Source organism: Streptomyces sp. NBC_01454 (assembly GCF_036227565.1).
Classification (GTDB): Bacteria; Actinomycetota; Actinomycetes; order Streptomycetales; family Streptomycetaceae; genus Streptomyces.
Genome location: NZ_CP109460.1, coordinates 6224668 through 6279856, shown reverse-complemented (window position 1 = coordinate 6279856; position 55189 = coordinate 6224668). Strand labels below are relative to the sequence as shown.

At 72.7% G+C, this 55189-nt stretch carries 54 protein-coding genes and 1 tRNA gene (2 of these 55 running past the window's edge); 15 read left to right on the top strand and 40 right to left on the bottom strand.

Going from position 1 to position 55189, the window contains the following annotated elements; translation table 11 throughout:
* Positions 1-223 carry the final stretch of an ABC transporter ATP-binding protein gene (locus OIU81_RS27780; protein WP_329152096.1) on the top strand. 770 nt of this gene lie to the left of the window's left edge, so the window shows 223 of its 993 coding nt (coding positions 771-993); its start codon lies beyond the left edge, outside the window; the stop codon is at positions 221-223.
* Positions 220-936 (top strand): ABC transporter ATP-binding protein, encoded by a 717-nt coding sequence (locus OIU81_RS27775; RefSeq protein ID WP_329152094.1) that lies wholly within the window; start codon positions 220-222, stop codon positions 934-936. The genes OIU81_RS27780 and OIU81_RS27775 overlap by 4 nt, the downstream gene beginning before the upstream one ends.
* Before the next feature lie 72 nt (positions 937-1008).
* Here OIU81_RS27775 and OIU81_RS27770 read toward each other — a convergent pair whose 3' ends face one another.
* Positions 1009-1665 (bottom strand): ANTAR domain-containing response regulator, encoded by a 657-nt coding sequence (locus OIU81_RS27770; RefSeq protein ID WP_329152093.1) that lies wholly within the window; start codon positions 1663-1665, stop codon positions 1009-1011.
* Positions 1666-1755: 90 nt separating this feature from the next.
* Between OIU81_RS27770 and OIU81_RS27765 the strand changes: the two genes are divergently transcribed.
* Positions 1756-1839, top strand: a tRNA-Leu gene (locus tag OIU81_RS27765).
* A gap of 85 nt (positions 1840-1924) precedes the next feature.
* Positions 1925-2713, top strand: a complete 789-nt coding sequence (locus tag OIU81_RS27760; protein WP_329152091.1) for a helix-turn-helix domain-containing protein — start codon at positions 1925-1927, stop codon at positions 2711-2713.
* A 56-nt stretch (positions 2714-2769) separates the two neighbouring features.
* Here OIU81_RS27760 and pyk read toward each other — a convergent pair whose 3' ends face one another.
* From pyk to OIU81_RS27730, 6 genes are all read right to left on the bottom strand, one after another.
* Positions 2770-4206, bottom strand: coding sequence for a pyruvate kinase (pyk, locus tag OIU81_RS27755; protein WP_329152089.1), 1437 nt, complete (start codon positions 4204-4206; stop codon positions 2770-2772).
* 145 nt (positions 4207-4351) lie between these two features.
* Positions 4352-5062, bottom strand: a complete 711-nt coding sequence (locus OIU81_RS27750; protein ID WP_329152087.1) for an SIMPL domain-containing protein — start codon at positions 5060-5062, stop codon at positions 4352-4354.
* A 166-nt stretch (positions 5063-5228) separates the two neighbouring features.
* Entirely contained in the window at positions 5229-6674 is a 1446-nt protein-coding gene (locus OIU81_RS27745; RefSeq protein ID WP_329152085.1) for a lysine N(6)-hydroxylase/L-ornithine N(5)-oxygenase family protein, read from the bottom strand.
* Positions 6671-8086, bottom strand: a complete 1416-nt coding sequence (locus OIU81_RS27740) for a pyridoxal phosphate-dependent decarboxylase family protein (protein ID WP_329152083.1) — start codon at positions 8084-8086, stop codon at positions 6671-6673. The genes OIU81_RS27745 and OIU81_RS27740 overlap by 4 nt, the downstream gene beginning before the upstream one ends.
* A 198-nt stretch (positions 8087-8284) precedes the next feature.
* Complete coding sequence (gene pepN / locus OIU81_RS27735) at positions 8285-10837, bottom strand: aminopeptidase N (protein WP_329152081.1); 2553 nt, start codon at positions 10835-10837, stop codon at positions 8285-8287.
* 71 nt (positions 10838-10908) lie between these two features.
* On the bottom strand, positions 10909-11787 hold the full coding sequence (locus OIU81_RS27730; protein WP_329152080.1) for a helix-turn-helix domain-containing protein: 879 nt from the start codon (positions 11785-11787) through the stop codon (positions 10909-10911).
* 173 nt (positions 11788-11960) lie between these two features.
* On the opposite strand from OIU81_RS27730, the gene OIU81_RS27725 reads away from it, so the two are divergent.
* Complete coding sequence (locus OIU81_RS27725; RefSeq protein ID WP_329152078.1) at positions 11961-13772, top strand: glycoside hydrolase family 35 protein; 1812 nt, start codon at positions 11961-11963, stop codon at positions 13770-13772.
* Between the two features lie 51 nt (positions 13773-13823).
* Here OIU81_RS27725 and OIU81_RS27720 read toward each other — a convergent pair whose 3' ends face one another.
* The 5 genes from OIU81_RS27720 to OIU81_RS27700 all read right to left on the bottom strand — a co-directional run bounded on the left by OIU81_RS27720 (position 13824) and on the right by OIU81_RS27700 (position 20257).
* Positions 13824-16937 (bottom strand): endo-alpha-N-acetylgalactosaminidase family protein, encoded by a 3114-nt coding sequence (locus tag OIU81_RS27720; protein WP_329152076.1) that lies wholly within the window; start codon positions 16935-16937, stop codon positions 13824-13826.
* A 136-nt stretch (positions 16938-17073) separates the two neighbouring features.
* Complete coding sequence (locus OIU81_RS27715; protein ID WP_329152074.1) at positions 17074-18267, bottom strand: sensor histidine kinase; 1194 nt, start codon at positions 18265-18267, stop codon at positions 17074-17076.
* The gene (locus OIU81_RS27710) at positions 18264-18944 is read right to left on the bottom strand and encodes a response regulator transcription factor (RefSeq protein ID WP_329152073.1); all 681 of its coding nucleotides are present in this window, start codon (positions 18942-18944) and stop codon (positions 18264-18266) included. Before OIU81_RS27710 ends, OIU81_RS27715 begins: the two co-directional genes overlap by 4 nt.
* A 101-nt stretch (positions 18945-19045) precedes the next feature.
* Positions 19046-19231 carry a hypothetical protein gene (locus OIU81_RS27705; protein ID WP_329152071.1) on the bottom strand — a complete coding sequence of 62 codons (186 nt, stop codon included), beginning with the start codon at positions 19229-19231 and terminating at the stop codon, positions 19046-19048.
* Between the two features lie 216 nt (positions 19232-19447).
* Positions 19448-20257 carry a S1 family peptidase gene (locus OIU81_RS27700; RefSeq protein ID WP_329152069.1) on the bottom strand — a complete coding sequence of 270 codons (810 nt, stop codon included), beginning with the start codon at positions 20255-20257 and terminating at the stop codon, positions 19448-19450.
* A 267-nt stretch (positions 20258-20524) separates the two neighbouring features.
* Between OIU81_RS27700 and OIU81_RS27695 the strand changes: the two genes are divergently transcribed.
* Entirely contained in the window at positions 20525-21430 is a 906-nt protein-coding gene (locus OIU81_RS27695; RefSeq protein WP_329152066.1) for a hypothetical protein, read from the top strand.
* A gap of 40 nt (positions 21431-21470) precedes the next feature.
* On the opposite strand, the gene OIU81_RS27690 is transcribed toward OIU81_RS27695, so the two are convergent.
* Together OIU81_RS27690 and OIU81_RS27685 are read right to left on the bottom strand one after the other, a co-directional pair.
* Complete coding sequence (locus OIU81_RS27690; RefSeq protein ID WP_329152065.1) at positions 21471-22166, bottom strand: alpha/beta fold hydrolase; 696 nt, start codon at positions 22164-22166, stop codon at positions 21471-21473.
* A 138-nt stretch (positions 22167-22304) separates the two neighbouring features.
* Positions 22305-23036, bottom strand: coding sequence for an MBL fold metallo-hydrolase (locus OIU81_RS27685; RefSeq protein WP_329152063.1), 732 nt, complete (start codon positions 23034-23036; stop codon positions 22305-22307).
* A 143-nt stretch (positions 23037-23179) separates the two neighbouring features.
* Here OIU81_RS27685 and OIU81_RS27680 point away from each other — a divergent pair, with 143 nt between their 5' ends.
* Together OIU81_RS27680 and OIU81_RS27675 are read left to right on the top strand one after the other, a co-directional pair.
* Positions 23180-23668 carry a hypothetical protein gene (locus OIU81_RS27680; protein ID WP_329152060.1) on the top strand — a complete coding sequence of 163 codons (489 nt, stop codon included), beginning with the start codon at positions 23180-23182 and terminating at the stop codon, positions 23666-23668.
* Between the two features lie 75 nt (positions 23669-23743).
* Positions 23744-24220 (top strand): PPOX class F420-dependent oxidoreductase, encoded by a 477-nt coding sequence (locus OIU81_RS27675; RefSeq protein ID WP_329152059.1) that lies wholly within the window; start codon positions 23744-23746, stop codon positions 24218-24220.
* Between the two features lie 47 nt (positions 24221-24267).
* Here the strand turns inward: OIU81_RS27675 and OIU81_RS27670 are convergent, their stop codons facing one another.
* Positions 24268-25029: a winged helix-turn-helix domain-containing protein gene (locus OIU81_RS27670; RefSeq protein WP_329152057.1), complete on the bottom strand. Its 762-nt coding sequence runs from the start codon at positions 25027-25029 to the stop codon at positions 24268-24270.
* A gap of 67 nt (positions 25030-25096) precedes the next feature.
* Between OIU81_RS27670 and OIU81_RS27665 the strand changes: the two genes are divergently transcribed.
* Positions 25097-25672 (top strand): hypothetical protein, encoded by a 576-nt coding sequence (locus OIU81_RS27665; RefSeq protein WP_329152055.1) that lies wholly within the window; start codon positions 25097-25099, stop codon positions 25670-25672.
* Positions 25673-25833: 161 nt separating this feature from the next.
* Here the strand turns inward: OIU81_RS27665 and OIU81_RS27660 are convergent, their stop codons facing one another.
* The 3 genes from OIU81_RS27660 to OIU81_RS27650 all read right to left on the bottom strand — a co-directional run bounded on the left by OIU81_RS27660 (position 25834) and on the right by OIU81_RS27650 (position 32914).
* The gene (locus tag OIU81_RS27660; protein ID WP_329152053.1) at positions 25834-27294 is read right to left on the bottom strand and encodes a glutamate synthase subunit beta; all 1461 of its coding nucleotides are present in this window, start codon (positions 27292-27294) and stop codon (positions 25834-25836) included.
* A complete protein-coding gene (gltB, locus tag OIU81_RS27655; protein WP_329152051.1) occupies positions 27287-31891 on the bottom strand; it encodes a glutamate synthase large subunit in 4605 nt (1534 codons plus the stop codon). Before gltB ends, OIU81_RS27660 begins: the two co-directional genes overlap by 8 nt.
* 291 nt (positions 31892-32182) lie before the next feature.
* Positions 32183-32914, bottom strand: coding sequence for a VIT1/CCC1 transporter family protein (locus OIU81_RS27650; RefSeq protein ID WP_329155404.1), 732 nt, complete (start codon positions 32912-32914; stop codon positions 32183-32185).
* A gap of 471 nt (positions 32915-33385) precedes the next feature.
* Here OIU81_RS27650 and OIU81_RS27645 point away from each other — a divergent pair, with 471 nt between their 5' ends.
* Positions 33386-34603 carry an ADP-ribosylglycohydrolase family protein gene (locus tag OIU81_RS27645; RefSeq protein WP_329155402.1) on the top strand — a complete coding sequence of 406 codons (1218 nt, stop codon included), beginning with the start codon at positions 33386-33388 and terminating at the stop codon, positions 34601-34603.
* 108 nt (positions 34604-34711) lie between these two features.
* A complete protein-coding gene (locus tag OIU81_RS27640; protein WP_329152049.1) occupies positions 34712-35968 on the top strand; it encodes a CaiB/BaiF CoA transferase family protein in 1257 nt (418 codons plus the stop codon).
* 130 nt (positions 35969-36098) lie between these two features.
* On the opposite strand, the gene lgt is transcribed toward OIU81_RS27640, so the two are convergent.
* The 11 genes from lgt to hisI form a co-directional block, all read right to left on the bottom strand.
* Positions 36099-37151 (bottom strand): prolipoprotein diacylglyceryl transferase, encoded by a 1053-nt coding sequence (gene lgt / locus OIU81_RS27635; RefSeq protein ID WP_329152047.1) that lies wholly within the window; start codon positions 37149-37151, stop codon positions 36099-36101.
* A gap of 131 nt (positions 37152-37282) precedes the next feature.
* Entirely contained in the window at positions 37283-38272 is a 990-nt protein-coding gene (locus OIU81_RS27630; protein WP_329152046.1) for a DsbA family protein, read from the bottom strand.
* 137 nt (positions 38273-38409) lie between these two features.
* Positions 38410-39228, bottom strand: coding sequence for a tryptophan synthase subunit alpha (gene trpA / locus OIU81_RS27625; protein ID WP_329152044.1), 819 nt, complete (start codon positions 39226-39228; stop codon positions 38410-38412).
* The gene (gene trpB / locus OIU81_RS27620) at positions 39225-40511 is read right to left on the bottom strand and encodes a tryptophan synthase subunit beta (protein ID WP_329152042.1); all 1287 of its coding nucleotides are present in this window, start codon (positions 40509-40511) and stop codon (positions 39225-39227) included. Before trpB ends, trpA begins: the two co-directional genes overlap by 4 nt.
* 183 nt (positions 40512-40694) lie before the next feature.
* Positions 40695-40865 carry a tryptophan biosynthesis modulator TrpM gene (trpM, locus tag OIU81_RS42410; protein ID WP_443074056.1) on the bottom strand — a complete coding sequence of 57 codons (171 nt, stop codon included), beginning with the start codon at positions 40863-40865 and terminating at the stop codon, positions 40695-40697.
* A 34-nt stretch (positions 40866-40899) separates the two neighbouring features.
* Entirely contained in the window at positions 40900-41709 is an 810-nt protein-coding gene (gene trpC, locus OIU81_RS27615; protein ID WP_189099620.1) for an indole-3-glycerol phosphate synthase TrpC, read from the bottom strand.
* A gap of 168 nt (positions 41710-41877) precedes the next feature.
* The gene (locus OIU81_RS27610; protein WP_329152039.1) at positions 41878-42324 is read right to left on the bottom strand and encodes a DUF2752 domain-containing protein; all 447 of its coding nucleotides are present in this window, start codon (positions 42322-42324) and stop codon (positions 41878-41880) included.
* Between the two features lie 164 nt (positions 42325-42488).
* The gene (locus OIU81_RS27605; RefSeq protein WP_329152037.1) at positions 42489-42734 is read right to left on the bottom strand and encodes an HGxxPAAW family protein; all 246 of its coding nucleotides are present in this window, start codon (positions 42732-42734) and stop codon (positions 42489-42491) included.
* Between the two features lie 85 nt (positions 42735-42819).
* Positions 42820-43485: a TIGR02234 family membrane protein gene (locus tag OIU81_RS27600; protein WP_329152035.1), complete on the bottom strand. Its 666-nt coding sequence runs from the start codon at positions 43483-43485 to the stop codon at positions 42820-42822.
* 67 nt (positions 43486-43552) lie between these two features.
* Positions 43553-45097, bottom strand: coding sequence for an anthranilate synthase component I (locus OIU81_RS27595; RefSeq protein ID WP_329152033.1), 1545 nt, complete (start codon positions 45095-45097; stop codon positions 43553-43555).
* A gap of 11 nt (positions 45098-45108) precedes the next feature.
* On the bottom strand, positions 45109-45513 hold the full coding sequence (gene hisI / locus OIU81_RS27590) for a phosphoribosyl-AMP cyclohydrolase (protein WP_329152031.1): 405 nt from the start codon (positions 45511-45513) through the stop codon (positions 45109-45111).
* A gap of 33 nt (positions 45514-45546) precedes the next feature.
* On the opposite strand from hisI, the gene OIU81_RS27585 reads away from it, so the two are divergent.
* Positions 45547-45693, top strand: coding sequence for a hypothetical protein (locus tag OIU81_RS27585; protein WP_329152030.1), 147 nt, complete (start codon positions 45547-45549; stop codon positions 45691-45693).
* Positions 45694-45714: 21 nt separating this feature from the next.
* Here OIU81_RS27585 and OIU81_RS27580 read toward each other — a convergent pair whose 3' ends face one another.
* Both OIU81_RS27580 and OIU81_RS27575 read right to left on the bottom strand, forming a co-directional pair.
* On the bottom strand, positions 45715-46347 hold the full coding sequence (locus OIU81_RS27580) for a TIGR03085 family metal-binding protein (RefSeq protein WP_329152028.1): 633 nt from the start codon (positions 46345-46347) through the stop codon (positions 45715-45717).
* Positions 46348-46421: 74 nt separating this feature from the next.
* Positions 46422-47345 (bottom strand): LysR family transcriptional regulator, encoded by a 924-nt coding sequence (locus tag OIU81_RS27575; protein WP_329152025.1) that lies wholly within the window; start codon positions 47343-47345, stop codon positions 46422-46424.
* Positions 47346-47440: 95 nt separating this feature from the next.
* Here OIU81_RS27575 and OIU81_RS27570 point away from each other — a divergent pair, with 95 nt between their 5' ends.
* The 3 genes from OIU81_RS27570 to OIU81_RS27560 are packed head-to-tail and all read left to right on the top strand — an operon-like array spanning position 47441 to position 50849.
* The gene (locus OIU81_RS27570) at positions 47441-48148 is read left to right on the top strand and encodes a succinate dehydrogenase (RefSeq protein WP_329152023.1); all 708 of its coding nucleotides are present in this window, start codon (positions 47441-47443) and stop codon (positions 48146-48148) included.
* Between the two features lie 2 nt (positions 48149-48150).
* Positions 48151-50109, top strand: a complete 1959-nt coding sequence (locus OIU81_RS27565) for a fumarate reductase/succinate dehydrogenase flavoprotein subunit (protein WP_329152021.1) — start codon at positions 48151-48153, stop codon at positions 50107-50109.
* Entirely contained in the window at positions 50106-50849 is a 744-nt protein-coding gene (locus OIU81_RS27560; protein ID WP_329152019.1) for a succinate dehydrogenase/fumarate reductase iron-sulfur subunit, read from the top strand. The genes OIU81_RS27565 and OIU81_RS27560 overlap by 4 nt, the downstream gene beginning before the upstream one ends.
* 1 nt (position 50850) lies before the next feature.
* On the opposite strand, the gene OIU81_RS27555 is transcribed toward OIU81_RS27560, so the two are convergent.
* The 9 genes from OIU81_RS27555 to hisB all read right to left on the bottom strand — a co-directional run.
* Positions 50851-51441: a nitrile hydratase subunit alpha gene (locus OIU81_RS27555; protein ID WP_329152017.1), complete on the bottom strand. Its 591-nt coding sequence runs from the start codon at positions 51439-51441 to the stop codon at positions 50851-50853.
* Positions 51438-51725: an SH3-like domain-containing protein gene (locus OIU81_RS27550; protein WP_329152016.1), complete on the bottom strand. Its 288-nt coding sequence runs from the start codon at positions 51723-51725 to the stop codon at positions 51438-51440. Before OIU81_RS27550 ends, OIU81_RS27555 begins: the two co-directional genes overlap by 4 nt.
* Entirely contained in the window at positions 51715-51984 is a 270-nt protein-coding gene (locus OIU81_RS27545) for an SH3-like domain-containing protein (RefSeq protein WP_283781438.1), read from the bottom strand. The genes OIU81_RS27550 and OIU81_RS27545 overlap by 11 nt, the downstream gene beginning before the upstream one ends.
* Positions 51985-52015: 31 nt before the next feature.
* Positions 52016-52780 (bottom strand): imidazole glycerol phosphate synthase subunit HisF, encoded by a 765-nt coding sequence (gene hisF, locus OIU81_RS27540; protein ID WP_329152012.1) that lies wholly within the window; start codon positions 52778-52780, stop codon positions 52016-52018.
* On the bottom strand, positions 52777-53184 hold the full coding sequence (locus tag OIU81_RS27535; protein ID WP_329152010.1) for a Rid family hydrolase: 408 nt from the start codon (positions 53182-53184) through the stop codon (positions 52777-52779). The genes hisF and OIU81_RS27535 overlap by 4 nt, the downstream gene beginning before the upstream one ends.
* A gap of 21 nt (positions 53185-53205) precedes the next feature.
* On the bottom strand, positions 53206-53928 hold the full coding sequence (priA, locus tag OIU81_RS27530; RefSeq protein ID WP_329155399.1) for a bifunctional 1-(5-phosphoribosyl)-5-((5-phosphoribosylamino)methylideneamino)imidazole-4-carboxamide isomerase/phosphoribosylanthranilate isomerase PriA: 723 nt from the start codon (positions 53926-53928) through the stop codon (positions 53206-53208).
* A gap of 8 nt (positions 53929-53936) precedes the next feature.
* Positions 53937-54587: an imidazole glycerol phosphate synthase subunit HisH gene (gene hisH, locus OIU81_RS27525; protein ID WP_329152008.1), complete on the bottom strand. Its 651-nt coding sequence runs from the start codon at positions 54585-54587 to the stop codon at positions 53937-53939.
* Positions 54584-54748, bottom strand: coding sequence for a hypothetical protein (locus tag OIU81_RS27520; RefSeq protein WP_329152006.1), 165 nt, complete (start codon positions 54746-54748; stop codon positions 54584-54586). The genes hisH and OIU81_RS27520 overlap by 4 nt, the downstream gene beginning before the upstream one ends.
* A gap of 95 nt (positions 54749-54843) precedes the next feature.
* Positions 54844-55189, bottom strand: the 3' portion of a protein-coding gene (gene hisB, locus OIU81_RS27515) for an imidazoleglycerol-phosphate dehydratase HisB (protein WP_093644834.1). Its footprint extends 248 nt past the window's final position; only the last 346 of its 594 coding nucleotides appear in the window; the start codon falls outside the window, past its right edge — the gene reads right to left on this strand; the stop codon is at positions 54844-54846.

The window sequence follows — 55189 nt, the reverse complement described above, 5'->3', positions numbered from 1 at the left end:
CATCGCCGCCTACCTGGGCACCCCCCTCGACGACGACACCCCACCCGACGACACGGACACCCCCGCACCCACCGGGGACACCCCACCCACCGCCGACACCACGGACGCCCCGGACGCCGCAGACGCCACAGGCCCGGACGGCACCCCCGCAGCCGACCCCGCCCCCGACGCCACGGCCCCGGCAGACCGGCCGGCCCAGGGACCCACCGGAGACACCCCATGACCGCACTGCTCGAAGTCGAGGACCTCCGCGTCGCCTACGGCAAGATCGAAGCCGTCAAAGGCATCTCCTTCTCCGTCGAAGCAGGCGAAGCCGTCACCCTCATCGGCACCAACGGCGCCGGCAAAACCACCACCCTGCGCACCCTCTCCGGCCTCCTCAAGCCCCTCGCCGGAAAAATCACCTTCGACGGCGAACCCCTCAACGGCGTCCCCGCCCACAAAATCGTCGAACGCGGCCTCGCCCACTCCCCCGAAGGCCGCCGCCTCTTCCCCCGCCTCACCATCGCCGAAAACCTCAAGCTCGGCGCCTTCCTCCGCAAGGACACCGCCGGCATCGACGCCGACATCCAACGCGTCTACGAACTCTTCCCCATCCTCGGCGAACGCAGCAAACAAGCCTCCGGCACCCTCTCCGGCGGCGAACAGCAAATGCTCGCCATGGGCCGCGCCCTGATGTCGCGCCCCAAACTCCTCATGCTCGACGAACCCTCCATGGGCCTCTCCCCGATCATGATGCAGAAGATCATGGAAACCATCCGCGAACTCCGCTCACAAGGCACCACCATCCTCCTCGTCGAACAGAACGCCCAGGCCGCGCTCTCCCTCGCTGACCAAGGACACGTCATGGAAATCGGCCGCATCGTCCTCTCCGGCAGCGGCCGCTCCCTCCTCCACGACGAATCCGTCCGCAAGGCCTACCTCGGCGAGGACTGACCCCACACCCCCACCACGCAAGCGGCCCCGCACCGGTCAACCGGTACGGGGCCGCTCCCACACTCCGCGCAGCTACTGATCCTTCTTCTGCTGCTTCTTCTCCTCGGCGTCCTCGATGACCGCCTCCGCCACCTGCTGCATCGACAGCCGGCGGTCCATCGACGTCTTCTGGATCCACCGGAACGCCGCCGGCTCCGTCAGCCCGTACTGCGTCTGCAGCACGCTCTTGGCCCGGTCCACCAGCTTCCGCGTCTCCAGCCGCTGGGTGAGGTCCTCGACCTCCTGCTCCAGCGTCTTCAGCTCGGTGAACCGGCTCACCGCCATCTCGATCGCCGGAACCACATCCGTCTTCGAGAACGGCTTCACCAGATACGCCATCGCCCCCGCGTCCCGCGCCCGCTCCACCAGCTCACGTTGCGAGAACGCGGTCAGCATCAGCACCGGCGCGATGCTCTCCTCGGCGATCACCTCGGCCGCCGAGATACCGTCCAGCACCGGCATCTTCACATCCAGGATCACCAGATCGGGGCGGTGCTCCCGGGCCAGCTCGACGGCCGTCTGACCGTCGCCGGCCTCGCCCACGACGGTGTAGCCCTCCTCCTCCAGCATCTCTTTGAGATCGAGACGGATGAGGGCCTCGTCCTCGGCGATCACGACGCGCGTGGTCAGCGGCGGGACGTGCGACTGATCGTCATCGGCGGTGGGCTGCTCGGGCTCGGCGGCGCTCACGGGACTCCTCGTTCAGGCAGGTGGTGCCATTGCAGCCTACCTAGCTGCACTGCTGTCTGTTCACCCGGTACACTTCTGCCGAGCAACCTGGCCGGGTTGGCGCAACTGGTTGACGCGGAGGCCTCAAAAGCCTCTGTCCGAAAGGGCATGTGGGTTCGAATCCCATACCCGGCACTTTCTCATCTGAGTGGAGTCTCACGTTCTCGTGAATTCGCTCCGTTTTCACTCCACGCCGCCGACGGATACGCACAGTAATGCCATGATCCTTCATGGCGCAGGCGTGCGACACAAGGCAATTGCCCAGCTCCGCGCGGGAGCCAGGAACGCGGATGTCGCCCGCGCGCTGGGTGTTCCCCTCGGCACCGTCGGCTATTGGCGACACCTGGACCGCGCCAAGCGCGGAGAGTGCCCGGGCGCCCACCACCCCACATGCCCACGCTGCGACGGACGCGACCTCGACGCGGCGGCCTACTCCTACCTCTTGGCCCTCTATCTCGGCGACGGACACGTCATCCGGCACTCGACGCACCGCGTACCGAGTCTCATGATCACGTGCGGCGACGACTGGCCCGGCCTGATGGACGCCTGCGAAACCGCAATGCGCGCAGTCTTCCCGGACAACTCCGTGTGCCGCGTCAGAAGGGCCGGCTGCCACAACGTGAAGGTCCACTCGAAGCACTTATGGTGCATGTTCCCCCAGCACGGCGAGGGCAAGAAGCGCGAGCGACCGATCATCCTCGAACCCTGGCAACCGCAGATCGTGGACGCACACCCGTGGGAGTTCATCCGCGGGCTGATCCACTCCGACGGTTGCCGGATCACCAATTGGACCACCCGGCTCGTAGGCGGCGAGCGCAAGCGCTACAAATACCCGCGGTACTTCTTCAGCAACAAGTCCGACGACATCCGCAGGCTCTGCTCGGACACCCTCACGAAGGTCGGGGTCGAGTGGACGACCCTCGCCCGCGGCAGCGACCCGTTCAACATCTCCGTCGCCCGCAAGGCCTCCGTCGCCCTCATGGATCAACACATCGGGCCGAAGCACTGACAGGGACGGCAGTCAGGCACCTCGGGCCAGCGGGTTCGGGGGTGGTGCGGTGGGGCTTACTTCGGGGAGTCGTCCTCGCCGATGTGGTGGACGCGGACGAGGTTGGTGGAGCCGGGGACGCCGGGCGGGGAGCCGGCGGTGATGATGACGACGTCGCCCTTCTGGCAGCGGCCGAGGGCGAGGAGGTGCTCGTCGACCTGGGCGACCATCTCGTCGGTGGAGTTGACGGTCGGGCCGAGGAAGGTCTCCACGCCCCAGCTGACGTTGAGTTGGGCGCGGGTGGCCGGGTCGGGGGTGAAGGCCAGCAGGGGGATGGGTGAGCGGTAGCGGGAGAGGCGGCGGACGGTGTCGCCGGACTGGGTGAAGGCGACGAGGAACTTGGCGCCGAGGAAGTCGCCCATTTCGGCTGCGGCGCGGGCGACGGCGCCGCCTTGGGTGCGGGGCTTGTTGGTTTCGGTGAGCGGCGGGAGGCCCTTGGCGAGGACGTCCTCCTCGGCGGCTTCGACGATGCGGCTCATGGTCCGGACGGTTTCGGTGGGGTAGCTGCCGACGCTGGTTTCGCCGGAGAGCATGACGGCGTCGGTGCCGTCGATGACGGCGTTGGCGACGTCGGAGGCCTCGGCGCGGGTGGGGCGGGAGTTGTCGATCATCGAGTCGAGCATCTGGGTGGCGACGATGACGGGTTTGGCGTTGCGCTTGGCGAGTTTGATGGCGCGCTTCTGGACGATCGGGACGGTTTCGAGGGGCATTTCGACGCCGAGGTCGCCGCGGGCGACCATGATGCCGTCGAAGGCGGCGACGATGTCGTCGATGTGGTCGACGGCCTGGGGTTTTTCGATCTTGGCGATGACCGGGAGGGTGCGGTTCTCCTCGCGCATGATGCGGTGGACGTCTTCGATGTCGCGGCCGCTGCGGACGAAGGAGAGGGCGATGATGTCGGCGCCGTAGCGCAGGGCCCAGCGGAGGTCGTCCTGGTCCTTTTCGGAGAGGGCGGGGACGGAGACGGCGACGCCGGGGAGGTTGAGGCCCTTGTGGTCGGAGACCATGCCGCCTTCGATGACCTTGGTGCGGACGCGGGGTCCGTCGACGCCGGTGACCTCGAGGGTGACTTTGCCGTCGTCGACGAGGATGCGTTCGCCGGTGGTGACGTCGTTGGCGAGGCCGTCGTAGGTGGTGCCGCAGATCTGGCGGTCGCCTTCCACGGCGGGTTCGACGGTGATCGTGAACTCGTCGCCGCGTTCGAGAAGTACGGGGCCTTCGCGGAATCGGCCGAGTCGGATTTTCGGGCCTTGAAGGTCGGCGAGGATGCCGACGCTGCGGCAGGATTCCTCGGCTGCTTTGCGGACCCGGTCGACGCGTGTTTCGTGGTCGGCGTGGGTGCCGTGGCTGAGGTTGCAGCGGGCGATGTCCATTCCGGCGTCCACGAGGGCTTTGATCTGCTCGTAGGAGTCGGTGGCGGGGCCCAGTGTGCAGACGATTTTTGCTCGGCGCATGTGTCGACTCTATGACTTACCGGGCGGTAGGGAACGGTAGGAAAGTGTCGGCTCAACGAGGGCTTGATGAAGGGCTGTTGACAAGTCTTGGAATGCGCGCGACCCCGCTCCTATGAGCGGAATACCGCCCTCGCGCGGGGTGGTCTCACAGTGCGGGGCGGGTCATCGTCAAGCGGGCGTTGACGCTGGCGTGGACGGTCTGGCGCTGGGGTTCGAGGTCGAGGGCGGGGGCGGCTTCCTGGGCGGGGGCGCCGTAGCCGGGGGCGGAGCGCAGGGCGGGGCCGGCGGTGGGGGCGGCGTTGTCGGCGCCGAGGTCGGCGATTTCGAGGAGGGCGTCGAGGCGGGCGCCGACGGCTTCGGCGTATTCGCGGGCGCGCTGGACGGCTTCGTGGACGGCCTGGGTGCGGGCGGCGCGGTGGGCGGGCGAGTCGGGGCGCAGTGCCCACCAGGGGCCGTCGACGCGGGTGAGGTCGAGGTCGGCGAGGCGGGTGGTGAGTTCGCCGAGGGTGGTGAAGTCGTTGAGGGTGGCGGTGTGGGTGACGCGTCCGTGGTAGGCGCGGATGCGTTCGTGGCGGCCTTTTTCGGTGAGTTGTGGGGTGAGGCTGAAGGTGCCGGTTTCGAGGTTTTCGATGGCGTCGCCGTAGGTCTTGATGAGGGTGAGGGCTTGTTCGTTGCGGCGGGTGAGGTCGGTGAGGGCGGCGCTGCGGTCGGTGCCGCGGGCGCTGACGGTGACGGCGATGCGGGCGATTTCGGGGTCGACTTCGAGGCGGGCTTCGCCGCGTACGGCGAGGCGGGGGGTGTCGGGGGTGCCGTAGGGAAGGGCGGGGAGGGGGGTGGTGCCGGTGGGGTCGGTCATGGGTGCCTCCGCGGTGGTGGGGCGGGTGTGGGGGTGAAGGGTGGCACATGCGGGCGGGCGGTGGGGTCGTGGCCGGGGTGCTGTGGGGCGGCGGAGGCGGTGGGGCCGGCGTCGGTGTGGTCGGGGTCCGGGGCGGCGGCGGTGCCGGGGCATCGCCGCCGCTGAGTCAGCCGCGGGGGACGAGGGTGGAGCCCTGGCGGGGGACGGTGCCGGTGCGTCCGGTGGGGGCCTGTGGAAGGCCGAAGGTGGTGAAGGCGGTGCGGGTGGGGAGGGGGTAGGGGGTGCTGTCGGTGAGGGAGTTGAGGATGGTGGCGCTGCGCCAGGCGGCGAGGCCGAGGTCGGGGGTGCCGACGCCGTGGGTGTGGGTTTCGGCGTTCTGGACGTAGACGGCGCCGGTGACGGAGGGGTCGAGGAGCAGGCGGTGGTCGGCGTCGATGCGGGGGCGTTCGGAGGAGTCGCGGCGTACGTAGGGGTCGAGGGCGGCGAGGAGGGTGTCGATGCGGCGTTCGCGGTAGCCGGTGGCGAGGACGACGGCGTCGGTGGTGAGGCGGGAGCGGGTGCCTTGCTGGGTGTGGTCGAGGTGGAGTTCGACTCTGGTGGTGCCGACGCGTCCTGCGGTGCGTACGCAGACGCCGGGGGTGAGGGTGGCGTCGGGCCAGCCGCCGTCGAGGGTGCGGCGGTAGAGCTCGTCGTGGATGGCGGCGAGGGTGTCGTGGTCGATGGCTTTGTGGAGCTGCCACTGGCTGGGGACGAGGGCGTCGCGGACGCGTTCGGGGAGGGCGTGGAAGTAGCGGGTGTAGTCGGGGGTGAAGTGTTCGAGGCCGATTTTGCTGTATTCCATGGGGGCGAAGGCGGGGGTGCGGGCGAGCCAGTGGAGGCCTTCGCGGCCGGCGGGGCGGGCGCGGAGCTGGTCGAGGAAGATTTCCGCGCCGGACTGGCCGGCGCCGATGACGGTGAGGCGGTCGGCGGCGAGCAGGCGGTCGCGGTGTTCGAGGTACTCGGCGGAGTGGATGACGGGGACGGCGGAGGCTTCGGCGAGGGGGCGCAGGGGGACGGGGACGTGGGGGGCGGTGCCGATGCCGAGGACGAGGTTGCGGGCGTAGGTGCGGCCGAGGGCCTGGGCTTCGCCGTCGGGGTCGAGTTGGGTGAAGTCGACTTCGAAGGCGTCGCGTTCGGGGTTCCAGCGGACGGCGTCGATCTGGTGGCCGAAGTGGAGGGCGGGGAGGTTTTCGCTGACCCAGCGGCAGTAGGCGTCGTATTCGGCGCGGTGGAGGTGGAAGCGTTCGGCGAAGTAGAAGGGGAAGAGGCGTTCGCGGGTTTTGAGGTAGTTGAGGAAGCTCCAGGGGCTGGCGGGGTCGGCGAGGGTGACGAGGTCGGCGAGGAAGGGGACTTGGAGGGTGGTGCCGTCGATGAGGAGGCCGGGGTGCCATTGGAAGGCGGGGCGCTGGTCGTAGAAGGCGGTGCGGAGGTGGGTGAGGGGGTGGGCGAGGGCGGCGAGGGAGAGGTTGAAGGGGCCGATGCCGATGCCGATGAGGTCCAGGGGTTCGTCGGGGGCGGTGGTGCCCGTGGTGTCGGTGGTGTGGGGCGCTTGACGGGGCGGGGTGTGCGTCATCGGAGGGTCTGGCCTTCCACGAGGGTGAGCAGGGTGGTGAGGTCTCCGGGTTGGGTGTGGGGGTTGAGGAGGGTGGCTTTGAGCCAGAGCCCGGTGGGGGTGGTGGCGCGGCCGAGGACGGCGCGGCCGTCGATGAGCAGGGTGCGCCGGATGGTGGCGAGGGCGGTGTCGGTGATGCCGGTGGGGCGGAAGAGGACGGTGCTGAGGGTGGGACGGGAGTGGAGTTCGTAGCGGGGGTGGGCCTCGATGAGGTCGGCGAGGGTGGCGGCGGCGGCGAGGGTGCGGTCGATGAGGTCGCCGAGGCCGTGGCGGCCGAGGGCTTTGAGGGTGACGGCGATTTTGAGGATGTCGGGGCGGCGGGTGGTGCGCAGGGAGCGGCTGAGGAGGTCGGGGAGGCCGGCTTCGGTGTCGTCGTCGGCGTTGAGGTAGTCGGCCTGGTGGGTGAGGGGGGTCAGGGTGTGGGGGCCGGGGACGGCGAGGAGGCCGGCGGCGACCGGTTGCCAGCCGAGTTTGTGCAGGTCGAGGGCGACGGTGTGGGCGCGGTCGAGGCCGTCGAGGGCGGCGGCGTGGGTGTCGCTGAAGAGCAGGGCTCCGCCGTAGGCGGCGTCGATGTGGAAGCGGGTGCCGTGGCGTTCGGCGAGGTCGGCGAGGGCGGGGAGGGGGTCGATGGCGCCGGTGTCGGTGGTGCCTGCGGTGGCGGTGAGGAGGAGGGGGCCGGTGCGTCCGGCGAGGTTGGCCAGGCAGGTGTGGACGGTGTCGGGGGTGAGGGTGCCGTCGGGGGTGGGGAGGGTGAGGGGTTCGGGGAGGCCGAGGAGCCAGGCGGAGCGGTGGATGCTGTGGTGGGCGTTGGCGCCGCAGATGATCTGGAGGGGGCCGGCGGTGGGGTGGTCGGCCGCGGCGGCCTCGCGGGCGAGGAGCAGGGCGAGTTGGTTGGATTCGGTGCCGCCGGTGGTGACCAGGGCGTCGGGGGCGGTGGCCCGGGGGTAGACGAGTGCGGCGAGTGCGTGGCCGGTGAGGGCTTCCAGGGCGGAGGCGGCGGGGGCCTGGTCCCAGGAGTCCATGGAGGGGTTGAGGGCGGCGGCGGCGAGGTCCGCGGCGGCGGCGAGGGCGAGGGGCGGGCAGTGCAGGTGGGCGGCGCAGTGCGGGTCGGCGGGGTCGGCGGCGCCGGCGGCCAGGGTGTGGACGAGGGTGCGCAGGGCGGCGTGCGGGCCGGTGCCGTGCGCGGGGAGGAGGGGGTGGCAGGCGTCGCGTACGGCGCGGGTGACGGCGTCGGGGCCGCCGGGCGGGAGGGGGCCGGCACGGTCCTCGGCGCCGGTGGTGAGGGCGTCGAGGACGGTGTCGAGGAGGGGGCGCAGTGCGCGGGGGCCGTTGGTGCCGCCTGCGAGGGCGGTGCCGGCAGGGGGCACAGACATCAATGTGCTCTTCTGTCAGGAGAGTTGGGGCGGTCCCATGCGGACGAGCCCTTGAAGGCGGCCCTAAATTACTTTCCCTGTACAGCACGTATCCACTGCTTGCGGTCATACCACCCGTAAGTGGTACGGATGTTTACCGCGGAGGTGCGGGTGCCGCCGGCTGCCGGTCCGGCGGCACCCGTGGGTGCCGGGCGGCGGTTACCGGCCGCCGTCGGCCGTCGCGCGTATCCTCAGCGCCCGCCGCAGGTCGTCGAGCTGGTCGACGAGCTTGCGGCGCAGGGCGGAGGGCGGGTCTCCGTCGGCGAGGCAGGCCTCTCCCCGGCGCAGGGTCTCCTCCTCGACGAAGGTGGCGGGGAAGGCATGGCGGCCGGCGGCGGCGGCGAGGGCGGGGCCGCGCGCGGCGGCGAGGGCGGGGACCTCGTCGAAGTAGCGGGCCACGTAGGGGCGCAGCAGCTCGTGCTGTTCGGGTGCCCAGAAGCCGCCCGCGGTGGCGATGAAGAGGTAGTTGGACAGGGCTGGTTTCTCGCCGGTCTCGTCGGTGGTGAACAGGGCGTCCCAGGCGGCCTGTTTGGCGGCGGGGTCGGGGAGGGCGGCGCGGCAGCGGGCGGCGCCTTCGCGGCCGGTGGCGCCGGGGTCGCGGGTGAGTTCGGCGTCGATGGCCGTGCGGAGTTCGTCGGTGGGGGCGGCGCCGAGGGTGGCGAGCCGGCCGAGGATGCGCCAGCGCAGTTCGGGGTCGAGGTGGGGGCCGCCGGGGACGCTGCCGTCGTCGAGCCAGTCCTGGAGCCCTTCGGGGGTGGTGGCGCTGTCGATGAAGGCCCGTACGGCGGTGAGCCTGAGGCCTGCCTCGGCGCCGTGTGCGGGGCCTTCGGTGCGGCGGAGGATGTCGCGGCTGAGGGCGGTGAGGGTGGTCAGGGCGGTGTGGCGGTCGGCGGAGGGGAGGTAGTGGTCGGCGATCTGGGTGCGGGCGAAGGCGAGGACGCCCTGGATGATCGCGAGGTCGGTTTCGTGCGGGAGGTGGGTGCGGGCGGCGTCGAGGTAGGCGGTGGGGGCAAGGGCGCCGTCGCGGACCATGTCGCGGGCGGCGTTCCAGACGACGGCGCGGGTGAGCGGGTCGGGCAGGCCGGACAGGGAGCGGGCGACGGTCTGCCAGGAGGCGGGGTCGAAGCGGACCTTGGCGTAGGTGAGGTCGCCGTCGTTGAGGACGAGCAGGTCGGGGGTGGGCTTGGGGAAGGCGCGGCGGGTGCGGCCCTCCTCGGCGGGGATGTCGAGCGCGAAGCGGTCGCGCAGGACGCGGCGGCCGGGGTCGGTGAGGTCCTGGTCGTAGGCGCCGACCGCGATGCGGTGCGGGCGGCTGCCGCTGTGGTGGACGTCGACGTGCCAGGAGCCGTCGGTGGTGCCGGGCTCGGGGGTGAGGGTGTCGACTCCGGTGGTGCGCAGCCAGTGCTGGGCCCAGGCGTGGACGTCGCGGTCGGTGGCGCGGCCGAGGGAGTCGATGAAGTCGGCGAGGGTGGCGTTGCCGAAGCGGTGCCGGGCGAAGTGGTCGTTGATGCCGGCGAGAAAGTCTTTCTCCCCCATCCAGGCGACGAGCTGGCGCAGGGCGGAGGCGCCCTTGGCGTAGGAGATGCCGTCGAAGTTGAGGAGGGCGGAGGCGGTGTCGGGGACATCATCGGGGGCGGGGGCGACGGGGTGGGTGGAGGGCCGCTGGTCGGCGTCGTAGCCCCAGCCCTTGCGGGCGACGGCGAAGTCGGTCCAGGTGTCGGTGAAGCGGGTGGCCTCGGACAGGACCTGGTAGCCCATGTATTCGGCGAAGGACTCGTTGAGCCAGATGTCGTCCCACCACTGGAGGGTGACCAGGTCGCCGAACCACATGTGGGCCATTTCGTGGGAGATGACCATGCCGCGGGTCTGGCGTTCGGTGTCGGTGACCGCCGAGCGGTAGACGAACTCGTCGCGGAAGGTGACCAGTCCGGGGTTCTCCATGGCGCCGGCGTTGAATTCGGGGACGAACGCCTGGTCGTAGGAGTCGAAGGGGTAGGGCTCCTCGAAGATCTCGTGGTAGCGGTCGAAGCAGCGGCGGGTGAGGCCGAAGAGTTCCTCGGCGTCGGCGTCGAGGTGGGGGGCGAGCGAGCGGCGGCAGTGGAGGCCGAAGGGCAGCCCGGCGTGTTCGGTGCGCAGGGAGTGCCAGGGGCCGGCGGCGACGGCGACGAGGTAGGTGCTGATGCGGGGGGTGGGAGCGAGGGTCCAGTGGCCGGGGCCGCCCTGGGTGGCGATGCCGTTGCCGAGGACGGTCCAGTCGGTGGGGGCGGTGACGGTGAGGGCGAAGACGGCCTTGAGGTCGGGCTGGTCGAAGGCGCCGAAGACACGTTGGATGTCGTCGAGGAACAGCTGGGTGTAGACGTAGCTCTCGCCGTCGGCGGGGTCGGTGAAGCGGTGCATGCCCTCGCCGGTGCGGGAGTAGCGCATGGTGGTGTCCAGGCGCAGTTCGTGGGCGCCGGGGGCCAGGCCGGTGAGCGGGAGGCGGTTGTCGTCCAGGGCGGCGGGGTCCAGGGGACGGCCGTCAAGGGTGGCGGAGTGCAGTTCGTCGGGCTTGACCTCGACGAAGGTGTCGCCGGCGGTGCGTGCGGTGAACCGGATGACCGTACGGGACCCGAACCGGTCCGCGCCTCGGGTGAGGTCGAGTGCGATGTCGTAGTGGTGGACGTCGATGAGTCGGGCTCGGGTCTGCGCCTCGTCGCGCTGCAGTGCGGGCATGGGGTCATGCTGCCGTACGGTCGGTGCGGGCTGCACGCGGTTTGGCGGGCCGGCCCGGGCGGCGGCCCCGGTCAGCCGCTGACCAGCGGTGGGTCGTCCGGGTCGGGGATCTGTGTGGACCAGCCGCCCGGCACGCTGTGGACCTGGTGGTCGCGGAAGCGGACCGGGGCGGTGCCGACGCGGCGGGTGAACAGGCGGCTGAAGTAGGCCGGGTCGTCGTAGCCGACCCGGCGGGCCACGGCGGCCACCGGCAGTTCGGTTCCCGCGAGGAGTTCCTTGGCGCGGCCCAGGCGGATCCCCAGCAGGTAGTCCTTGGGGCTGCAGCCGGCACCGCGGCGGACGGCCGTGCGGAGTTCCGCGGGGGTCATGCCGTGCCGGGCGGCGTGCTCGGCGACGGAGAGCGGCAGGAACGCGTCGCGGGCCAGCGCCGTCAGGACGGGTTCGCCCCGGGCGTCCGTATCGGCCCGGGCCCGGCGCAGGACGACGAGGAGTTCGTGGACGGCGGCGGAGGTCTCCACCTCCAGGAGGGGGTTGCCGCGCCGTGCGGCCCGGGCGATGCGTCCCACGGCCGCGCGCGCCGGGCCGGTGTCCGCGAGCGGGACGAGGGGGCGGTCCCGTTCGATGTAGCCGAGTTCGGTGTAGGTCTCGGCGGCGGGGCCGGTGAAGTCGACGAAGCTTTCGTCCCAGCCGGTCTCGGGGTCGGCCCCGTAGTGGTGCTCCACGCCCGGTGTGATCCACAGGAGGGCGGGGGCGGTGACCGGGTGGCGGCGGCCGTCGGGGGTGGTGCACCAGCCGCGGCCGGCGCTGATGACGATGGCGACGTGGTGGTCGAGGGTGCGCGGGCCGACCGGGGGCAGGGTGCCGTGCTGAAGGCCGACGCCCAGGCACACCAGGCCGAGCCGGTGATGGACCGGGTTCGGTGTGAAGTACCGCATCCAGGTGTGGTACACGTCCGGCCTCCCGTCGCCGACGGCCTGTCCGTACCGCTGCGTCGAACCGTCCAACCGTCCAAACAGATCCGATCTTTGTCCATGGACCGTCACACCGCCAGAGGGCGAGGGTGACCGGAGACCGGGCACGCCGGGCCGGCGGCGCACGGGAGACGACGCAAGGGCGGGGTGACGTGACGCGGTTCGAGGTGGGCGAGCGGGACTTCCTGCTGGACGGGCGGCCGGTGCGGCTGCTGTCCGGGGCGCTGCACTACTTCCGGGTGCACGAGGCGCAGTGGGGCCACCGGCTGGCGATGCTCCGGGCGATGGGCCTGAACTGTGTGGAGACCTATGTGCCGTGGAATCTGCACGAGCCGCGGCCCGGGGAGTTCAGGGACCCGGAGGTGCTGGGGCGGTTTTTGGACGCGGTGCGGGCGGCGGGGCTGTGGGCGATCGTCCGCCCGGGGCCGTACATCTGCGCGGAGTGGGAGAACGGCGGGCTGCCGGAGTGGCTGACCGGGCCGCTGGGCCGGCGGGTGCGGACGCGGGACGCGGGGTATCTGCGGGCCGTGGACCGCTGGTGGGAGCGATTGCTGCCGCAGGTCGTGGCGCGTCAGTGCACAGCGGCATCGGGGCCCGGCGGCCCGGGTGGCGGGCCGGTGCTGATGGTTCAGGTGGAGAACGAGTACGGCTCGTACGGCAGCGACGGCGCGTATCTGGAGTGGCTGGTGGAGCGGCTGCGTGCGCGGGGGGTGCGGGTGCCGCTGTGCACGTCGGACGGGCCCGAGGACCACATGCTGGGCGCGGGGTCGGTGCCGGGGGCGCTGGCCACCGTCAACTTCGGTTCCGGCGCGCGGGAGGCGTTCGCGGCGCTGCGGCGCCACCGGCCGGCGGGGCCGCTGATGTGCATGGAGTTCTGGTGCGGGTGGTTCGCGCACTGGGGGCGGGCGCCGGCGCCGCGCTCCGCGCGGGACGCGGCGGCGGCGCTGCGCGAGATCCTGGAGTGCGGGGCATCGGTCAATGTCTATATGGCGCACGGCGGGACGAGCTTCGGCGGGTGGGCGGGGGCCAACCGGTCGGGTGCACTGCACGACGGGGAGCTGCGGGCGACGGTCACCTCGTACGACTACGGGGCACCGGTCGACGAGCGGGGGCGGCCGACGGAGAAGTTCTGGCGGTTCCGGGAGGTGCTCGCCGAGTGGGCGGACGGGCCGCTGCCGCCAGTGCCGGAACCGGAGCCGGTGCTGTCGGCTCCGGCGCGCGCGGTGGTGGACCGATGGGCGCCGGCGGAGGGGGTGATGGCGGCGCTGGGCGGTGCGGAGGTCGAGGCGGGCCATCCGGCGACGTTCGAGGAGCTGGGCGTGGACCGGGGGGTGGTGCGCTATCAGGTGACGGTGCCCGGGTCGCGGGGCCGGTATCCGCTGCGGGTGACGGGACTGCGGGACCGGGCGGTGGTGTGCGTCGACGGGGAGCGCCGGGCCGTGGTGGACGGCGGGGAGGTGCTGCTCGGCGAGGTGGCGGGGGCGGCATCGGTGGAGTTGTGGGTGGGGTCGCTGGGGCGGGTCAACTACGGGCCGCGGCTTGCCGAGTCGAAGGGGATCGTGGGCGGGCTGCTGCACGAGCGGCAGTATCTGCACGGGGTGCGGTCGCGGGGGCTGCGGCTGGACGCGCTGGAGGAGGCGGGGGCGGTGGCGAAGGTGCCGTTCCGTGGGGTGGCGGAGGCCGGTGGGGCCGCGGGGCTGTACCGGGGCACGGTGACGGTGGCCGGGCGGGCCGGGGACGCGGAGCTCGCGCTGCCGGGCTGGCGTCACGGGTTCGCCTGGCTCAACGGGTTCTGCCTGGGGCGGTATCGGTCGGTCGGCCCGCAGCGGACCCTGTATGTGCCCGGCCCGGTGCTGCGCGAGGGCGGCAACGAGTTGCTGCTGTGGGAGTGGGAGGGCGCCCCGGCCCTCGTGGGGGAAGGGCCGGGGGCGCCCGGTCTGTCTGCCTGCGCGGCGGGGAGCTGAGGGAGCCGTGAGGGGGCGGGCCGGCCCCGCCCCCCACGGCCCGCCATCCCCCTACACCTCGCGCACCTCGAACATGTCCAGGACGAACTCCGCCGTCCCGTCGTCGCCCACCTTGCGCAGTCCCGCCCATGCCTCGCCGCGGTCGGGCGCGGTGAACTCGTAGGTGTGGGTGACGGGTTCAGTCGCCACGGGGAGCGGGCTGCGGGTCAGTTCGCGGGGCGCGGGCTCGTCGACGGCGGTGACCCAGGCGTACTGGCCGGCCTTCTCGTTCTCGAAGCGGAAGGTGACCCGGTAGCGGCGGCCGGGGGTGAAGCGGACGGTGTGCGGGACGGTGCGGTACACCAGCCCGGTGTTCTCGCCGCGTGACTTGAGCGACTGGCCGCCCTCGAGGACGTCGTCGATCGCCTTGCCGTTCCAGCCCCGCTGGGTGAAGCGGGCGTGCCGCTGGGCGAGATGGGTGCGGGGGTCGGTGCTGCCGCCCGCGTCACCCTTGACGAAGACGCCCCAGCCCTGGGGGACGTGCGCGAAGTCCTCGTGGACCAGGGTGGTCTTCCGGGTGGTCCGTGCGGCGGGGACGACGCGTACGTTGTCGAACCGGACCCGGGCCCGGCCGGCCGCCGCGGTGAGCGCGAGGGTGACCGGGCCGCCGCCGTCGGGGACGGTGAAGTGGGTGAACAGTCGCTGGAAGCGGGTGCCGGCTTTGCGGTCCGCCGCCACGTAGTTGCCGGCGGTGGAGGTGTCCGTCCAGTTGGCGGCGGTGACGCCGTCGGCGGTGCGGACCTCCAGGCCGGCCCGGCGCCGCTCCCCCGCCGTGGCGCCGACCTCGATCTGTACGGAGGCGGCGTAGCTGCCGGGGGCGAGGCGGCGGAGGTGCTGGGCGACGGTGGCGGCGGCGCCCGCGCCGATGACCAGTTCGTAGTCGCCGAGCGCGCTGCGCCGGACCGAGGCGGGGCCGGTGGTCCGCCAGGCGGTCAGGTTTCCCGCGTGGAAGCCGGGGTCGGTGAGCGGGGTGCCCTCGCCCCAGCGGGGGTCGCCCTGCGCCGGGGCCCGGTGGCGGTGGACGACGTATGCCACGCCGGGCCGGGCGGTGAGGGTGATCGTGCCGTCGCGGACCGGGACCCGGGTCTCCTGGGTGCGGCCCTGGTCGGTGAGCCGGTAGACGTATACACAGCGGGCGCCGGACCAGCCGCGGGGCAGCGTCCAGCGGGTGGTGCCGCCGCGGGGGTGGTAGTGGTAGAGCTTGGCCGGGTCGGTGGCGTTGCGGGGTTCCCAGGGCAGCAGGTAGGTGCCGTCGTCGTAGACCAGCCGGCCGTCGGTGACGATCGTGCGGGTGCCGCTCCGCGGCGCGGAGTCCCCCGTCGCGGGGGCGGCGTCGCTGACGGAGGTCCTGGTGGGGCCCTCGAAGGTGATCTCGTGCGGGCCCCAGGTCTTGATCGGGTACGCCTGGAGGTATTTGGCGGGCAGTGCGTCGGTCCAGATGATCGTGTGGAACGCGTTCCAGTCGATCTTGCCGGTCCAGCCCTCGAAGTTGCCCATCCGGCCGCTGCCCAGCAGCGTGGGCCACTTGTTCGCGAAGACGTCCTTGTGGTGGTTGCGCAGGAAGCGGATCAGCCGGGAGTTGATGCCGCGGGAGGTGTCGGGGCCGTAGTCGGTCTCGTTGGCCCAGTGCGACCACAGTGCGGAGCGCTCCAGGCCGTGGCCCCATTCGGTGGTGATCTGCCAGCCCTGGTCGCGCAGATGCCGCTGGAGGCGGTCGGAGTTCCATCCGGACTCGCGGAAGACGTCGAGGTACAGGGTGGTGAGGGCGGGGTCGGTCTCCTTGCGCAGCTGCGCGAAGCGGGCGGCGATGTCGCCGGAGACCAGATCGCGGCGGGCGTCGATGCGGTAGGACTGGTCGAGCCAGTCCCACTGCTTGTCGTTCCTGTCGACGAGCTGCTCGGAGAAGGCGTGGGCGACGGGGTAGGACTCGGTGGCGTTGACGTGCACCGCGAAGTCGCTGTGCCACTTCTTTCCGGCGCGCAGCAGGGCGTTGAGGCCGGCCAGGCCGCCGGCCCGTTCGTTGTAGTTGCCGCCGTAGTCGGGGTGGGCGGAGTCGTGGCCCTCGGACTGGTAGCCCTTGAGGAGGGTGAACTGCCGCAGCCCGTCGGTGGCCAGGGCGATCCGCTTGACGTTGTCGAGGGTGGCGAGGAACGGGTTGGTGGCCTGGCTGGCGAAGTTGAAGGGGATGTGCGGGACGACCCGCAGGTGCTGTGCGTCGGCGCCCAGCGGCATGACCATGATGTCGCGCAGCGCGATGGCGGCGTCCTGCCAGTCGACGCGGCCGTCGCCGTTGCGGTCGCCGGTGACGATGACGGTCGCGTACGGCAGCGGTTCGGTGGCACCGGACGGCTGCCCGGCCGCCCGGTGCGTCCACTGGCCGGGGACCAGCTGTGCCTTGACGAAGCCGTCGCCCCGGAGGGTCTGCCGCCACAGCCGGCCGTTCTCCCAGGCGGTGGCGCCGGCCGGCTTGTCGAGGACGGTGTTGGTCTCGACGGCGGCGCCCAGCTCGTCGGTGGCGACGACGGCGTAGGCGCATCCGGTGGGGGCAGCCTCGGCGGGGGTGTCGGCGGTGACCTGGATCAGGGTGTCGCCGCTGGAGTTCTTGTCGAGGGCGATACGGGCGGCGAGCAGGGTCGCGCCGGGCTGGTCGCTGCGGACGCCGAGCAGCGCGAGGCCGGGGATCTCCAGGGTGCCGATGCGCAGTGCGGGGGTGTCGGTGATGCCGGTGACGCGCCAGGTGACCTGCCGCTCCCGGACGGCGATCTCGACGGTGAGCACGGTGCCGCCGTCGAAGCCGAGGGTGTAGGTGGCGCGGTCGGCGCGGGCGCGGTGGGTGACGCGGGGCGTGTGGGCGGTGCCGTCGAGGAGGACCTCGGTGAGGGGGGTGTCCTGGCCGTGCAGGACGGCGCCGGTGGCGCGGTCGGTGTAGGAGACGATGCGCGGGAAGGCGGTGTCGATACGGACCTCCAGCGCGCCGGAGCGCAGCACCCTCTCCCCGGCGCCCCGGGCGGCGGCCGCGGCGGGGTGCGCGCCGGACGAGAGGGCCCCGGCGACCGGGGCGAGCGCGGTGGCGGCGACGACTGTTCTGCGGCGGGGCCCACGGGGGGCACCTGTCTGTCCGTTCACGCGCGCGGTCCTCCTGTTGCGCCGGCGGTGCTGCCTGTCGGCGGACAGCGTGCTGCGGGGGCGGGGCGTGCGCCCATGGACAAAGGAGGGGCAGGTGTTGGACAGATGTGGGGCCGGTGGGGCGCCGGGGGCGGCGTCAGGCGGGTGCGCCGCCGTCGAGGGGCAGGAAGGCGGTGAGCTCCCAGCCGCCCTCGGCCGAGGGGCCCGCGGCCAGGCGGCCGCCCATCGCCTCGGCCCGTTCGGTGAGTCCGGCCAGGCCGAAGCCGCCGCCGCGGGCCTGTTCACACAGGCGGGCGGGGGCGCCGCCGTCGTTGGCGACGCGCAGTTCCGCCCCGAGGGGCACGGGCCGCAGACCGATGCGTACCGCCGTGGCGTCCGCGGCGTGCTTGCGGATGTTGGTCAGCGCCTCGCGCACGATGCGGTAGACCGCGGCCGCCACATCGGCCGGCAGCGCGTCGGCCACCCCCCTGTCGACGGCGAGGACGACCGGCGGGCCGGTGCGGGCGAACGCGTCGGTCAGCGCCCGCACCTCGGCGAGCCCGGCGACCGGATGGGGCTCGGCCCCGTTCTCGCGCAGCACCCGCACCAGCCGGCGCATCGCGCCCAGCGCCTCGCTGCCGGAGGCCTCGATCCGTTCGAAGGTGGCGTCGGCCTGCTGTCCTTCCAGGGCGGTGTAGCGGGCGGCGCGGGCCTGGACGACGATGCCGGTGACGTGGTGGGCGACCAGGTCGTGCAGCTCCCGCGCCAGTTCCAGCCGCTCGGCGGCCCGGACCGCGGCGAGGTCGCGCAGCCGCTGGGTGTCCTGGCGGCGCAGGATCAGCGAGTAGGCGGCGACGACCACGGTGAGCACGGCGTGCACGACGGTGAAGATGCCCATCCGGATGTCCCGCAGCGGGGTGAGCATGCAGGCCAGGCCCAGCAGCGGACCGAGGACGGCGGCGGTGCGGGCGGGCGAGCGGTGCAGGACGGCGGTGAGCAGGACGAGCAGCGCGATGCCCTCGCCCAGGCCCCACACCTGCAGGGCGTGCTGTCCGGCGATCAGCACCGCCGAGCCGGCCAGGGAGACCGTGGCCGCGGTCCAGGCCCGGACGGTCAGCGGGATCCGGCTGAGGGGCACCGCGCACAGGCAGACCACGACGGCGGTGGCCACCACCGTCGCGTACGGGCGCAGCGGCTGGCCGGCCAGCTCCACCGTCTCGAAGCCGACGAGGAACAGCAGCAGCCCGGCCAGCCCGGCCTTGGCGGCGACGCCGGGCCGTGGGCGGGGCAGGCGCCAGCCCGTCGCCGGGCTCCTGCCCGGGACGAGCCGACTGCCGGTGCGTTCGCTCACGACCTGCCCGTGACCAGACCGGTCTGCCAGGCCCAGGCGGCGATCTCGACCCGGTTGCGGGCGTCCAGCTTGTTCTGCACGTTGGCCAGATGCGTCTTGACCGTGGAGAGCGAGACGAACAGTTCGCCGGCGATCTCGGCGTTGGTCAGGCCCCCGGCCAGCGCCCGGACGACGTCCTGTTCGCGCTCGGTGAGCGGGTCGCGGGGGGTGCGGGCCGGGCGGCCGCGGCCGGCGGCGGGGGCCAGCCGGCGCAGCAGCCGGACGGTGATCGCGGGCGAGACCAGGGAGTCGCCGAGGGCGGCGGCGCGGACGGCTTCGACGAGCATGGCGGGGCTGGCGTCCTTCAGCAGGAAGCCGCTGGCGCCGTCGCGCAGCGCGGCATGGACGTATTCGTCCAGGTCGAAGGTGGTGACGATGACGATCCGGGGGCGCGGTCCGTGCTCGGGGTGGGCGGCGGCCAGCCGGGAGAGCCGGCGGGTGACCTCCAGCCCGTCGACGGCGGGCATCCGGATGTCGAGCAGCAGCACATCGGGGCGCAGCCGGGCCACGGCGTCGAGGGCGGCCCGGCCGTCGATGACGTCGTCGAGGACCTCGATGTCGTGCTGGCTCTCCAGAATCATCCGGAAACCCATCCGGACCATCTCCTGGTCGTCCGCGATGACCACGCTGATCGGCATGCCGTTCCTCCCCGGCGCCGCGGGGGCCGGGGGGCGGTGTCCTTCCGTCCGGCCGGCGGGGCGCACGGCGCCGCCGGGACCGGGAGACCCGTTGGGCACGGTCAGCCCCGGACCGCCTGCGGGGGAGCCCCGGCCGGCTCGACGGGACTGTCCTGCACGCCGAGCAGGACGTAGACGACGGCCGCGGCGGCGGCCGCGAGGAACAGCGCGGCGAGGGCCGTCGTGCGGTGGTCGCGGTCACGGCCGCGCGCCGGCGGCCGGGGACGGGGTCGGGGCTGGGTGGTCATGGCCTTCACGCTAAGGAGCCGCGGCGGGCCCGCCCATAGGCCGTACGGTCATCCGTGCCGGCACAAGGCCCGGCCGAAAGCACGATTTTGGTCCCGGGCCGGACGGACCAAGGTCCATGGGGCGGCAGGACCAAGGGCCCGGACCGGGGGCGCGGGCGCCCGCCGCGGCGAAAGGGCCCGGGGACGGCTCCCGGGCCCTTCGGTGCGTGCCGGTGGTCAGCCGCCGAGTTCGCCCGCGGCCTTCTTGATGTTCGCGGCGAAGGTGCTCACCTCGCTGTAGACACCGGGCTTGCCGGGCCGTGCGCAGCCCTCGCCCCAGGAGACGATGCCGACCTGGAGCCACTGGCCGGCGTCGTCCTTGCGGAACATCGGGCCGCCGGAGTCGCCCTGGCAGGTGTCGACGCCGCCGGTGTCCAGCTTGCCGGCGCAGATCTCGTCGCCGGGCGTCAGCTGGTCGCCGTAGGCCTTCTGGCAGGTGGCGTCGTCGACGAACGGCACGGTCGCCTTGAGGAGGTAGCGCTGCTGGTCGCCGCCCTCCTTGTCGGCGCCCCAGCCGGCGATGGTGAAGTCGCCGTTGTTGAGCTTGTCGTCCTCGGCGATCTTGAGGGTGGGCTGGTCCATCGGCTTGGCGAGCTTGATGAGCGCCCAGTCCTTGCCCTTGCCGTTGTAGCCGGGGGCCTGCAGGACCTGGGTGGAGTTCACCTTGACGGCGTGGGAGTCCTCCAGGTCGGCGACCCCCGCGGTGGCGGTGATGGAGGTGTTGGGTCCGCTGCCGTCGACGCAGTGCGCCGCGGTGAGCACGATGTCCTTGGCGTACAGGGCGCCGCCGCAGCCCATCGACAGCCGGACCATGAAGGGGAATTCCCCCTGGCCGGCCTTGGTGCCGCCGACGACGTGGGTGTGGACGGAGGCGGTGGGGTCGGGGGCGGGGGCGGCGAGGGCCGCGCCCGGCTGGAGGCTGACGGCGGCCAGGGCGACCGCGCCGACGGCGGTGGATCTCGCGAGAAGCTTCCGGTAAGTGCGCAACGGGCTTCCTTCCGTGGGGGGTTGCGCGTAAATGACGAGCCCATGCCAACACCGGAGCCGGACGTGACCCGCCGCACCGTGCACATGGCGGAAGACAGCACGCCGTAAGGCGTCCGGACCCAGTGGGGGATGAGTCCGAAAGAGCGCCCTGTGATTATGTGGACCGTCAGGTCAGAGTGACAAGAGTGTGCATCCGGCCAACTCCCGTGCCCCACAAGCCCCGTACGGCCCATACCGGGCGTTCCCGGCGCCCCGTACAGTGGCCGGGTGACCTCCGGCAGCAGTGAGATCGAGCACGGTTTCCCCCATCTCGACACGGTGCGTGCGGCCGTCCACGCGCTGTTCACCCGCCTGTCGTACGACACGGTCAGCACCTTCGACACCAGCGTGCTGCCGGTCGACGTGGCCTTCGACGAGACCGAGGACCTGCATCTGGGGGCGCAGCGGGTCGCCCGCGCCCTGGTCCGGCAGCTGCATCTGCCGGACGCCCGGATGGTCATCACCTTCCGCGAGATGGAACACGCCGCGAATGTCGAACTCACCGCGGGGCCGGAGTACTTCATCGAGCTGAACGACCGCTTCACCACGCACCGCAAGGACATCGGCGCCGCGCTGGCCCACGAGGTGATGCACATCTGTCTGCACCGGCTGGACCTGTCCTTCCCCGGCACCCGCGACAACGAGATCCTCACCGACACCGCCACGACCTACCTCGGCGCGGGCTGGCTGCTGCTGGACGCCTATCGCGAGCACGGCCCGTTCTCGCAGAAGCTCGGCTATCTGACGCCGGAGGAGTTCGGCTACGTCCTCGCCAAGCGGGCCCGGTTCTTCGGCGAGGACCCGGCGCCGTGGTTCACCAGCCCGCAGGCGTACGAGGCGTACACCGCGGGCGCGGAACGGGCCGCCCGGGACCTGCGCCGGCCCCCGCTGGCCGGCGCCGGCTGGGCCGCCCGGCTGCGCTACGCCAAGGACCGCCGGGCGGCACAGGATCCACGGCGGGCGGCCCGGCCCGCCGCGGCCGGTGACGGGGACGGCTACGCCTTCGAGGGCCCTTCGCCGCTGCGGGTGTCGTTCCCCTGCCCCGCCTGCCACCAGCGGATCCGGGTCCCGGTCCGCGGCCGGCTCCAGGCGCGCTGCGGCCTGTGCAAGACGCTGCTGGACTGCGACACCTGACGGCACGACGGCCGCCCGGCCGGTCCCTTCCGGCGCGTGGCTAGACCCATCCCTCCAGGCCCGCCATGAAGGCGTCGAAGTCGTCGCGGTGCAGGGTGTGGCCCACGCCGGGCACCGTACGGACCTCGAAGCCGCGGTCGGACAGCTCGGCCGCCGCCGGTTCGGAGAAGAAGAACCCCTCCCCCGCGAACTGCACCAGCGAGGGGACGGCCGGCTTCTGCGGCGTGCGGTCCGCACGGTGCCCGGCGGACAGCGCGAGGGCGGTCCCGGTGTCCCAGTCCGCGATCGTGGCCAGCTCGATGTCGATGTCGGCCTCGCTCCAGCGCGGGTTGAACATCCGCACCTTCGCGCGGTCGGCCCGCTTGAACGTGACGAACAGGGCCGGGTCGACGGACTGTCCGAGCCCGGCGAGCGACCACGCCGGATCGCTGTACACCGCCCGCCGCGGCCGCAGCCGCTCCACCGCCAGGGACAGCGCCAGCCCGCCCAGCGAGTGCCCGAGGGCGACCTCGGGGGCGGCGGGCAGGGTCTCCACCAGGTCGTCGGCGAACAGTTCGGGTCCGTAGTCGCCGCGCGGGCTGCGGCCGTGGCCGCGCAGATCGACGGCGAGGACGCGGTAGCCGCGCCCGGCGAGCGCCGGGCCGAGGCGGTGCCAGGTGCGGTGATCGGACATCAGCCCGTGGACCAGCACCGCGATCCGTTCACCGGCACCCCATTCATGGGTGTACAGCTGCATACCCGTGCTCCTCACATCCCGCGCCGCCGGCTCCCGCCGGTCCGTTGCCGGACCCGGCCGCCCGAGGGTATCCGCGCGGCCGCACACCGCGGGGGCGCCGCCCCCCGGCACGCCCCGGGACGCCCCGCCCGGACGCGCCTACAGCCAGTCCGTCGCGGGGGTGGCCGCGGCCAGCATCTCCCGGGCGCCGGTGCGCAGCGGCACCCCGTGCGGGACGCACACCGTGTCGGCGCCGAGCGCGACGAGCCGCCGGAAGGACGCGATGGCCTCCTCGCGGGCGACGTTGCCCGGGCCGAGGACGGCACGGCGGCCCTCGGGGTCGGTGCCGATGAGATCGCCGGGGAAGAGCACCCCGCTCTCCGGCAGGTGCAGCGCGATCCCGCCGGGGGTGTGGCCGGGGACGTGCAGCACCCGCACCGTTTCCGGCCAGCCGTCCAGGGTGTCCCCGTCGTGCAGTTCCCCCTCGACCTCGGCGGGGCGCAGCGGCGGGGTGCCGGCTGACGTGAGGCCGGCCGTCACCCCTTCGTACAGCTGCCGTTCGGCGGGGGTGAACTCCGGCTCGGGGGCGGGGGCGGTGCCGCGGATGTACGGGGCGTCCAGAGCGCCGGCCAGGACACGGGCGCCGGTGGCGGCGGCCAGGTCCGCGGCGGAGCCCATGTGGTCGAGGTGGTGGTGGGTGAGCACGATCTGCCGCAGCTGGTGGGGGCGTCCGCCAAGACGGGCGAGGGCGTCCAGGATGGCGGGGGCGGAGCCGGGGACGCCGGTGTCGACCGCGGCGTATCCCTCGTCGGGGAGGGCGACGAGATACACGTGCCCGACGGGGAAGGGGAGGTGCCAGACGGTGCGGGTGATCCGGGTGAGGGTGTCCATGACCCGGACGCTAACGGCAGGCGGTCCACCCTCACGGCGGTTGCGCCAGGGGCGGATTGTGCGCAGGGCGTACCGCACGCCGGACGGGGCCGGAACCTGTCTTGCCTCCGGCACGTCACACCGCCGACCAAGGAGGCATTGTCATGCGAGGATCCCACCTCTCCCGCACCCGTACCCTCACCGCCGTGCTCGCGCTGGCCACCGCCGGCACCGTCGCACTGTCCGGCTGCGGGCAGCAGAAGCAGACCGTGGGCACCGCGCCCGCCCCGAAGAAGCAGGACGCCTTCGAGCGGCGCGCGGATCAGATCGTGCGGGACTGGCCGAAGGTGTCCCCGGTCACCGAGCGGCAGCAGGCGATGCTGCCGCTGGTCGGCGCGGACCGCCCCAAGGACAAGGGCGTACGGCAGATCACGGTGACGGTCGGGCACAGCGCCTGCGATGTCCACTTCGGTGCGCGCAGTCACGAGTCGAAGGGCATGGTGGTGGTCACCGGCTGGGGCAAGCGGAAGAGCAACAAGGGGATGTGCACCGAGCAGCTGGCGACCGACAAGGTGACGGTGCGGCTCAAGAGCGCACTGGACGGCCGCAAGGTCGTGGACGCGGCCACCGGCAAGCAGCTGCTCAAGGGCTGAGCGGCGCACACCGCCCGGCGTCACGCCGCCGGCCGGTCCGGCGGACCATGGCCGGACCGGCCTAAGCTCGTTCGCATGAGCCCTTCTCCCGCCACCAATCGCCGCGTCGAGCTCCCCGAGCTGCTGGAGTTCGTCCGCCCCCGGCACCGCGCGATCCTGCTCACCCGCCGCAGCGACGGCACCCCGCAGGGCTCGCCGCTGACCTGCGGGGTGGACGACTCCGGCCGGCTGGTGATGTCCACGTATCCGGAACGCGCCAAGGTCCGCAACGTCCGCCGGGTCTCCTCGGTCAGCGTGCTGGTGCTGTCCGACGAGTGGAACGGTCCCTGGGTGCAGATCGATGGCGAGGCCGAGGTCCTCGACACCCCGGACGCGATCGAGCCACTCGTCGAGTACTACCGCAACATCGCCGGGGAGCACCCCAACTGGGACGAGTACCGGGAGGCGATGCGCAAGCAGGGCAAGTCGCTGATCCGGGTGACACCGCTGCGCTGGGGCCCGGTCGCCACCGGCGGCTTCCCGGCCCGCCTCATGGAGGACGGCAACGCCTGAGGCGTGTCCGCAACGTCCCGCCCGGCTCGCGACGCCCGGCCCGCGGGTCAGGCCCGGGGCGGGCCGATCGCCAGGGAGGGATAGAGCGCCTCGTCGGGCAGGCCGAGCCGGTCGCGGAAGGCTCGGCGGCCGGCCACGGTGACGGTGAGGATGCGGGTGGTGACGGCCTTGACGATCCAGTCGTGCTCCAGGGCGTGCCGGTAGAGGGCGGCACCGACCGCGCCGGAGAGATGCTGGCGGCGCACCGTCCAGTCGAGGCAGGTGCGGACATGGGCCCGGCGGGCGACCGAGGGCCCGGCATCGGAAATGCCCAGCGCGGTCAGCCAGTTGGCGCCGGAGACGGTGAGCACCAGGCCGTAGTCCCGCGCCAGCAGGCCGCGTTCGGTCATGGCGGCGGCGATGGCGACGCCGAGCGCACCGGCGATGTGGTCGTAGCAGGTACGGGCGTGGTGCAGCGCCCGGCGGTGGTTGGCCTCGGCCAGCGAGCGGACCGGCACCTGGCGGTAGGGGGCCAGGCCGGCGAGGTTCTCCAGGGTTTCCGCGGTCTCCGGACCGGCCAGCCGCACATAGCGCCGCCGGCCCCGGCGCTCCTCGGCGAGCAGGCCGCCGGAGACCAGGAGGTTGAGGTGTTCGGTGGTGGTGGAGGGGGCCACCGCGGCGTATTCGGCGAGTTCACCGGCGGTCCAGGCGCCGCCGTCGAGCAGGGCCATGCAGATGGCGGCACGGGTGCGGTCCGCGAGCAGCGCCGCGAGGGCGGCCAGATCGGGGGTTTCCGCGACACTTTCCTGATCGGCGTCCCATCGTTTCATCTACACAGAGTAACCTCTCATCACATTTCGGTGAGTACCGAACCATCCGGCTTCTATCCTCAGGGCCATGAACGTCGCGCTGGAGAAGAGCAGTTCGGTCACCCCGGCGCTGCTGTCCACGGAGAACGACGACCAGACCTTTGTGCTGGTCGAGCTGCGGATCCGGTGGGAGCTCGGGCCGGTCGTCAGCGTCTGGCTGCCGTCCCGCGGCCGCACGGCGCAGAATCTCGCAGTGCGCCCGGACGTGGTCTTCAATCTGCCGCCGGACGGGACGGGGACCGAGGAGGGGACGAGCAGCATGCCATGCGCCACGGATGCGCCCTGGACCGAACCGTCCGAGCTGGTGCGGCCGCCCCGGCTCGCCCACTGCCCGGTGCAGTTGGAGGCCCGCCGGGTCGGCGAGCGGACGGTGACCGACGGGGCCTGGACACAGATCGAGGCACAGGTGCTGCGGGTGCATGTCGATCCGCGGGCCGTGCTGCCGCTCGGCGAGGGCGGGACCCCTCCGGGGGTCTGGGATCCGCCGGTGCATGACTTCCGGCCGTCGGCCACTCCCCCGCCGCGGCCCGTGCCGGCGCCCGCGCGGGAGCGGGCACGGCAGTGGGGGCTGCGCTTCCCCGCCGGGCGCGGCGGCCGCCCGTAGGCGCCACCGGGCGGCAGGGCCGCCGGGAAGCGGCGGCACACAGCACGCGGCGCCTGCCTCCGGTCGGGGGAGGGGGCAGGCGCCGCGGATGGGGGCCCGGGGGAAACCCCCGGGCCCCCATGCCGCCGTACGCCGTTGTACGGGACATCAGGGGACGGTCGTCACACGGTCAGTGCGCGATCCGTCGGCTTGATGGGAGCCGGCAGGGCGCTGACTCCGGTCAGGAAGTGGTCCACCCCGCGGGCGGCGGAGCGGCCCTCGGCGATGGCCCACACGATCAGCGACTGGCCGCGGCCGGCGTCACCGGCGACGTACACGCCGGGGACGTTGGTGGCGAAGTCCGCGTCGCGGGCGACGTTGCCACGCTCGTCGAGCTCCAGGCCGAACTGCTCGACCAGGCCGTTCTCCCGGTCGGTGCCGGTGAAGCCCATGGCGAGGGTGACCAGCTGGGCCGGGATCTTCCGCTCGGTGCCCGGCTTCGGCTCCGGCCGGCCGTCCTTGAACTCCACCTCGGTCAGGTGCAGCCACTGGACGTTGCCGTCCTCGTCGCCCTCGAAGTGGGTGGTGGAGACGGAGTAGATCCGCTCGCCGCCCTCCTCGTGCGCGGAGGTGACCTTGTAGAGCATCGGGAAGGTCGGCCACGGCTGGTTCGGGTTCCGCTCGTCGCCCGGCTTGCCCATGATCTCCAGCTGGGTGACGGAGGCGGCGCCCTGGCGGTGGGCGGTGCCGACGCAGTCCGCGCCGGTGTCGCCGCCGCCGATGACGACCACGTGCTTGCCCTCGGCGCTGATCGGGGCGACCGTCAGGTCACCCTCCTGCACCTTGTTGGCCAGCGGCAGGTACTCCATCGCGAAGTGGATGCCGCCCAGTTCACGGCCGGGCACCGGAAGGTCGCGGGAGGTGGTGGCACCGGCGGCGATGACGACGGCGTCGTAGCGCTTGCGCAGCTTCTTCGCGTCGAGGTCGCGACCGATCTCCACCTCGGTACGGAACTTGGTGCCCTCCGCGCGCATCTGCTCGATACGGCGGTTGATGTGGCGCTTTTCCATCTTGAACTCGGGGATGCCGTACCGCAGGAGACCACCGATACGGTCCGCGCGCTCGTAGACGGCGACGGTGTGACCGGCCCGGGTCAGCTGCTGGGCGGCGGCCAGACCGGCCGGACCGGAGCCGATGACGGCGACGGTCTTGCCGGAGAGGCGCTCGGGCGGCTGCGGGGTGACGTCACCCTTGTCCCACGCCTTGTCGATGATGGAGACCTCGACGTTCTTGATGGTCACCGGCGGCTGGTTGATGCCCAGCACACAGGCGGACTCACAGGGCGCGGGGCACAGGCGGCCGGTGAACTCCGGGAAGTTGTTGGTCGCGTGCAGCCGCTCGCTGGCCTCGGTCCAGTCCTCGCGGTAGGCGTAGTCGTTCCACTCGGGGATGAGGTTTCCGAGCGGGCAGCCGTTGTGACAGAACGGGATACCGCAGTCCATGCAGCGCGACGCCTGCTTGCTGATGATCGGCAGCAGGGAGCCGGGCTGGTAGACCTCGTTCCAGTCCTTGACGCGCTCCTCGACGGGGCGGGTCTTGGCGATCTCGCGCTCGTGGTTCAGGAAGCCCTTGGGGTCAGCCATTGGTCGCCGCCTCCATCATCTTCTCGTGGGTCTCGGACTCGGAGAGTCCGGCCTGCTCAGCGGCGTCCTTGGCGACGAGCACTGCCTGGTAGGTGGGCGGGATGACCTTGCTGAAGCGCGCGGCCGCGGCATCCCAGTCGGCGAGGAGCTTGTCGGCGACGGTGGAGCCGGTCTCCTCCTGGTGGCGGCGCACGACGTCGTGCAGCCACTGCTTGTCGGCGTCGTCCAGCGCGTGGACCGCGTCGACGAGTTCCTTGTTGACGTTGGCCTTGTCGAGGTCGATGACGTAGGCGAAGCCGCCGGACATACCGGCCGCGAAGTTGCGGCCCGTCTCGCCCAGCACGACCGCGTTGCCGCCGGTCATGTACTCGCAGCCGTGGTCACCGACGCCCTCGGAGACCACCGTGGCACCGGAGTTGCGGACGCAGAAGCGCTCGCCGACCCGGCCGCGCAGGAACAGCTCGCCGCCGGTGGCGCCGTAGGCGAGGGTGTTGCCGGCGATGGTGGAGAACTCGGCGAGGTGGTCGGCGCCGCGGTCCGGGCGGACCACGACCCGGCCGCCGGACAGGCCCTTGCCGACGTAGTCGTTGGCGTCACCCTCCAGGCGCAGCGTGACGCCGCGGGGCAGGAACGCGCCGAAGGACTGGCCGGCCGAGCCGGTGAAGGTGATGTCGATGGTGTCGTCGGGCAGGCCCGCGCCACCGAACTTCTTGGTGACCTCGTGGCCGAGCATGGTGCCGACGGTCCGGTTGATGTTGCGGATCGCGACCTGCGCCCGGACCGGCTCCGCGGCCTCGGCGCTGTCCGCGGCCAGGGCGTCGGCGGCGAGCTTGATCAGCTCGTTGTCGAGCGCCTTCTCCAGACCGTGGTCCTGCTCGATGACCTGGTGGCGCACGGCGCCCTCGGCCAGCTCGGGGACGTGCAGCAGCGGGGCCAGGTCCAGGCCCTGCGCCTTCCAGTGGTCCACCGCGCGGGAGGTGTTCAGCAGATCGGCGTGGCCGATGGCTTCGTCCAGGCTGCGGAAGCCCAGCTCGGCGAGGATCTCACGGACCTCTTCCGCGATGAACTGGAAGAAGTTGACGATGTACTCGGCCTTGCCGCTGAACCGCTCGCGCAGCGCCGGGTTCTGGGTGGCGATGCCGACCGGGCAGGTGTCCAGGTGGCACACCCGCATCATGATGCAGCCGGAGACGACCAGCGGTGCGGTCGCGAAGCCGAACTCCTCGGCGCCCAGCAGGGCGGCGATGACGACATCGCGGCCGGTCTTGAGCTGACCGTCGGTCTGCACCACGATCCGGTCGCGCAGGCCGTTGAGCAGCAGCGTCTGCTGGGTCTCGGCCAGGCCCAGCTCCCAGGGACCGCCCGCGTGCTTGAGGGAGGTCAGCGGGGAGGCACCCGTACCGCCGTCGTGGCCGGAGATCAGGACCACGTCCGCGTGCGCCTTGGAGACACCCGCGGCGACCGTGCCGACGCCGACCTCGGAGACCAGCTTCACGTGGATGCGGGCCTGCGGGTTGGCGTTCTTGAGGTCGTGGATCAGCTGAGCCAGGTCCTCGATGGAGTAGATGTCGTGGTGCGGCGGCGGGGAGATCAGGCCGACGCCCGGGGTGGAGTGCCGGGTCTTGGCGACCCACGGGTAGACCTTGTGGCCGGGCAGCTGGCCGCCCTCGCCGGGCTTGGCGCCCTGGGCCATCTTGATCTGGATGTCGTCGGAGTTGACCAGGTACTCGGAGGTCACACCGAAGCGGCCGGAGGCGACCTGCTTGATGGCCGAGCGGCGCGCCGGGTCGTAGAGCCGCTCGGGGTCCTCGCCGCCCTCACCGGTGTTGGACTTGCCGCCCAGCTGGTTCATGGCGATGGCCAGCGTCTCGTGCGCCTCCTGGGAGATGGAGCCGTACGACATGGCGCCGGTGGAGAAGCGCTTGACGATCTCCGACGCCGGCTCGACCTCCTCGATCGGGATCGAGGGGCGGTCGGTGGCGAAGGAGAACAGGCCGCGCAGCGTCATCAGCCGCTCGGACTGCTCGTTGACCCGCTCGGTGTACTTCTTGAAGATGTCGTAGCGCCGGGTGCGGGTGGAGTGCTGGAGCCGGAAGACGGTGTCCGGGTCGAAGAGGTGCGGCTCGCCCTCGCGGCGCCACTGGTACTCGCCGCCGATCTCCAGCGCGCGGTGCGTGGCGGCGATGCCGGAGGCCGGGTAGGCCTTGGCGTGCCGGGCCGCGACCTCCTTGGCGATGACGTCCAGACCGGCGCCGCCGATCTTGGTCGCGGTGCCGTGGAAGTACCGCGCGACGAATTCCTCGTCCAGGCCGACGGCCTCGAAGACCTGCGCGCCCCGGTAGGAGGCGACGGTGGAGATGCCCATCTTGGACATGACCTTCAGGACGCCCTTGCCGAGCGCCTTGATGAGGTTCTTGATGGCGGCCTCGGCCTCGATACCCGGCAGGAAGGTGCCCGCGCGGACGAGGTCCTCGACGGACTCCATGGCCAGGTAGGGGTTGACGGCCGCGGCACCGAAGCCGATGAGCAGTGCGACGTGGTGCACCTCGCGCACATCGCCGGCCTCGACGAGCAGACCGACCTGGGTGCGCTCCTTGGTGCCGATGAGGTGGTGGTGGACCGCGGCGGTCAGCAGCAGCGACGGGATCGGCGCGTGCTCGGCGTCCGAGTGGCGGTCGGAGAGCACGATCAGCCGGGCGCCGTCGTCGATGGCGGCGTCCGCCTCGGCGCAGATCTGCTCGATCCGGGCGGCCAGCGACTCGCCGCCGCCGGAGACCCGGTAGAGGCCGGAGAGGGTCACGGCCTTCATGCCGGGCATGTCGCCGTCGGCGTTGATGTGGACGAGCTTGGCCAGCTCGTCGTTGTCGATCACCGGGAAGGGCAGGGTCACGCTGCGGCAGGAGGCCGCGCTCGGCTCCAGGAGATTGCCCTGGGGGCCGAGGGAGGAGATCAGCGAGGTGACCAGCTCCTCGCGGATGGCGTCCAGCGGCGGGTTGGTGACCTGCGCGAAGAGCTGGGTGAAGTAGTCGAAGAGCAGCCGGGGGCGCTCGGAGAGCGCGGCGATCGGCGAGTCGGTGCCCATCGAGCCGATGGGTTCGGCGCCGGCCTTGGCCATCGGGGCGAGGATGACGCGCAGCTCTTCCTCGGTGTAGCCGAAGGTCTGCTGGCGGCGGGTGACCGAGGCGTGGGTGTGCACGATGTGCTCGCGCTCGGGCAGGTCCGCGAGCTCGATCAGGCCGGATTCCAGCCACTCCTGGTAGGGCTGCTCGGAGGCGAGCTGCGCCTTGATCTCGTCGTCCTCGATGATGCGGCCCTCGGCGGTGTCCACGAGGAACATCCGGCCGGGCTGCAGGCGGCCCTTGCGGACGACCTTCGCGGGGTCGATGTCCAGGACGCCGACCTCGGAGGAGAGCACGACCAGGCCGTCGTCGGTGACCCAGTAGCGGCCGGGGCGCAGACCGTTGCGGTCCAGGACCGCGCCGACCTGGGTGCCGTCGGTGAAGGTGACACAGGCCGGGCCGTCCCAGGGCTCCATCATCGTGGAGTGGAACTGGTAGAAGGCACGCCGGGCCGGGTCCATGGAGGGGGAGTTCTCCCACGCCTCGGGGACCATCATCAGCACCGAGTGCGGCAGCGAGCGGCCGCCGAGGTGGAGCAGCTCCAGGACCTCGTCGAAGGAGGCGGAGTCGGAGGCGTCGGCGGTGCAGACCGGGAAGATCCGCGCGAGGTCCTCACTGCCGAAGAGCTTCGAGGCCAGCTGCGATTCCCGGGCCCGCATCCAGTTGCGGTTGCCCTTGACCGTGTTGATCTCGCCGTTGTGCGCGACGAAGCGGTACGGGTGGGCCAGCGGCCAGCTCGGGAAGGTGTTGGTGGAGAAGCGCGAGTGGACCAGCGCGATCGCGGTGGCGAAGCGGCGGTCGGACAGGTCCGGGAAGAAGGGCTCCAGCTGGCCGGTGGTCAGCATGCCCTTGTAGACGATCGTCCGGGCGGACAGCGAGGGGAAGTAGACCCCGGCCTCCCGCTCGGCGCGCTTGCGCAGCGCGAACGCCTTGCGGTCCAGCGCCAGCCCGGTGCTCTTCTTGTCGCCCACGAAGAGCTGGGAGAAGGCGGGCATGGTGGCGCGGGCGCCGTTGCCCAGCAGCTGCGGGGCGACCGGGACCACCCGCCAGCCGATGACGTCCAGGCCCTCCTCGCCGGCGATCGTCTCGATGCGTGAGACGGCAGCGGCCGCTTCCTGGGCATCGGAGGGCAGGAAGGCGAGGCCGACGGCGTAGGCGCCGGCCTCGGGGAGCTCGAAGGTGACCTCTTCGCGGAGGAACGCGTCCGGCACCTGGAGCAGGATGCCCGCGCCGTCGCCCGAGTCGGGCTCCGAGCCGGTGGCACCGCGGTGCTCCAGATTCGTCAGGACGGTGAGCGCCTGCTCGACCAGTGCGTGGCTGGCCTCTCCGGTGAGGGTGGCCACAAAGCCGACGCCGCAGGCGTCGTGCTCGTTGCGCGGGTCGTACATGCCCTGCTGGGCGGGGCGGCCGTCCATGGGCGACCAGGCGGCGGCGCTGGCGCTGCTGGTGGTCGCGGAGTGCGTGGACGCGAAGCGCATCAAGCTCTCCCAACGTCGTCGTGGCATAGGAATTGCCGAGGGACGACGTTGGCCCTCCGCGAAATTTCGTGCAGGTTACAGGATGAGCCGCTTCTCGAAAAGCGAAAGGAGGCTTCCAACATGCGGACACCGCGGGTGCGGTGGGTCAGGACGCGGACGGAATCTGGAGCCGTCCCACAGGGCGGCGTTCGGCGAGCGACATTGCCCGCGACGCCTGGGCCTTATGCCCGGTCGTCATCAATTCGAAACCGTTGGGTAACGCGGTAATTATGCAGTCACTCGCATGACACGTCACCCTACGACGGTTCCGAACAGCACTCCCAGGGCGTACGTCACACCGGCCGCGGCGCCACCGAGGGCCAGCTGGCGCAGTCCGCTGAACCACCAGGAGCGCGCCGTCACACGGGCCACGACCGCCCCGCAGCCGAACAGCCCGACCAGTGCGAGCAGCACCGCCGGCCAGATCTCGGAAGCCCCCAGCAGATAGGGAAGAACAGGCAGCAGCGCGCCCAGCGCAAAGGATCCGAAGGAGGAAACGGCAGCGACAGTGGGCGAAGGAAGGTCGGAGGGGTCGATGCCCAATTCCTCACGGGCATGGATCTCCAGGGCCTGCTCGGGGTCCGAGGAGAGCTGTTCGGCGACCTGCCGAGCCAGCGCCGGCTCGACGCCCCGCGACACATAGAGGGCCGCCAGCTCGTCCAGCTCGTCCTTCGGGTGCTTGCGCAGCTCGGCCCGCTCGATTGCCAGCTCGGCCTGGACCAGCTCGCGCTGCGAGGCGACCGAGGTGTACTCCCCCGCGGCCATCGAGAAGGCGCCGGCCGCCAGTCCCGCCAGGCCGGTGATGATGATCGTCTGCTGCGACAGCGCGCCGCCGGCGACACCCGTCATCAGGGCGAGGTTCGAGACCAGTCCGTCCATCGCGCCGAAGACGGCGGGGCGCAGCCAGCCGCCGTTCACATCGCGGTGCGTGTGGTTGTCACGGTGCGCCACATGCGTCGGCGCCGCGGCATCCATGATCTCCATGACGGACATATCGGTACCTACTCCCTACAGCGAGGTGTGGGCCGATGGCGGCACTTCCCCCTCCAACACCTCGAAGTTATGCGCCTCTTACCCTCCGCCGCTAGCAAGGAAGGCCGAACTTACCGCTCTGACCTGCGGTTTTTCCCCGAGATCGGCGATGAGATCCGGGTCACACCCCCTGCGGCGCCGCCATGGACCCGCGGCCGCGACGCCGTCCGGGGCGGTCGACCGGGTGACCGTGACGCCCGGGAGAGGAGAGCCGGGCCGCCGCGTGGCACGGATGAAGCGCGGCGGTCCCGGTCGCGTGCGCCGCCGGACGGCGCGCTGCGGTGCACGCGACCGGGGCCGCCGCGGAGCCCCCGCCCCCTCCCCCACCGTGGAAGGACCCACCCGCACATGACCTACGCAAGCGAGCAGACCCCGGCCGCGCCGGACGCCCCCGGCCTCGGTGCCGCCGCGGTCCGGGCGGTCATGCCGGAGGTGAAGCCGGCGCCGGTGAGAGCGCCGGCGGCCGCCCCCGTCCCGCCGTCCCTGGAGGACCGGGCGATCGGCGCCCTGGTCGGGGCGGCGGTCGGGGACGCGCTCGGCGGGCCCGTGCAGGGCTGGTCGCCGGAGGAGATCGTGCGGCGGCACGGCGGCCGGGTCACCGGCATCGTCGGCCCCTTCCACGACGACTGGCGCACCGCCCGGCCGATCGCGCCGTACCACAAGGGCGACGGGCACGTCACCGACGACACCCTGATGACGCACGCCCTGGTGCGGGTCTACGAGACGGTGCGCGATCACCTCGACGCCTATGACATCGCCGACCACCTGGTGCCGGATCTGATCGGCACCCCGCGCTGGATCCCGGAGCTGGAGGCCGAGGCGCTGCCGCTGCAACGGATCTTCCTCACCGAGAAGTGGATCGTGGCGCGGCTGCACTACGGGCACGCGGACCCGCGGGAGGCGGGCGTCGGGAACATCGTCAACTGCGGTGCGGCGATGTACATGACACCGGTCGGCGTCGTCAACGCCGGCAATCCGGACCGGGCGTACGCGGAGGCGCTGGACATCGCCGGGGCCCATCAGGCCTCGTACGGGCGGGAGGCGGCGGGGGTGTTCGCCGCGGCCGTGGCCGCGGCCTTCATCCCGGACGCCACCCCGTCCTCCGTCGTCGTCCAGGCGCTGCGGCTGGCCAAGGACGGCACCCGCGCCGCGATCGAGGCGGTCTGTGAGGCCGCGTCGTCGCTGACCGATCACGAGTCGGCGCTGGAACCGCTGCGGGCGGCCGTCGCCCCCTTCGACACGGTGGGCCCGGACTACCGCAACCCCTCGCTCGGCGCCCGCCGCCCCTCCCGGCTGCACGCCGTCGAGGAACTCCCCGTCGCGCTGGGCATGCTGCTGATCGGCGGCGGCGACTTCCGCAGTACGGTGCTCGGCGCGGTCAACTACGGGCGGGACTGCGACTCGATCGCCACGATGAGCGGGGCGCTGGTCGGCGCCCTGCGCGGCGCGTCGGCGGTGCCGGCGGAGTGGAGCGAGGAGGTCGCCCGCGCCAGCCGGCTCGATCTGCAGGCGCCCGGGACCACGCTGGCCACCGTCGCCCGGGAGATCTTCACCCGCGACCGGTCCCGCGCCCGCACCCATGAGCAGGCCTTCACCGCGATCTCGGCCATCCCGGCGATGGCCGAGGCGGGCGGGCGGTGACCGCCACGGCCCCCGCCGGCACGGAGCCGGGCCGGCGCGTCCGGCCCCGCGGGCACCCACCGGAGCACCCGCCGCCCCCACCACCGACCGACCGGAGGCATCCGCACCATGACCGACCCGTCCCTGTCCGCGGCGCCCGGGCCCGCCGCGGGCGGGCGCACCTCCCCGCCGCCGCCCGCCGCCGGGCCGCTCGCCGGGCTGCGGGTGCTCGATCTCGCCACGCTGTTCGCCGGTCCGCTCGCCGCCACCCTGCTGGGGGACTTCGGCGCCGAGGTGATCAAGATCGAGCATCCGCACCGCCCCGATCCCGCGCGCGGCCACGGCCCCGCCAAGGACGGCATCGGACTGTGGTGGAAGCTGCTGGGCCGCAACAAGAAGACCATGACGCTGGACCTGTCCCACCCGGGCGGCCGGGACGTGCTGCTGCGGCTCGCCGCCCGGGCGGACGCCGTGATCGAGAACTTCCGGCCCGGCACCCTGGAACGCTGGGGCCTGGGCTGGGAGGAGCTGTCCGCCGTCAACCCGCGGCTGGTGCTGGCCCGGGTCACCGGCTTCGGCCAGTTCGGCCCGTACGCCCGGCGCCCCGGGTTCGGCACGCTCGCGGAGGCGATGAGCGGCTTCGCGGCGATGACCGGGGAGCCGGACGGCCCGCCGACCCTGCCGCCGTTCGGGCTCGCGGACGCCGTCGCCGCCCTCGGCACCTCCTACGCCGTGATGGCCGCGCTGCACGCCCGGACGGCCTCCGGCCGCGGCCAGGTCATCGACATGGCCCTCATCGAACCCATGCTGACCGTCCTCGGCCCGCAGCCGCTCTGGTACGACCAGCTCGGCCATGTCCAGCCGCGGACCGGCAACCGCTCGGCCAACGTCGCGCCGCGCAACATCTACCGCACCGCCGACGGCTCGTGGGTGGCGGTCTCCACGTCGGCGGAGTCGGTCGCCGAGCGGGTGATGCGGCTGGTGGGGCGCCCCGAGGTGATCGCGGAGCCCTGGTTCGCTACCGGCGCGGGACGGGCCGCGCACGCCGATGAGCTGGACGCGCCGGTCGCCGACTGGATCGCCCGGCACGACCGGGCCGAGGTGATGGCCGCCTTCGAGAAGGCCGAGGCGGCCGTCGCGCCGATCTATGACATCCGCGAGGTGATGACGGATCCGCAGTACCAGGCGCTGGGCTCGATCACCGAGGTCCCGGACGACGAACTGGGCACCGTCCGGATGCAGAACGTCCTCTTCCGGCTCTCCGAGACGCCGGGCGCCATCCGCTGGGCCGGCCGCCCGCACGGCGCGGACACCGACGAGGTGCTGGACTCCCTGGGTCTGACCGGCGCCGAGATCGACGGACTGCGTGCGGCGGGCGCACTGTGAGACCGGCCCCGGCGGGTGCTGGGCCCGGCCGCACGCCCCGTGGCCGCGCCGCCGACAGCACCACCCACAGCGCCGGGTGGACCCGAACGTATCGGGGCCACCCGGCGCTGCCGGCGTGTGGTGCTTCGCCTCAGGACTTCTTGGTGCTGCCGCTGCCGGCGGGCCTGGCGGTGTCCTCGGCGGACTCCTCCGCCGGGGCCTCGGCCTTGTCGTCGCCGGCCGCGTCCGTCGCGGGCCCGGTGTCCGCCGCGGCCTCGCCGTCGTCGGACGCGGTCTTCGGGGACGCCTTCTCGACGGAGACCTTGCCGCCGCCGTCACCGGCAGCGTCCCGGTCGCCCTCGGAGTCGGCCTCCTCGGCGTCCTCCGCTCCCGGCTCGACGACCGCCTCACGGCCGGGTGCCTTCTTGGCCGAGATCACCAGGTAGGCGACGGCCAGGACGAAGACGATCAGTGCGGTCCAGACGTTCAGCCGCAGGCCCAGGATGTGGTGCGCCTCGTCGACGCGCATGTACTCGATCCAGGCGCGGCCCGCGCAGTAGGCGGCGACATACAGCGCGAACGCCCGCCCGTGGCCGAGCCGGAAGCGCTTGTCGGCCCAGATGACCAGCGCGGCGACGCCGATGCACCACAGGCACTCGTAGAGGAACGTCGGGTGATAGGTGCCGCCGATGCGTCCGATGGCCGGGTCGGAGCTGATCTTCAGCGCCCACGGGACATCGGTCGGCTTGCCGTACAGCTCCTGGTTGAACCAGTTGCCCCAGCGGCCGATCGCCTGCCCCAGGGCCAGGCCAGGCGCCAGCGCGTCGGCGTACGCGGGGAGCGGGATGCCGCGCCGGCGGCAGCCGATCCAGGCGCCCACCGCACCGAGCGCGACCGCACCCCAGATCCCCAGGCCGCCCTGCCACACCTTGAAGGCGTCGAGCGGGTGGCCGTTCGGGCCGAAGTACGGCTCGTACGTCGTGATGACGTGGTAGAGGCGGCCGCCGACCAGCCCGAAGGGCACGGCCCACACGGCGATGTCCGCGACGGTTCCGGAGCGGCCGCCGCGCTGCACCCAGCGCTTGTTGCCGAGCCAGACACCGACGAAGACGCCGATGATGATGCAGAATGCGTAGCCGCGCAGCGGGACCGGGCCGAGATAGACGACTCCGGTCGACGGGCTGGGAATGAATGCGAGGTCCATGGCAGGGACGACGCTACCGCGCCGGGCGGGGTCGACGACAACCCACCCGGCTACGGCTGCGTAACGACCCCGCTCCCGGACCATGACGCTGAGTGTCCGGGCCGCCGGACCGGCGGTGCGGGACCGGCGGGCTAGGACGACGGCGCGAGGCCCCCCGCGCTCCGCGGTTCCCGGGGTGCGGCGGGGCGGTCGTGGGTCTGCCGTTCCTGGGACGTGACGCCCGGAGCGCCCGGAACCCCTGGGGCGTCCGGGGCGTCCGGGACGCCGGTGTGCCGGTGGTGCGGTGCGGTGCCGTGGTGGCCCGCCTGCTTCCCCGGGTGGGGCGAGGTGCTCGGGTGCGGCGGGAGGCTCTTCCCGGGCTGCTTGCCCTTGTTAGCGTCCTGCACCATCTTCTTCAGGTCCGCCGGGGTGAACCGGCCGCCCTTCTCCTGCGAGAGGTCCTTGCCGTTGAGCAGGACGGTGGGGGTGCCGCGGTATCCGGAGCCGGCGAAGGCGTCGTTGGACTTCTGCGCGAAGCGGTCGTACCTGCCGTCGTTGACGCACGTGGTGAAGGCGGGGGTCACCAGCCCCTTGACCTTGCCGGCCAGCTGGAGGAGGTACTGCTTGTCGGCGAACTTGTCCTGCGGTTCGGGCGGCTGGTTCGCGTAGAGGACGTCGTGGTACTCGCGGAATCTGCCCGCGTCCTGCGCGCACAGGGCGGCGTTGGCGGCGTTGAGGGATCCCTTGCCGCCGGAGTTGCCGTCGATGATCGTGACGAGGTGGTACTCGTTCTTGAGCTGGCCGGAGTCGACGAGTTCGTGGACGACCGGGCGGAAGCCGGTCTCGAACTGCTGGCAGGCGGGGCAGCGGAAGTCCTCCCACACCGTGAGGGTGGACGGGGCGTTGGCCGCGCCCACCGGGACGGCGGGCCGTTTGCCGTCGCTCGCCTGCTTCGGGACGGCGAGCGCTTGGTCGCTCTTGCCGCCGCCGTCGCCGGACGACGACGACGCCCAGACCGCGATGCCGCCGGCGATCGCCAGCACCACCACCACCGATCCGGCGACGATCGCCTGCCGCCGGTGCCGGGCGCGCGCCTTCTCCTTGTCCCGTTGTTCCTGCAGTCGCTCGCGGGCGGTTCTCATACCCTCATGGTTCTTCTGGCTCACGCCCCTGGACAACGAAGCGGAGGGGTGACCCTGCACCCCTCCGCACCGATGTTCGCCCTATCGAGGGACAGCGCGCCGGTGCGACGTGGACGTTTGCCCGGCGCGCCCCGCCCCTAGGAGCGTGTGCGTACGCCCTCGGCCAGCTCGCCCGCGAGGGCCCGGACCCCGGCGAGGCCGGCCGCCAGGTCGCCGTCGGAGGCCAGCAGCCGCTTGACGAACGCCGAACCGACGATCACGCCGTCCGCGAACCGGGCCACCTCGGCGGCCTGTTCGGCATTGGAGACCCCGAGGCCGACGCAGACCGGCAGGCCGGTCGTCGCCTTGGTGCGCCGGACGAGGTCCTGCGCCTCGGCGCCCACCGACTCGCGGGTGCCGGTGACACCCATCAGCGAGGCGGCGTAGACGAAACCGGAACCCGCCGCCGTGATCTCGGCGAGCCGGGCGTCCTTGCTGCTGGGGGCCACGACGAAGACGGTCGCCAGACCGTGCTTGGCCGCGTGCTCCCGCCAGGTCGCGGACTCCTGGACCGGCAGGTCGGGCAGGATGCAGCCGGCCCCTCCCGCCTCGGCCAGCTCGGCGGTGAAACGCTCGACGCCGTAGCGGTCGACCGGGTTCCAGTACGTCATGACGAGCACGGGCTTGCCGGTGGCCGCGTGCGCCTCGCGCACGGTCCGCAGCACGTCCGCGATCTTCACGCCGCCGCGCAGGGCGATGTCGTCGGCGGTCTGGATGACCGGGCCGTCGAGGACCGGGTCGCTGTGCGGGAGCCCGATCTCCACGATGTCCGCGCCGCCGGCGAAGACGGCCTTGGCCGCCTCGATGCCGCCGTCGACGGTCGGGAACCCGGCGGGCAGGTAGGCGATGAGCGCGGACCGGCCCTCGGCCTGTGCGGCGGCGAGGGTGTCGCTCAACAGCTGGATGTTTCCGCTCACTTGGCGTCCCCTTCGATCTCCGCGCCGGCGGCGTCGGTGTCCGCCTCGACGGCGGCGTCGGTGTCGTACAGGCCGAAGTAGCGGGCCGCGGTGTCCATGTCCTTGTCGCCCCGCCCGGACAGATTGACCACGATCAGTCCGTCCGTACCGAGCTCCCTGCCGAGCTCCAGCGCCCCGGCGAGGGCGTGGGCGCTCTCGATGGCCGGGATGATGCCCTCGGTCTCGGAGAGCAGGCGCAGCGCCCGCATCGCGTCGTCGTCGGTGACGGCGCGGTACTCGGCGCGGCCGCTGTCCTTGAGGTAGGCGTGCTCGGGCCCGATGCCGGGGTAGTCCAGACCGGCCGAGATGGAGTACGGCTCGGTGATCTGGCCCTCCTCGTCCTGGAGGACGTAGCTGCGCGAGCCGTGCAGGATGCCCGGCTCGCCGGCGGTCAGCGTGGCCGCGTGCTCGCCGGTCTCGATGCCGTGGCCGGCGGGCTCGCACCCGACGAGCCGGACGCCGGCGTCCGGGAGGAAGGCGTGGAAGAGGCCGATGGCGTTGGAGCCGCCGCCGACACAGGCCACGGCCGCGTCCGGCAGCCGGCCCGCGCGCTGGAGGATCTGGCGGCGGGCCTCGACGCCGATGACGCGGTGGAAGTCGCGCACCATCGCGGGGAAGGGGTGCGGGCCGGCGACGGTGCCGAAGAGGTAGTGGGTGCGGTCGACGTTGGCGACCCAGTCGCGGAAGGCCTCGTTGATGGCGTCCTTGAGGGTGCGGCTGCCCGACTTCACGGCGATGACCTCGGCGCCGAGCATCCGCATCCGGGCGACGTTGAGCGCCTGGCGCTCGGTGTCGAGCTCGCCCATGTAGATGGTGCAGTCGAGGCCGAAGAGGGCACAGGCGGTGGCGGTGGCGACGCCGTGCTGGCCGGCGCCGGTCTCGGCGATGACCCGGGTCTTGCCCATCCGCCGGGTGAGCAGTGCCTGGCCCAGCACGTTGTTGATCTTGTGGGAGCCGGTGTGGTTGAGGTCCTCGCGCTTGAGGAAGACCCGGGCCCCGCCGGCCTCGCGGGCGAACCGTGGCACCTCGGTGAGTGCGCTGGGCCGCCCGGTGTAGTTGACCAGCAGATCGTCGAGTTCGGCCGCGAAGGCGGGGTCCGCCTTGGCCTTCTCGTACTCGGCGGCGACCTCGTCGACCGCGGCGACCAGCGCCTCGGGGATGAAGGTGCCGCCGAAGGCGCCGAAGTAGCCCTCGGCGCTGGGGAGGTGCCCCTCGGGGTCGGGAAGGAAGAATTCGGAGGACATCTGACGCACTCCTCGTCCGGGGTACGCACCCCGGAAGTCCGGTTCATCGGGCGGTGGGCATGACGGAAGGGCGGCGCGCTGAACGGGGTCGCCGCCGCCGCGGAGCCGGCCGGGCCGGTACCGCGGGCGGTGCGGACGCGGATGCCTTCGGGGGCATCGCGGCGCCGGCACGGGGCCGGCGCGTCAGCGCGCGGGCCCCCTTCGCCATCGCCTGCCGTTGATCTGTCCCGGCTCGGAGCCGATGTGGTACCGCACCCGGCGCCCGTGGACCCGGCGCGCGGGCGCGCGGCAGCCGCGGTGCCACGAGGGCAGGGCGGAGCACTTGGCCACGGGGCGGCGGGGGGCGGCGGTCATGTCGGAGAGGGTGTCCTGTCCTGGAGGCGGGCGGTCAGGACCGGCCGTGCCGGATCGCCGGGTGGGAGCCGGCGGCGACCAGGTCGGCCACCGCGGTCCTGGGGTCCTTGCCGGTGACCAGCGACTCGCCGACCAGCACCGCGTCCGCGCCGTCGTTGGCGTAGGCGATCAGGTCGTGCGGTCCGCGGACACCGGACTCGGCGATCTTGACGATGTGGTCGGGGATCTCGGGGGCGACCCGGGCAAAGTTACCGCGGTCGACCTCCAGAGTCTTCAGATTGCGGGCATTGACGCCGATGATCTTGGCGCCGGCGTCCACCGCGCGGGCGACCTCTTCCTCGTCGTGCACCTCGACCAGCGGCGTCAGCCCGATCGACTCGGCCCGCTCGATCAGCGAGACCAGGGCCTCCTGCTCCAGCGCGGAGACGATCAGGAGCGCGAGGTCGGCGCCGTAGGCGCGGGCCTCCCACAGCTGGTAGGCGGTGACGATGAAGTCCTTGCGCAGGACGGGGATGTCGACCTTGGCGCGGACCGCCTCCAGGTCGGCCAGCGAACCGCCGAACCTGCGCTGCTCGGTGAGGACGGAGATGACCGCCGCGCCGCCCGCCTCGTAGTCGGCGGCCAGGCCGGCCGGGTCGGCGATCGCGGCGAGCGCGCCCTTGGAGGGGCTGGAGCGCTTGACCTCGCAGATCACCGTCACGCTCTCGCCCTTGAGGGCCGCGACGCCGTCCTTCGCGGGGCGTGCCTTGCGGGCCCGCTCCTTGAGCTCGTCGAGAGTGACGCGGGCCTGCCGCTCCGCGAGGTCGGCACGGACCCCGTCGATGATCTCGTCGAGCACACTCACGCGAGCGGCCTCCTTCTTGAACGGGGGAGGTGGACAGTGACCTGTGGGACGAGCCGCCCCATCCGGTCCTTTGATGGTATCCGCCATGGCCTACAGGTCCTGCATCCGGCCGACCGCGGTCCCACGACCTGGACATTCACCAAAGAGGCGGAGTGCGCCGACGGCGGTTCACGGGGCCAGCGCGCTGCCGAAGGGGAGGTTGCGGACGAGCGTGAAGACCAGCAGCAGCCCGGCCAGCGCCGCCCAGTGGACGGCCCGCGGCCGGGGTCCCGCCGTCGGACGGCCCCGCGCCGCGCGGCCGAGCCACAGCGCCCAGAAGACCGCGGCGGCGGCGTATCCGGCCACCGCGAGGGCGTTGGCGCCCAGGGCCGCGCTGAGGTCGCCGTGGGCGACGTCATGGGCGCTGCGCAGTCCGCCGCAGGCCGGGCAGTACAGGCCGGTCAGATGCAGCAGCGGACACACGGGGTAGTGCCCGGGCTCGTGGGGATCGACGGCCCCGACGTAGGCGAAGGCCGCGAGGGCGGCGGCCAGGGTGCCCAGGGGTGCCGCGAGACGGCGGGGCAGCGCGCGCTGCCGGGGGGCCGGGGGCGCGAGCCGCGCCGCGGGATCGCTCACGTGGCGATTGTGCGGCGCTGCGCGCGAAGGCGCAGCTTCTCGGCCGCCGTACGGAGCGGGTACGGACGGCGGGTACGGCACCTGGGGTGCGTACGGGCCGGGAAGCGGCGCCTTCGAAGGGAGCTGCGGGGGTGGCGCCGGGCGGGCGCCACGGGGGCGGGAGCTCAGCCCTCCTGCGGCTGGGCCTGCGCCGCGGCGGCGGGCTCGGCGGAGCGGCGGGGCTCCTGGCCCATGCCGGCCGCACGCATCAGACCGCCGGCCACGGCACCGAGACCGATCAGCACGATGCCGGCCCAGAAGCCGGGCACGTTCCCCAGCACGATGAAGGCTCCGGAGACGCAGAAGCCGATGAACGAGATGATGACGCCCGTCCAGGCGGCGGGGGTGTGTCCGTGGCCACTGCTCGACATGAATGCTCCTCGTTGCTCTGTCGCGCCGGGGTCGGGGCGCGGTGATCCTCATCGGCCATTGTCACCGATGCCCGGCGGGGCACCTTTACCGGGTGGGGTCCTCACCGCGGTCCAGGGACTTCCAGATCTCCTCCGGACGGTCCAGATCCGGCGGGGCCGGAGCCCGGCGCGGGCCGCGGGCGCCGCCGGGCGTGCGCTCGTAGCGGCCCGACATCGCAGGCCAGTGGCGGCCGTGAACCAGCGCCAGCAGCCCGGCGAGCAGCAGCAGCGCGCCGCCGGCCGCGGCCACCCACGGCCAGCCGGTGTGCGTGACGTGATGCACACCGGCGCCGGTCAGACCGACCGCAGTGGCGGCCTTCTCGCGGAGCGCGGAGGTGTCGGAGGTGCCCAGCACGGCGGCGGTGGCGATGCCCGCGCCGCTGAGCGTGAGCAGGGCGGCGACCGCGATCCGGCCGACCCGGCGCACGGCGAAGACGGCGACCAGCGCGGCCAGGCCGACGACGGCCAGCGCGCCGGGCACGCCGGTCACATCGGCGCCGGTCACGCTGCGCGGCAGCGCGCCCTGGGCCAGCTCCGCGGAGCCCCGGGCCCAGATGCGGCCGGAGGCCAGCAGCGCCAGGCCCGCGCCGGCCGCGCCGGCCAGCAGGGCGAAGGCGAGGCTGCGCCGGGCGCCGCGGGCGGCTGCGGCCGGCGCGGGGGCCGGTGCGTCCGCGGGCGCGGCGTCGGTGGGGGTCTGGGGTGCGGCAGTCACGCGTACCACTATCGCGCACCGGCCGGGCGGGCCCGGTGCGCGGGGTGGGTACGGGGCGTGCGGCCGGTCACTTTCCCAGGTGGTTGGCGGTGTTGACGGCGCGCAGCACGGCGGCGGCCTTGTTGCGGCACTCGGTGTCCTCGGCCACCGGGTCGGAGTCGGCGACCACCCCGGCGCCCGCCTGGACGTAGGCGGTGCCGTCGCGGAGCAGGGCCGTGCGGATCGCGATGGCGGTGTCGGAGTCGCCGGCGAAGTCGAGATAGCCCACGCAGCCGCCGTACAGCCCGCGCCGGGTCGGCTCCAGCTCCTCGATGATCTGCAGGGCGCGCGGCTTGGGCGCCCCGGAGAGGGTGCCGGCGGGGAAGCAGGCGGTGAGCACGTCGAAGGCGGTGCGGCCCTCGGCCACCTGCCCGGTGACCGTGGAGACGATGTGCATCACATGGCTGTAGCGCTCGATGGACATGAAGTCGACGACCTCGACGCTGCCCGGCTCGCAGACCCGGCCCAGGTCGTTGCGGCCCAGGTCGACCAGCATCAGATGCTCGGCGCGCTCCTTGGGGTCGGCCATCAGCTCATCGGCCAGGGCCTGGTCCCGGTGCACCGTGGCGCCGCGCGGGCGGGTGCCGGCGATGGGGTGGACCGTGGCCCGGCCGCCCTCGACCGTGACCAGCGCCTCCGGGCTGGAGCCCACCACGTCGAAGGGCCCCTGCTCGGCGCCCTCGCCGCCCTCGAAGCGGAAGAGGTACATGTACGGGCTGGGGTTGGTGGCCCGCAGCACCCGGTAGACGTCCAGGGCGCTCGCGGTGCACGGGGTTTCGAAGCGCTGGGAGGGCACGACCTGGAAGGCCTCGCCGGCCCGGATGCGCTCCTTGATGTCGTCGACGGCCTCCTGGTAGGAGGCGCCGCCCCACTCCATGGTGAACGGCGGGACCTCGGACGGCGGCATCGCGGCGGCGCTCGCGGGCGCGGGCCGGGCGAGGTCGTAGGCCATGGTGTCCAGCCGGGCGACCGCGTCCGCGTAGGCCTCGTCGACGCCGGTGTCGAGGTCGTTGTGGTTGATGGCGTTGGCGATCAGCAGGACCGTGCCGCTCCAGTGGTCCAGGACGGCGAGGTCGGAGGTGAGCAGCATGGTCAGCTCGGGCAGCCGCAGGTCGTCGGTGGTCTGCTCACCGATCTTCTCCAGGCGGCGCACGATGTCGTAGCCGAGGTAGCCGACCATGCCGCCGGTGAACGGCGGCAGTCCGGCGCCCTCGACGAGGTCGCGGGGGGTGTGCAGCGCCTCGACGGTGGCGCGCAGCGCCTGGAGCGGGTCGCCGTCGGTGGGGACGCCGACCGGCGGGGTGCCGAGCCAGTGCGCCTGCCCGTCGCGGGTGGTGAGGGTCGCGGCGCTGCGGACGCCGATGAAGGAGTACCGCGACCACGTCCGGCCGTTCTCGGCGGATTCCAGGAGGAAGGTGCCGGGGCGCTCGGCGGCGAGTTTGCGGTAGAGGCCGACCGGGGTGTCACCGTCCGCGAGGAGGCGCCGGGTGACGGGGATGACCCGGCGGTCCTTGGCGAGGGTACGGAAGGTGTCGAGGTCCGGAGTGGCGGTGCCGGTGGTTCCCGTGGTCATGGCAGCGGAGCCTACTGGTCGGAGCGGGTCTCGGTGGCCAGAACGTCGGCGTCGAAGCAGGTGCGGTCCCCGGTGTGGCAGGCGGCGCCGACCTGATCGACCTTGATCAGGACGGTGTCGGCGTCGCAGTCCAGTGCCACCGACTTGACGTGCTGGACGTGCCCGGAGGTGTCGCCCTTGACCCAGTACTCCTGGCGGCTGCGGGACCAGTATGTGCAGCGGCCGGTGGTCAGGGTGCGGTGCAGCGCCTCGTCATCCATCCAGCCGAGCATCAGCACCTCGCCGGTGTCGTACTGCTGGGCGATGGCGGGGACCAGGCCGTCGGCGCCGCGCTTGAGGCGGGCGGCGATGGCGGGGTCGAGGGCGGAGCCCGCCGCGGGGGCCGGGCCGGGGGCGGTGGTGCGACTGCTGGTCATGGGTCCCATTGTGCCGTGCGGCATCCTGCAGACATGCATCCTCACAGGGAGCCGTCCGTGCCGCCACCGCCGCCGGATCCGGACCGTGCCGCGCGGGTGGCCGCGCGGGTGCTGGGGGCGGTGTGTGCGGCGGCGGTGGCGGTGGCCGTGGCGATCCTGGTGGTGGTGTTCCGGACGTAGCGGCCGGAGCGGGCGGGGGGCTCAGACCCCGAGTTCGGCCGCCAGCAGCCGGTCGATCGCCTCCTTGTCGCCGTCCAGCGCGACGTCGGCCGCCTCCTGCCGGCCGAAGGCGAACATCGTCAGCTCGCCGGGCTCGCCGACGACCGTGACCACCGGGGTGCCGCGATGGGCGACCGCGGTGCGCCCGTCCGGCCGCCGCAGCACCAGGCCCACCGGCGACCTGCGGCCCAGCACCCGGGCCATCCGCTCGAGCCGGGACCACAGGGCGTCCGCGAAGACGGGGTCCAGCTCCCGCGCGGCCCAGTCCGGCTGCGCCCGCCGTACGTCCTCGGTGTGGACGTAGAACTCGACGGTGTTGGACGCCTCGTCGAGCTGCTTCAGCGCGAACGGCGACATCCGCGGCGGCCCCGTCCTGATCAGTCGGATCAGCTCCTCGTACGGCCTGCCGGCGAACTCCGCCTGCACCCGCCGCAGCCGTCCGGCCAGCGGCTTGACGAGGATCCCGCCGGCCGCGTCGGCGCGCCGTTCGCGTACCACCACATGCGCGGCCAGTTCCCGCGCGCTCCAGTTCTCGCACAGCGTCGGCGCCTCGGGGCCGGCGCTCTCCAACAGGTCGGCGAGAAGGAGCCGTTCACGCTTCGCATGGGTCGACATGCGGTCAGCCTACGACCGGCTCCGGTGCCCTGCCACGGGGCCGCGCCCGGTGGCCGCGTGGCGGGGCGGCGCGGTCACCCGGCTGCCGGGCCGCGGCCGGGCCGGGGCGGGTCCGCCGCCAGGTGCGCGCGCAGGATGCGCTCCAGTTCCCGGGCGGCGCGCGGCGGGGAGACGTCGCCGCGGTGGGCGACGGAGACCACGCGGTGCATCCCCGGGGTGGCGAACGGGGTGACCCGCAGGCCGGAGCGTTCGGCGACCATGCTGGGGACCACGGCGATGCCCAGTCCGGCCCGGACGAAGCCGAGGACGGCGTCCATCTCGCCGCCCTCGACGGTGAAGGACGGTTCGAAGCCGGCCGCCCGGCAGGCCGCGGTGGTGAATTCCCGCAGGTCGTAGCCGCGGCGGAACATGGCCAGCGGCCGGTCGCGGAGATCCTCCACCCGGATGCGGGTGCGCCGGCCGGCGGGGGCGGGGCGGTCGGGGGCGGAGACCACCACGAGTTCCTCGCGCAGCAGGTCGGAGGTGGCCAGGGCGGGGGCCTGGAGGGGGAGCGGGGTGATGATCAGGGCCAGGTCCAGGGCGCCGTCGGCCAGTGCCCGGACGAGGTCCTGGGAGCCGTCCTCGGTCACCAGCAGCTCCACGCCCGGGTAGGCGGCGTGGAAGGCCCGCAGGACGTCGGGGACGAGGCTGGCGCAGAGGCTGGGCGGGGCACCGAGGCGCAGCCGCCCGCGGCGCAGCCGGGCGACGTCCTGGACCTCGCGGCGGGCGGTGTCGGCGTCGGCGAGGATGCGCCGGGCGAACGGCAGCAGGGTCTCGCCGGCATCGGTGAGGGAGATGTGGCCGCGGGCACGGTGGAAGAGTTCGGCGCCCAACTCCCGTTCCAGGGACCGGATCTGCTGGGAGAGGGAGGGCTGGGCGACGTGTTCGCGCGCGGCGGCGCGGGTGAAGTGGCGGGTGTCGGCCACGGCGGTGAAGTAGCGGAGCTGCTGCAGCTGCATGAGGGGACTGTAGGCCATCGATAGGCAGGCCCTATGGGGATGAGCCGCACCATGTCTTGGACTGATGAACCCCGGCGTCCCTACCGTCGGGAACCATGGCAACGGACACACGGACGGACCGACGGCCGTCCCCGCCCCACCCGCTGTGGCACTCGACCGTCGGCAAGAAGGCCGTGATGGCCGTCAGCGGCCTGGTCATGCTGCTCTACCTGGTCGTCCACATGCTCGGGAACCTGAAGATCTTCTTCGGGGCGGACGAGTTCAACCACTACGCGCACTGGCTGCGGACGGCCGGCGCTCCCTTCCTGCACGAGGAGTGGGCGCTGTGGCTCGTCCGTGTCGTCCTGGTGGCCGCCGTCGTGGCGCACGCCGTCAGCGCCTACCAGCTCAGCCGCCGCGATGTCAGGGCGCGCCCCGACGCCTATGCGCACCGGAAGGCGCGCACGAGCTATGCCACCCGCACCATGCGCTGGGGCGGGGTCATCCTGGGGCTGTTCCTCGTCTGGCATCTGCTCGACCTGACGACCGGCACCGTGCACCCCGGCGGCTTCCAGCCGGGCCACCCGTACCAGAACGTCGTGGACACCTTCTCCACCTGGTACGGCAACGCCGTCTACCTCGTCGCGGTGCTGGCGCTCGGGCTGCACGTCCGGCACGGGTTCCACAGCGCCGCGCAGACCCTCGGCGTCGGCAGCCGCCGCCGCGACCGTGCCCTGAAGACCACCGCCGGCCTCCTCGCGCTGGTGCTGACCGTGGGCTTCGCCTCCGTACCCGTTGCCGTCATGACCGGAGTGGTGAGCTGACCATGGCTTCTTTCGCGGACTATCCGACCGGTGCGCCGGTCGCCGACACCAAGGCGCCGGCCGGGCCGGTCGCCGAACGCTGGGACACCCGCCGCTTCGAGGCGAAGCTGGTCAACCCCGCCAACCGCCGCAAGCACACCGTCATCGTGGTCGGCACCGGCCTCGCGGGCGGCTCGGCGGGCGCCACCCTCGCCGAACAGGGCTACCGCGTCGTCCAGTTCTGCCACCAGGACTCCCCGCGCCGTGCCCACTCGATCGCCGCGCAGGGCGGCATCAACGCGGCGAAGAACTACCGCAACGACGGGGACTCGGTCCACCGGCTGTTCCACGACACCGTCAAGGGCGGCGACTTCCGCGCCCGGGAGTCGAACGTGCACCGGCTGGCACAGCTCTCCGTCGAGATCATCGACCAGTGCGTCGCGCAGGGCGTGCCGTTCGCCCGGGAGTACGGCGGTCTGCTCGACACCCGCTCCTTCGGCGGCGTCCAGGTCTCCCGGACGTTCTACGCCCGCGGCCAGACCGGCCAGCAGCTGCTGCTGGGCGCCTACCAGGCGCTGTCCCGGCAGATCGCGGCGGGGAACGTGGAACTGCACCCGCGCACCGAGATGCTGGACCTCGTCGTCGCCGACGGGCGGGCCCGCGGGATCGTCACCCGGGACCTGGTCACCGGGGAGATCGGCACCCACTTCGCCGATGCCGTGGTGCTGGCGTCCGGCGGCTACGGCAATGTCTTCCATCTGTCGACCAACGCCATGCACTCCAACGCGACCGCCGTCTGGCGGGCGCACCGCCGCGGCGCGTACTTCGCCAACCCCTGCTTCACCCAGATCCACCCGACCTGCATCCCGCGCACCGGCGACCACCAGTCGAAGCTGACGCTGATGAGCGAGTCGCTGCGCAACGACGGCCGCATCTGGGTCCCGAAGGCCACGGGCGATGCCCGCCCGCCCGGCCGGATCCCCGAGGAGGAGCGCGACTACTACCTGGAGCGGCTCTACCCCTCCTTCGGCAATCTCGTCCCGCGCGACATCGCCTCCCGCGCCGCCAAGAACGTCTGCGACGAGGGCCGCGGTGTGGGCCCCGGCGGCCAGGGCGTGTACCTGGACTTCGCGGACGCCCTCGCACGCATGGGCCGGGCCCGGGTCGAGGAGAAGTACGGCAATCTCTTCGAGATGTACGCGCGGATCACCGCGGAGGACCCGTACGAGGTGCCGATGCGGATCTACCCCGCCGTGCACTACACGATGGGCGGGCTGTGGGTCGACTACGACCTCCAGACCACCGTCCCCGGCCTGTTCGCGATCGGGGAGGCCAACTTCTCCGACCACGGCGCCAACCGCCTCGGCGCCTCCGCGCTGATGCAGGGCCTGGCCGACGGCTACTTCGTCCTCCCCTCGACGATCAACGACTATCTGGCCCGCGCCCCGCTCGACGGCCCGCTCGACGCCGGCCATCCGGCGGCCGCGGCGGCCGCGGCGGTCGTCGACGAGGCCACGGCGCGCCTGGACCGGCTGCTGGCCGTCGACGGCGACCGCACCCCCGACTCCTTCCACCGCGAGCTCGGCGCGCTGCTGTGGGAGCACTGCGGAATGGCCCGCAGCGAGGAGGGGCTGCGCACGGCCCTCGACCGGATTCCGCGGCTGCGCGAGGAGTTCTGGCGCCGCCTCAAGGTGCCGGGCACCGGCGCGGAGTTCAACCAGTCCCTGGAGAAGGCCCACCGCATCGTCGACTACCTGGAACTCGCCGAGCTGATGTGCCTCGACGCGCTGCACCGCGCCGAGTCCTGCGGCGGCCACTTCCGCACCGAGTCACAGACCCCCGACGGCGAGGCCGAGCGCCGGGACGCGGCGTTCTCCTACGCCGCCGCCTGGGAGTTCACCGCCACCGGCCGGGCCCCCGTCCTCCACAAGGAAGACCTGGTCTTCGAGTACGTCCACCCCACCCAGCGGAGCTACGCATGAGGCTCACCCTGCGCGTCTGGCGCCAGCGGAACGCCGGCGCCCCCGGCGCCATGACCACCTACGAGGTGGACGGCATCGCGCCGGACATGTCGTTCCTGGAGATGCTCGACACCCTCAACGAGGAGCTCCTCCTCGGCGGTGACGAGCCGGTCGCCTTCGACCACGACTGCCGCGAGGGCATCTGCGGCGCGTGCAGCCTGGTCATCAACGGCGAGGCGCACGGCCCGGAGCGGACCACCACCTGCCAGCTGCACATGCGGTCCTTCGCGGACGGCGACACCATCGACATCGAGCCGTGGCGGGCCGCCGCCTTCCCCGTCGTCAGGGACCTGGTCGTCGACCGCTCCGCCTTCGACCGGATCATCCAGGCCGGCGGCTACATCACCGCGCCGACCGGCGCCGCCCCCGAGGCGCACGCCACACCCGTCCCCAAGCCGGCCGCCGACGCCGCCTTCGCGCACGCCGAGTGCATCGGCTGCGGCGCCTGCGTGGCCGCCTGCCCGAACGGCGCGGCGATGCTCTTCACCTCGGCCAAGGTCAACCACCTCGGTGCCCTGCCGCAGGGCGCTCCCGAACGGGACTCCCGGGTGCTGGACATGGTGGCGCGGATGGACGAGGAGGGCTTCGGCGGCTGCACCCTGGCCGGCGAGTGCGCCACCGCCTGCCCCAAGGGCATCGAGCTGTTCAGCATCACCGCGATGAACCGCGCGTTCCTCCGGGCGGCGCGCACCGGGCGCTGAGTCAGACCGCGGCGGTCCCGATGAGCCCTTCGCGGGTGACGAGCGCGGCCAGCTCCGGCTCGCTCCACCCCGCGGTGCCGCCGGGCCGCCGCGGCAGAACCATGTAGCGGCTCTCCGCGCTGGAGTCCCACACCGTGATCTCGGTGTCGTCCGGCAGCTCCAGCCCGAACTCGGCCAGCACGGCCCGCGGTTCGCGGACCACCCGCGAACGGTAGGCCTCGCTCTTGTACCAGGACGGCGACGGCCCCAGCAGCCCGACCGGATAGCAGGAGCACAGCGTGCACACCAGGACGTGGTGGGTGGTGGCGGTGTTCTCGACGACCTTGAGCCGCTGCTCCTTGATGCCGCCCGCCATCGACAGCCCCACCTCGGGCAGCGCCGCGTTCGCGTCGGCCAGCAGCCGCTCCCGGAACCCCTCGTCACTCCAGGCCCGCGCCGCGATCCGCGCCCCGTTGACCGGCGAGGCCCCCTTCAGCATCGCGGCGAGGGCCGCGTCCAGCTGGTCCTGTGCGACCACCCCGGCCTCGATCAGCCGCTCCTCCAGCCGCCGCACCCGTGCCGCCACCGGCACACTCGTGTGTTCGCCGCTCATGCCCCGTCCTCCCCTGCCCGTTCGATGTACGACTCCCAGAGGTCGACCGTGACCTCGTGACCGCCCTCGCCCCACAGGTCGCCCGCGGCGAACGCCACCGTGTAGACGGGCTCCACCCGCGGCTCGGCGACGCCCGCCGCCACCTCGTCCGCGAGCTCCCAGCTGCCCTGGCACTCGACGATCCGTCCCACCTGCCCGCGCACATAGCGCGGCGCCCGCGTATGCCCCGCGGGGTCACCGGCGCGCACCCGCACCCGCTCCCCCGCCCGGAACTCAGCCCGCACCGGGCAGCCCCCGCTCGGCCAGCAGCGTCTCGATCGCGAGCAGCCACCGCTCGTAGTACGACGACGCCAGATACCGCTGCGGGTCCATCCGCTCGACGGCGTCGCGGAACTGGTCGAGGCGGTAGACCCCGTTGCGTACCAGCGCGGAGTTCAGCGCGAACACCCGCGCCTCCCAGTCGGCATGGAACGGCGGCTCGTCCGCCTCGATCTCCAGCGCCCCGAACCCGGTCTGCCCACCCACATCGTTGACACGGCTCATGGGCGGAGCCTACGCGTTCATGATCTTCGTGTCAGCGCACCGGGTGCCCCGCGCCCCGCAGGGCCTCCTTGACCTGGCCGATGCGCAGGTCGCCGAAGTGGAAGACGGAGGCGGCGAGCACCGCGTCCGCGCCGGCCACGACGGCCGGGGCGAAGTCCGCCAGCCGGCCGGCGCCGCCGGAGGCGATCACCGGGACGGTGACGTGCTTGCGGACCGCCTCGATCATCTCGACGTCGTAGCCGTCCTTGGTGCCGTCGGCGTCCATGGAGTTCAGCAGGATCTCGCCGGCCCCGAGGGCGGCGGCGCGGTGAGCCCATTCGACGGCGTCGACGCCGGTGCCGCGGCGGCCGCCGTGGGTGGTGACCTCGAACCCGGAGGGGGTGCCGGCGTCGGTGCGGCGGGCGTCGACGGACAGCACCAGGACCTGGCTGCCGAAGCGCTCGGCGATCTCCCGGATCACGTCGGGGCGGGCGAGGGCGGCGGTGTTGACGCCGACCTTGTCGGCGCCGGCCCGCAGCAGCTTGTCGACGTCGTCGGGGGTGCGCACCCCGCCGCCGACGGTCAGCGGGATGAAGACCTGCTCGGCGGTGCGGCGCACCACGTCATAGGTGGTCTCGCGGTTGCCGGAGGAGGCGGTGATGTCGAGGAAGGTCAGCTCGTCGGCGCCCTCCTCGCCGTAGATCTTCGCCATCTCGACCGGGTCGCCCGCGTCCCGCAGGTTCTGGAAGTTGACGCCCTTGACGACCCGGCCGTTGTCGACGTCCAGGCAAGGGATGACTCGGACCGCCAGGGTCATGTCTGTGGGGGCCTCTCTGTCAGTTCTCGGAATGCTTCTAGTTCTACTTCGACCAGGACGCGGGAGTCGACGAAGCCGGAGACCACGACCAAGGTCGCGACCGGCGGGGTGGCCTCGAACAGCTCCCGGTGGGCGCGGCCGGCCGCGTCCACGTCGCGCAGGTGGGTGAGGTACAGGCGGGTGCGCAACACCGCGTCGGCGCCCAGGCCGAAGGGCTTGAGGGCGGCCAGCGCGCCGGTCAGGGCGGCCCGGGTCTGGACGTAGGGGTCGCCCTCGCCCTGGAGCACGCCGTCGACCAGTGGCATCGTGCCGGCGACCAGGACCCGGTCGCCGGCGGCCACGGCGCGTGCGAAGCCGATCCGCTCTTCCCAGGGGTTGTCGGTCCGTACGCGCTCGATGCTCATCACGCGGCCTTTCGTTCGCCGTTACGACACTGCTGCCAGCGCCTCTTCGAGGGTGAATGCCTTCGCATAGAGCGCCTTGCCGACGATCGCGCCCTCCACACCTTCGGACACCAGCGTGGCCAGGGCCCGCAGGTCGTCGAGGGAGGAGACGCCGCCGGAGGCGACGACGGGGCGGTCGGTGGCGGCGCAGACGTTGCGCAGCAACTCCAGGTTGGGGCCCTGGAGGGTGCCGTCCTTCTGGATGTCGGTGACGACGTAGCGGGCGCAGCCCTCGGCGTCGAGGCGGGCCAGCGTCTCGTAGAGGTCGCCGCCGTCGCGGGTCCAGCCGCGGCCGCGCAGCGTCGTGCCGCGCACGTCCAGGCCGACCGCGATCTGGTCACCGTGCTCGGCGATGACCTTGGCGACCCACTCGGGGGTCTCCAGCGCGGCGGTGCCGAGGTTGACCCGGCGGCAGCCGGTGGCGAGGGCGGCGGCGAGCGTGTCGTCGTCGCGGATACCGCCGGACAGCTCCACCTTGATGTCCATGGACCGGGCGACCTCGGCGATCTGCGCGCGGTTGTCGCCGGTGCCGAAGGCCGCGTCGAGGTCGACGAGGTGCAGCCATTCGGCGCCGGCCCGCTGCCAGGCCAGGGCCGCCTCCAGCGGGTCGCCGTAGGAGGTCTCGGAGCCGGACTCGCCGTGGACGAGGCGGACGGCCTGGCCGTCGCGGACGTCGACGGCGGGGAGGAGTTCGAGCTTCGGCATCAGGGGACTCACAGGGTGTTGATCCAGTTGGTCAGGAGCTGGGCGCCGGCGTCGCCGGACTTCTCGGGGTGGAACTGGGTGGCCCACAGCGGGCCGTTCTCGACGGCGGCCACGAACCGCTCACCGTGGGTGGCCCAGGTGACCTTCGGCGCGGCGAGGTGGGGGTTGCCGACCTCCAGCTCCCAGTCGTGCACCGCGTAGGAGTGCACGAAGTAGTAGCGGGCGTCGGCCGGCAGCCCGGCGAAGAGCTGCGAGTCCCCGGCGGCCTCGACGGTGTTCCAGCCCATGTGCGGGACGACCTCGGCCTTGAGCGGGCCGACCGTGCCGGGCCACTCGTCCAGGCCCTCGGTCTCGACACCGTGCTCGATGCCGCGGCCGAAGAGGATCTGCATACCGACGCAGATGCCCATCACGGGGCGCCCGCCGGACAGCCGGCGGCCCACCAGCCAGTCGCCGCGGACCTCCTTCAGCCCGGCCATGCAGGCGGCGAACGCGCCGACGCCGGGGACCAGCAGCCCCTCGGCGTTCAGCGCCCGGTCGAAGTCCCGGGTGATCTCCACGTCGGCGCCGACGTGTGCCAGAGCGCGCTCGGCGGAGCGGATGTTGCCGAAGCCGTAGTCGAGGACGACGACCTTCTTACGGGGTGCGGAGGCGGTCAATTCCACACCTCCAGCCGGAGCACACCGGCGGCCAGGCACAGCGCCGAGCCGATGGACAGCAGCACGATCAGGCTCTTGGGCAGCTGCTGCTTCCAGAAGGAGTAGACGCCGCCGAGGAGGAACAGCCCGAGCAGGATGAAGACGGTGGACAGACCACTCACGGCATCATCCTGTTCGCTTCTCCGCCCGCGCGGCGCAGAGGTGCGGGCATCGTGGTCGGGTGCGGCCCGGCGGCCGCGCGTGCGTCGCTCACGATCTACAGGGCTCCCTTGGTGGACGGAATGATGCCTGCCGCCCGCGGGTCCCGCTCGCTGGCGTAGCGCAGCGCCCGGGCCAGGGCCTTGAACTGGCACTCCACAATGTGGTGGGCGTTGCGGCCGTACGGGACGTGGATGTGCAGCGCTATCTGGGCCTGGGCGACGAACGACTCGAAGATGTGCCGGGTCATGGTCGTGTCATAGCTGCCGATCATCGGCGCCATGTTCTCCGGCTCGGTGTGCACCAGATACGGCCGGCCGGAGAGGTCGACGGTCACCTGGGCCAGCGACTCGTCCAGCGGGACGGTGCAGTTGCCGAAGCGGTAGATGCCGGACTTGTCGCCG

Excerpts from the sequence above, each read along its gene's own strand:
- OIU81_RS27580 (WP_329152028.1), bottom strand. The coding sequence starts at position 46,347 with ATGTCGACCCATGCGAAGCGTGAACGGCTCCTTCTCGCCGACCTGTTG.
- OIU81_RS27760 (WP_329152091.1), top strand. The coding sequence starts at position 1,925 with ATGATCCTTCATGGCGCAGGCGTGCGACACAAGGCAATTGCCCAGCTC.
- OIU81_RS27575 (WP_329152025.1), bottom strand. The coding sequence starts at position 47,345 with ATGCAGCTGCAGCAGCTCCGCTACTTCACCGCCGTGGCCGACACCCGC.
- OIU81_RS27645 (WP_329155402.1), top strand. The coding sequence starts at position 33,386 with ATGCCGGAGGTGAAGCCGGCGCCGGTGAGAGCGCCGGCGGCCGCCCCC.
- OIU81_RS27630 (WP_329152046.1), bottom strand. The coding sequence starts at position 38,272 with ATGAGAACCGCCCGCGAGCGACTGCAGGAACAACGGGACAAGGAGAAG.
- OIU81_RS27560 (WP_329152019.1), top strand. The coding sequence starts at position 50,106 with ATGAGGCTCACCCTGCGCGTCTGGCGCCAGCGGAACGCCGGCGCCCCC.
- OIU81_RS27750 (WP_329152087.1), bottom strand. The coding sequence starts at position 5,062 with ATGACCGACCCCACCGGCACCACCCCCCTCCCCGCCCTTCCCTACGGC.
- OIU81_RS27665 (WP_329152055.1), top strand. The coding sequence starts at position 25,097 with ATGAACGTCGCGCTGGAGAAGAGCAGTTCGGTCACCCCGGCGCTGCTG.
- priA (WP_329155399.1), bottom strand. The coding sequence starts at position 53,928 with ATGCCGAAGCTCGAACTCCTCCCCGCCGTCGACGTCCGCGACGGCCAG.
- OIU81_RS27650 (WP_329155404.1), bottom strand. The coding sequence starts at position 32,914 with ATGGAGATCATGGATGCCGCGGCGCCGACGCATGTGGCGCACCGTGAC.
- OIU81_RS27680 (WP_329152060.1), top strand. The coding sequence starts at position 23,180 with ATGCGAGGATCCCACCTCTCCCGCACCCGTACCCTCACCGCCGTGCTC.
- OIU81_RS27555 (WP_329152017.1), bottom strand. The coding sequence starts at position 51,441 with ATGAGCGGCGAACACACGAGTGTGCCGGTGGCGGCACGGGTGCGGCGG.
- lgt (WP_329152047.1), bottom strand. The coding sequence starts at position 37,151 with ATGGACCTCGCATTCATTCCCAGCCCGTCGACCGGAGTCGTCTATCTC.
- pepN (WP_329152081.1), bottom strand. The coding sequence starts at position 10,837 with ATGCCCGCACTGCAGCGCGACGAGGCGCAGACCCGAGCCCGACTCATC.
- OIU81_RS27605 (WP_329152037.1), bottom strand. The coding sequence starts at position 42,734 with ATGTCGAGCAGTGGCCACGGACACACCCCCGCCGCCTGGACGGGCGTC.
- OIU81_RS27565 (WP_329152021.1), top strand. The coding sequence starts at position 48,151 with ATGGCTTCTTTCGCGGACTATCCGACCGGTGCGCCGGTCGCCGACACC.
- OIU81_RS27660 (WP_329152053.1), bottom strand. The coding sequence starts at position 27,294 with ATGGCTGACCCCAAGGGCTTCCTGAACCACGAGCGCGAGATCGCCAAG.
- hisF (WP_329152012.1), bottom strand. The coding sequence starts at position 52,780 with ATGACCCTGGCGGTCCGAGTCATCCCTTGCCTGGACGTCGACAACGGC.
- OIU81_RS27685 (WP_329152063.1), bottom strand. The coding sequence starts at position 23,036 with ATGGACACCCTCACCCGGATCACCCGCACCGTCTGGCACCTCCCCTTC.
- OIU81_RS27670 (WP_329152057.1), bottom strand. The coding sequence starts at position 25,029 with ATGAAACGATGGGACGCCGATCAGGAAAGTGTCGCGGAAACCCCCGAT.
- trpM (WP_443074056.1), bottom strand. The coding sequence starts at position 40,865 with ATGACCGCCGCCCCCCGCCGCCCCGTGGCCAAGTGCTCCGCCCTGCCC.
- OIU81_RS27740 (WP_329152083.1), bottom strand. The coding sequence starts at position 8,086 with ATGTCTGTGCCCCCTGCCGGCACCGCCCTCGCAGGCGGCACCAACGGC.
- OIU81_RS27775 (WP_329152094.1), top strand. The coding sequence starts at position 220 with ATGACCGCACTGCTCGAAGTCGAGGACCTCCGCGTCGCCTACGGCAAG.
- OIU81_RS27675 (WP_329152059.1), top strand. The coding sequence starts at position 23,744 with ATGAGCCCTTCTCCCGCCACCAATCGCCGCGTCGAGCTCCCCGAGCTG.
- pyk (WP_329152089.1), bottom strand. The coding sequence starts at position 4,206 with ATGCGCCGAGCAAAAATCGTCTGCACACTGGGCCCCGCCACCGACTCC.
- OIU81_RS27545 (WP_283781438.1), bottom strand. The coding sequence starts at position 51,984 with ATGAGCCGTGTCAACGATGTGGGTGGGCAGACCGGGTTCGGGGCGCTG.
- OIU81_RS27705 (WP_329152071.1), bottom strand. The coding sequence starts at position 19,231 with ATGACCACCCAGCCCCGACCCCGTCCCCGGCCGCCGGCGCGCGGCCGT.
- OIU81_RS27690 (WP_329152065.1), bottom strand. The coding sequence starts at position 22,166 with ATGCAGCTGTACACCCATGAATGGGGTGCCGGTGAACGGATCGCGGTG.
- OIU81_RS27535 (WP_329152010.1), bottom strand. The coding sequence starts at position 53,184 with ATGAGCATCGAGCGCGTACGGACCGACAACCCCTGGGAAGAGCGGATC.
- gltB (WP_329152051.1), bottom strand. The coding sequence starts at position 31,891 with ATGCGCTTCGCGTCCACGCACTCCGCGACCACCAGCAGCGCCAGCGCC.
- OIU81_RS27640 (WP_329152049.1), top strand. The coding sequence starts at position 34,712 with ATGACCGACCCGTCCCTGTCCGCGGCGCCCGGGCCCGCCGCGGGCGGG.
- OIU81_RS27745 (WP_329152085.1), bottom strand. The coding sequence starts at position 6,674 with ATGACGCACACCCCGCCCCGTCAAGCGCCCCACACCACCGACACCACG.
- hisI (WP_329152031.1), bottom strand. The coding sequence starts at position 45,513 with ATGACCAGCAGTCGCACCACCGCCCCCGGCCCGGCCCCCGCGGCGGGC.
- OIU81_RS27570 (WP_329152023.1), top strand. The coding sequence starts at position 47,441 with ATGGCAACGGACACACGGACGGACCGACGGCCGTCCCCGCCCCACCCG.
- OIU81_RS27585 (WP_329152030.1), top strand. The coding sequence starts at position 45,547 with ATGCATCCTCACAGGGAGCCGTCCGTGCCGCCACCGCCGCCGGATCCG.
- OIU81_RS27595 (WP_329152033.1), bottom strand. The coding sequence starts at position 45,097 with ATGACCACGGGAACCACCGGCACCGCCACTCCGGACCTCGACACCTTC.
- trpB (WP_329152042.1), bottom strand. The coding sequence starts at position 40,511 with ATGTCCTCCGAATTCTTCCTTCCCGACCCCGAGGGGCACCTCCCCAGC.
- OIU81_RS27710 (WP_329152073.1), bottom strand. The coding sequence starts at position 18,944 with ATGCCGATCAGCGTGGTCATCGCGGACGACCAGGAGATGGTCCGGATG.